Origin of the sequence: Limnohabitans sp. JirII-31 (assembly GCF_002778315.1) — a bacterium.
Lineage (GTDB): Bacteria > Pseudomonadota > Gammaproteobacteria > Burkholderiales > Burkholderiaceae_C > Limnohabitans.
Genome location: NZ_NESA01000016.1, coordinates 1 through 53,620 on the forward strand (window position 1 = coordinate 1; position 53,620 = coordinate 53,620).

60 protein-coding genes and 1 pseudogene (1 of these 61 cut by a window edge) are annotated in these 53,620 nt (G+C 59.9%); 20 read left to right on the plus strand and 41 right to left on the minus strand.

Annotation, left to right across the window (positions count from 1 at the left end; translation table 11 throughout):
- From B9Z41_RS15400 to badH, 7 genes and pseudogenes are all read right to left on the minus strand, one after another.
- A pseudogene (locus tag B9Z41_RS15400) lies at nt 1–122 on the minus strand (electron transfer flavoprotein subunit beta/FixA family protein); the annotation flags it as partial.
- A 15-nt stretch (nt 123–137) separates the two neighbouring features.
- Nucleotides 138–1,295, minus strand: a complete 1,158-nt coding sequence (locus B9Z41_RS15405; RefSeq protein WP_100147971.1) for an acyl-CoA dehydrogenase family protein — start codon at nt 1,293–1,295, stop codon at nt 138–140.
- 24 nt (nt 1,296–1,319) lie between these two features.
- On the minus strand, nt 1,320–2,306 hold the full coding sequence (locus tag B9Z41_RS15410) for a tripartite tricarboxylate transporter substrate binding protein (RefSeq protein WP_100148034.1): 987 nt from the start codon (nt 2,304–2,306) through the stop codon (nt 1,320–1,322).
- 76 nt (nt 2,307–2,382) lie between these two features.
- On the minus strand, nt 2,383–4,026 hold the full coding sequence (gene aliA, locus B9Z41_RS15415; protein ID WP_100147972.1) for a cyclohexanecarboxylate-CoA ligase: 1,644 nt from the start codon (nt 4,024–4,026) through the stop codon (nt 2,383–2,385).
- A 39-nt stretch (nt 4,027–4,065) separates the two neighbouring features.
- Nucleotides 4,066–5,223, minus strand: a complete 1,158-nt coding sequence (gene aliB, locus B9Z41_RS15420; protein WP_100147973.1) for a cyclohexanecarboxyl-CoA dehydrogenase — start codon at nt 5,221–5,223, stop codon at nt 4,066–4,068.
- Between the two features lie 26 nt (nt 5,224–5,249).
- On the minus strand, nt 5,250–6,032 hold the full coding sequence (gene badI, locus B9Z41_RS15425) for a 2-ketocyclohexanecarboxyl-CoA hydrolase (RefSeq protein WP_100147974.1): 783 nt from the start codon (nt 6,030–6,032) through the stop codon (nt 5,250–5,252).
- A 59-nt stretch (nt 6,033–6,091) separates the two neighbouring features.
- Nucleotides 6,092–6,859 (minus strand): 2-hydroxycyclohexanecarboxyl-CoA dehydrogenase, encoded by a 768-nt coding sequence (gene badH, locus B9Z41_RS15430; RefSeq protein ID WP_100147975.1) that lies wholly within the window; start codon nt 6,857–6,859, stop codon nt 6,092–6,094.
- A 136-nt stretch (nt 6,860–6,995) separates the two neighbouring features.
- Between badH and B9Z41_RS15435 the strand changes: the two genes are divergently transcribed.
- The 6 genes from B9Z41_RS15435 to B9Z41_RS15460 all read left to right on the plus strand — a co-directional run bounded on the left by B9Z41_RS15435 (nt 6,996) and on the right by B9Z41_RS15460 (nt 11,933).
- Complete coding sequence (locus B9Z41_RS15435; protein ID WP_100147976.1) at nt 6,996–7,502, plus strand: MarR family winged helix-turn-helix transcriptional regulator; 507 nt, start codon at nt 6,996–6,998, stop codon at nt 7,500–7,502.
- The gene (locus B9Z41_RS15440) at nt 7,499–8,545 is read left to right on the plus strand and encodes a zinc-binding dehydrogenase (RefSeq protein WP_100147977.1); all 1,047 of its coding nucleotides are present in this window, start codon (nt 7,499–7,501) and stop codon (nt 8,543–8,545) included. The genes B9Z41_RS15435 and B9Z41_RS15440 overlap by 4 nt, the downstream gene beginning before the upstream one ends.
- 119 nt (nt 8,546–8,664) lie before the next feature.
- A complete protein-coding gene (locus tag B9Z41_RS15445; RefSeq protein ID WP_100147978.1) occupies nt 8,665–9,627 on the plus strand; it encodes a VOC family protein in 963 nt (320 codons plus the stop codon).
- A 37-nt stretch (nt 9,628–9,664) separates the two neighbouring features.
- Nucleotides 9,665–9,892 carry a recombinase-like helix-turn-helix domain-containing protein gene (locus B9Z41_RS15450; RefSeq protein WP_100147979.1) on the plus strand — a complete coding sequence of 76 codons (228 nt, stop codon included), beginning with the start codon at nt 9,665–9,667 and terminating at the stop codon, nt 9,890–9,892.
- A gap of 14 nt (nt 9,893–9,906) precedes the next feature.
- Nucleotides 9,907–10,947: an aromatic ring-hydroxylating dioxygenase subunit alpha gene (locus tag B9Z41_RS15455; protein WP_100147980.1), complete on the plus strand. Its 1,041-nt coding sequence runs from the start codon at nt 9,907–9,909 to the stop codon at nt 10,945–10,947.
- A 20-nt stretch (nt 10,948–10,967) separates the two neighbouring features.
- On the plus strand, nt 10,968–11,933 hold the full coding sequence (locus B9Z41_RS15460) for a PDR/VanB family oxidoreductase (protein WP_100147981.1): 966 nt from the start codon (nt 10,968–10,970) through the stop codon (nt 11,931–11,933).
- A gap of 19 nt (nt 11,934–11,952) precedes the next feature.
- Here the strand turns inward: B9Z41_RS15460 and B9Z41_RS15465 are convergent, their stop codons facing one another.
- From B9Z41_RS15465 to glmS, 20 genes are all read right to left on the minus strand, one after another.
- Complete coding sequence (locus B9Z41_RS15465) at nt 11,953–12,294, minus strand: helix-turn-helix transcriptional regulator (protein ID WP_100147982.1); 342 nt, start codon at nt 12,292–12,294, stop codon at nt 11,953–11,955.
- Complete coding sequence (locus B9Z41_RS15470) at nt 12,281–12,613, minus strand: type II toxin-antitoxin system RelE/ParE family toxin (RefSeq protein ID WP_100147983.1); 333 nt, start codon at nt 12,611–12,613, stop codon at nt 12,281–12,283. The genes B9Z41_RS15465 and B9Z41_RS15470 overlap by 14 nt, the downstream gene beginning before the upstream one ends.
- Before the next feature lie 130 nt (nt 12,614–12,743).
- The gene (locus B9Z41_RS15475) at nt 12,744–13,520 is read right to left on the minus strand and encodes an SDR family oxidoreductase (RefSeq protein WP_100147984.1); all 777 of its coding nucleotides are present in this window, start codon (nt 13,518–13,520) and stop codon (nt 12,744–12,746) included.
- A gap of 21 nt (nt 13,521–13,541) precedes the next feature.
- The gene (locus B9Z41_RS15480; RefSeq protein WP_369823353.1) at nt 13,542–14,579 is read right to left on the minus strand and encodes a Bug family tripartite tricarboxylate transporter substrate binding protein; all 1,038 of its coding nucleotides are present in this window, start codon (nt 14,577–14,579) and stop codon (nt 13,542–13,544) included.
- Between the two features lie 11 nt (nt 14,580–14,590).
- The gene (locus B9Z41_RS15485) at nt 14,591–15,565 is read right to left on the minus strand and encodes an MBL fold metallo-hydrolase (protein WP_100147985.1); all 975 of its coding nucleotides are present in this window, start codon (nt 15,563–15,565) and stop codon (nt 14,591–14,593) included.
- A 1-nt stretch (nt 15,566) separates the two neighbouring features.
- Entirely contained in the window at nt 15,567–17,039 is a 1,473-nt protein-coding gene (locus tag B9Z41_RS15490) for an aldehyde dehydrogenase (RefSeq protein ID WP_100147986.1), read from the minus strand.
- 7 nt (nt 17,040–17,046) lie between these two features.
- Nucleotides 17,047–17,847 (minus strand): aspartate dehydrogenase, encoded by an 801-nt coding sequence (locus tag B9Z41_RS15495; RefSeq protein ID WP_100147987.1) that lies wholly within the window; start codon nt 17,845–17,847, stop codon nt 17,047–17,049.
- A gap of 3 nt (nt 17,848–17,850) precedes the next feature.
- Nucleotides 17,851–19,521: a thiamine pyrophosphate-binding protein gene (locus B9Z41_RS15500; protein WP_100147988.1), complete on the minus strand. Its 1,671-nt coding sequence runs from the start codon at nt 19,519–19,521 to the stop codon at nt 17,851–17,853.
- On the minus strand, nt 19,518–20,312 hold the full coding sequence (locus B9Z41_RS15505) for an IclR family transcriptional regulator (protein WP_100147989.1): 795 nt from the start codon (nt 20,310–20,312) through the stop codon (nt 19,518–19,520). The genes B9Z41_RS15500 and B9Z41_RS15505 overlap by 4 nt, the downstream gene beginning before the upstream one ends.
- Nucleotides 20,309–21,196, minus strand: coding sequence for an alpha/beta fold hydrolase (locus B9Z41_RS15510; RefSeq protein ID WP_100147990.1), 888 nt, complete (start codon nt 21,194–21,196; stop codon nt 20,309–20,311). Before B9Z41_RS15510 ends, B9Z41_RS15505 begins: the two co-directional genes overlap by 4 nt.
- Nucleotides 21,197–21,207: 11 nt before the next feature.
- Nucleotides 21,208–21,705 carry a cupin domain-containing protein gene (locus tag B9Z41_RS15515; protein ID WP_233202738.1) on the minus strand — a complete coding sequence of 166 codons (498 nt, stop codon included), beginning with the start codon at nt 21,703–21,705 and terminating at the stop codon, nt 21,208–21,210.
- A gap of 118 nt (nt 21,706–21,823) precedes the next feature.
- Entirely contained in the window at nt 21,824–22,585 is a 762-nt protein-coding gene (locus B9Z41_RS15520) for an SDR family oxidoreductase (protein ID WP_100147992.1), read from the minus strand.
- On the minus strand, nt 22,582–23,367 hold the full coding sequence (locus tag B9Z41_RS15525) for an ABC transporter permease (RefSeq protein ID WP_100147993.1): 786 nt from the start codon (nt 23,365–23,367) through the stop codon (nt 22,582–22,584). Before B9Z41_RS15525 ends, B9Z41_RS15520 begins: the two co-directional genes overlap by 4 nt.
- 6 nt (nt 23,368–23,373) lie before the next feature.
- Complete coding sequence (locus B9Z41_RS15530; protein WP_100147994.1) at nt 23,374–24,378, minus strand: ABC transporter substrate-binding protein; 1,005 nt, start codon at nt 24,376–24,378, stop codon at nt 23,374–23,376.
- Nucleotides 24,379–24,424: 46 nt separating this feature from the next.
- The gene (locus B9Z41_RS15535; RefSeq protein ID WP_100147995.1) at nt 24,425–25,228 is read right to left on the minus strand and encodes an ABC transporter ATP-binding protein; all 804 of its coding nucleotides are present in this window, start codon (nt 25,226–25,228) and stop codon (nt 24,425–24,427) included.
- A 113-nt stretch (nt 25,229–25,341) separates the two neighbouring features.
- Nucleotides 25,342–26,103: an alpha/beta fold hydrolase gene (locus tag B9Z41_RS15540; protein WP_100147996.1), complete on the minus strand. Its 762-nt coding sequence runs from the start codon at nt 26,101–26,103 to the stop codon at nt 25,342–25,344.
- Nucleotides 26,100–26,408 (minus strand): ATPase with chaperone activity, encoded by a 309-nt coding sequence (locus tag B9Z41_RS15545; RefSeq protein ID WP_100147997.1) that lies wholly within the window; start codon nt 26,406–26,408, stop codon nt 26,100–26,102. The genes B9Z41_RS15540 and B9Z41_RS15545 overlap by 4 nt, the downstream gene beginning before the upstream one ends.
- The gene (locus B9Z41_RS15550) at nt 26,409–26,753 is read right to left on the minus strand and encodes a hypothetical protein (protein WP_100147998.1); all 345 of its coding nucleotides are present in this window, start codon (nt 26,751–26,753) and stop codon (nt 26,409–26,411) included.
- A gap of 5 nt (nt 26,754–26,758) precedes the next feature.
- Nucleotides 26,759–27,274, minus strand: a complete 516-nt coding sequence (locus B9Z41_RS15555; protein WP_143474217.1) for a hypothetical protein — start codon at nt 27,272–27,274, stop codon at nt 26,759–26,761.
- A 193-nt stretch (nt 27,275–27,467) separates the two neighbouring features.
- Nucleotides 27,468–29,339: a glutamine--fructose-6-phosphate transaminase (isomerizing) gene (gene glmS, locus B9Z41_RS15560; protein WP_100148000.1), complete on the minus strand. Its 1,872-nt coding sequence runs from the start codon at nt 29,337–29,339 to the stop codon at nt 27,468–27,470.
- A gap of 136 nt (nt 29,340–29,475) precedes the next feature.
- Between glmS and B9Z41_RS15565 the strand changes: the two genes are divergently transcribed.
- Entirely contained in the window at nt 29,476–29,964 is a 489-nt protein-coding gene (locus B9Z41_RS15565; protein ID WP_100148001.1) for an Lrp/AsnC family transcriptional regulator, read from the plus strand.
- Here the strand turns inward: B9Z41_RS15565 and B9Z41_RS15570 are convergent.
- Genes B9Z41_RS15570 through glmU form a run of 3 tightly spaced genes read right to left on the minus strand, consistent with a single transcriptional unit; the run spans nt 29,961 to nt 32,055 of the window.
- Nucleotides 29,961–30,377: a putative toxin-antitoxin system toxin component, PIN family gene (locus B9Z41_RS15570; protein WP_100148002.1), complete on the minus strand. Its 417-nt coding sequence runs from the start codon at nt 30,375–30,377 to the stop codon at nt 29,961–29,963. The two genes, B9Z41_RS15565 and B9Z41_RS15570, sit on opposite strands and share 4 nt — an antisense overlap.
- Nucleotides 30,364–30,615, minus strand: a complete 252-nt coding sequence (locus B9Z41_RS15575; protein WP_100148003.1) for a type II toxin-antitoxin system Phd/YefM family antitoxin — start codon at nt 30,613–30,615, stop codon at nt 30,364–30,366. The genes B9Z41_RS15570 and B9Z41_RS15575 overlap by 14 nt, the downstream gene beginning before the upstream one ends.
- Before the next feature lie 45 nt (nt 30,616–30,660).
- A complete protein-coding gene (gene glmU, locus B9Z41_RS15580) occupies nt 30,661–32,055 on the minus strand; it encodes a bifunctional UDP-N-acetylglucosamine diphosphorylase/glucosamine-1-phosphate N-acetyltransferase GlmU (RefSeq protein ID WP_100148036.1) in 1,395 nt (464 codons plus the stop codon).
- Between glmU and B9Z41_RS15585 the strand changes: the two genes are divergently transcribed.
- Nucleotides 32,054–32,935, plus strand: coding sequence for a DUF6279 family lipoprotein (locus B9Z41_RS15585; RefSeq protein WP_143474218.1), 882 nt, complete (start codon nt 32,054–32,056; stop codon nt 32,933–32,935). The two genes, glmU and B9Z41_RS15585, sit on opposite strands and share 2 nt — an antisense overlap.
- Before the next feature lies 1 nt (nt 32,936).
- Here B9Z41_RS15585 and B9Z41_RS15590 read toward each other — a convergent pair whose 3' ends face one another.
- The 3 genes from B9Z41_RS15590 to B9Z41_RS15600 form a co-directional block, all read right to left on the minus strand.
- A complete protein-coding gene (locus B9Z41_RS15590; RefSeq protein WP_100148005.1) occupies nt 32,937–33,929 on the minus strand; it encodes an MBL fold metallo-hydrolase in 993 nt (330 codons plus the stop codon).
- 78 nt (nt 33,930–34,007) lie between these two features.
- Entirely contained in the window at nt 34,008–34,604 is a 597-nt protein-coding gene (locus B9Z41_RS15595; RefSeq protein WP_100148006.1) for a TetR/AcrR family transcriptional regulator, read from the minus strand.
- Nucleotides 34,605–34,626: 22 nt separating this feature from the next.
- Nucleotides 34,627–34,923, minus strand: coding sequence for a DUF2917 domain-containing protein (locus B9Z41_RS15600; protein ID WP_158236203.1), 297 nt, complete (start codon nt 34,921–34,923; stop codon nt 34,627–34,629).
- Between the two features lie 159 nt (nt 34,924–35,082).
- Between B9Z41_RS15600 and B9Z41_RS15605 the strand changes: the two genes are divergently transcribed.
- A complete protein-coding gene (locus tag B9Z41_RS15605) occupies nt 35,083–36,051 on the plus strand; it encodes a LysR substrate-binding domain-containing protein (RefSeq protein ID WP_100148008.1) in 969 nt (322 codons plus the stop codon).
- Nucleotides 36,052–36,058: 7 nt separating this feature from the next.
- On the opposite strand, the gene B9Z41_RS15610 is transcribed toward B9Z41_RS15605, so the two are convergent.
- Complete coding sequence (locus tag B9Z41_RS15610) at nt 36,059–36,634, minus strand: 5-formyltetrahydrofolate cyclo-ligase (RefSeq protein WP_100148009.1); 576 nt, start codon at nt 36,632–36,634, stop codon at nt 36,059–36,061.
- A 13-nt stretch (nt 36,635–36,647) separates the two neighbouring features.
- On the opposite strand from B9Z41_RS15610, the gene B9Z41_RS15615 reads away from it, so the two are divergent.
- The 3 genes from B9Z41_RS15615 to groL all read left to right on the plus strand — a co-directional run bounded on the left by B9Z41_RS15615 (nt 36,648) and on the right by groL (nt 40,811).
- Entirely contained in the window at nt 36,648–38,693 is a 2,046-nt protein-coding gene (locus tag B9Z41_RS15615; RefSeq protein WP_100148010.1) for a lytic transglycosylase domain-containing protein, read from the plus strand.
- A gap of 161 nt (nt 38,694–38,854) precedes the next feature.
- A complete protein-coding gene (gene groES, locus B9Z41_RS15620; RefSeq protein WP_100148011.1) occupies nt 38,855–39,142 on the plus strand; it encodes a co-chaperone GroES in 288 nt (95 codons plus the stop codon).
- Between the two features lie 22 nt (nt 39,143–39,164).
- Nucleotides 39,165–40,811: a chaperonin GroEL gene (gene groL, locus B9Z41_RS15625; RefSeq protein WP_100148012.1), complete on the plus strand. Its 1,647-nt coding sequence runs from the start codon at nt 39,165–39,167 to the stop codon at nt 40,809–40,811.
- A 192-nt stretch (nt 40,812–41,003) separates the two neighbouring features.
- Here the strand turns inward: groL and tal are convergent, their stop codons facing one another.
- Nucleotides 41,004–41,951: a transaldolase gene (gene tal, locus B9Z41_RS15630; RefSeq protein ID WP_100148013.1), complete on the minus strand. Its 948-nt coding sequence runs from the start codon at nt 41,949–41,951 to the stop codon at nt 41,004–41,006.
- A 73-nt stretch (nt 41,952–42,024) separates the two neighbouring features.
- Between tal and B9Z41_RS15635 the strand changes: the two genes are divergently transcribed.
- The 3 genes from B9Z41_RS15635 to B9Z41_RS15645 are packed head-to-tail and all read left to right on the plus strand — an operon-like array spanning nt 42,025 to nt 44,897.
- Nucleotides 42,025–42,927: a complex I NDUFA9 subunit family protein gene (locus tag B9Z41_RS15635; protein WP_100148037.1), complete on the plus strand. Its 903-nt coding sequence runs from the start codon at nt 42,025–42,027 to the stop codon at nt 42,925–42,927.
- A gap of 13 nt (nt 42,928–42,940) precedes the next feature.
- A complete protein-coding gene (locus B9Z41_RS15640; RefSeq protein ID WP_100148014.1) occupies nt 42,941–43,636 on the plus strand; it encodes a glutathione S-transferase family protein in 696 nt (231 codons plus the stop codon).
- Nucleotides 43,637–43,673: 37 nt separating this feature from the next.
- Nucleotides 43,674–44,897, plus strand: a complete 1,224-nt coding sequence (locus B9Z41_RS15645) for a multifunctional CCA addition/repair protein (protein WP_100148015.1) — start codon at nt 43,674–43,676, stop codon at nt 44,895–44,897.
- Nucleotides 44,898–45,341: 444 nt separating this feature from the next.
- On the opposite strand, the gene B9Z41_RS15650 is transcribed toward B9Z41_RS15645, so the two are convergent.
- Both B9Z41_RS15650 and B9Z41_RS15655 read right to left on the minus strand, forming a co-directional pair.
- Nucleotides 45,342–45,536: a DUF2905 domain-containing protein gene (locus B9Z41_RS15650; protein WP_100148016.1), complete on the minus strand. Its 195-nt coding sequence runs from the start codon at nt 45,534–45,536 to the stop codon at nt 45,342–45,344.
- A 9-nt stretch (nt 45,537–45,545) separates the two neighbouring features.
- Nucleotides 45,546–46,682 (minus strand): class I SAM-dependent methyltransferase, encoded by a 1,137-nt coding sequence (locus B9Z41_RS15655; RefSeq protein WP_100148017.1) that lies wholly within the window; start codon nt 46,680–46,682, stop codon nt 45,546–45,548.
- 45 nt (nt 46,683–46,727) lie between these two features.
- On the opposite strand from B9Z41_RS15655, the gene B9Z41_RS15660 reads away from it, so the two are divergent.
- Genes B9Z41_RS15660 through ttcA form a run of 4 tightly spaced genes read left to right on the plus strand, consistent with a single transcriptional unit; the run spans nt 46,728 to nt 49,312 of the window.
- Nucleotides 46,728–47,600 (plus strand): SDR family oxidoreductase, encoded by an 873-nt coding sequence (locus B9Z41_RS15660; protein WP_100148018.1) that lies wholly within the window; start codon nt 46,728–46,730, stop codon nt 47,598–47,600.
- Nucleotides 47,597–47,986, plus strand: a complete 390-nt coding sequence (locus B9Z41_RS15665) for a dihydroneopterin aldolase (RefSeq protein WP_100148019.1) — start codon at nt 47,597–47,599, stop codon at nt 47,984–47,986. Before B9Z41_RS15660 ends, B9Z41_RS15665 begins: the two co-directional genes overlap by 4 nt.
- A gap of 2 nt (nt 47,987–47,988) precedes the next feature.
- A complete protein-coding gene (locus tag B9Z41_RS15670) occupies nt 47,989–48,363 on the plus strand; it encodes a dihydroneopterin aldolase (RefSeq protein WP_100148020.1) in 375 nt (124 codons plus the stop codon).
- Between the two features lie 43 nt (nt 48,364–48,406).
- On the plus strand, nt 48,407–49,312 hold the full coding sequence (ttcA, locus tag B9Z41_RS15675; protein ID WP_100148021.1) for a tRNA 2-thiocytidine(32) synthetase TtcA: 906 nt from the start codon (nt 48,407–48,409) through the stop codon (nt 49,310–49,312).
- A 62-nt stretch (nt 49,313–49,374) separates the two neighbouring features.
- Here the strand turns inward: ttcA and B9Z41_RS15680 are convergent, their stop codons facing one another.
- The 4 genes from B9Z41_RS15680 to B9Z41_RS15695 form a co-directional block, all read right to left on the minus strand.
- Nucleotides 49,375–50,238, minus strand: a complete 864-nt coding sequence (locus B9Z41_RS15680; RefSeq protein ID WP_100148022.1) for a fumarylacetoacetate hydrolase family protein — start codon at nt 50,236–50,238, stop codon at nt 49,375–49,377.
- Between the two features lie 123 nt (nt 50,239–50,361).
- Complete coding sequence (gene slmA, locus B9Z41_RS15685; RefSeq protein ID WP_100148023.1) at nt 50,362–51,003, minus strand: nucleoid occlusion factor SlmA; 642 nt, start codon at nt 51,001–51,003, stop codon at nt 50,362–50,364.
- Between the two features lie 15 nt (nt 51,004–51,018).
- Entirely contained in the window at nt 51,019–51,891 is an 873-nt protein-coding gene (gene argB / locus B9Z41_RS15690) for an acetylglutamate kinase (RefSeq protein WP_100148024.1), read from the minus strand.
- 17 nt (nt 51,892–51,908) lie between these two features.
- Nucleotides 51,909–52,778 carry a hypothetical protein gene (locus B9Z41_RS15695; protein ID WP_100148025.1) on the minus strand — a complete coding sequence of 290 codons (870 nt, stop codon included), beginning with the start codon at nt 52,776–52,778 and terminating at the stop codon, nt 51,909–51,911.
- Nucleotides 52,779–52,903: 125 nt separating this feature from the next.
- On the opposite strand from B9Z41_RS15695, the gene galE reads away from it, so the two are divergent.
- On the plus strand, nt 52,904–53,620 hold the 5' portion of the coding sequence (galE, locus tag B9Z41_RS15700) for a UDP-glucose 4-epimerase GalE (RefSeq protein WP_100148026.1). It continues 306 nt past the right edge of the window; the window shows 717 of its 1,023 coding nt (coding positions 1–717); it begins with the start codon at nt 52,904–52,906; the stop codon falls past the right edge of the window.

Genomic DNA, 53,620 nt, shown 5'->3' on the forward strand with positions numbered 1-53,620 from the left:
ATCTCGTCAAACGGGTTCATGCTCATCTTCACGTTCGCAATGTCCACGCCCGAGTTGTCCGACTTGACCCGGACTTTGACGTTGTAGTCCACCACGCGTTTGACAGCGACCAATGCTTTCATGGGAATTCCTTGTGATCAGGCGCGCAAGAGTTCGCGCCCAATGATGAGTTGCTGAATTTGGGTGGTGCCTTCGTACAGGCGTAGCAAGCGCACATCGCGGTAGAAGCGCTCCACCGGGTATTCGTTGATGTAGCCCGCGCCACCGTGCACTTGCACGCCCCGGTCGGCCACGCGACCCACCATCTCGGTACAAAACAATTTGGCGCACGACACGTGCATGGACACCTCGGGGTCAGACACCTGCGCGGGCTTGGCGTCAAAGCGCCGCGCCACGTCTTGCACCAAGGCCCAGCCCGCCAGCAACTCGGCTTGGCTATCGGCCAGCATGGCTTGGATGAGCTGAAACTCGCCAATGGCTTTGCCAAACTGCTTGCGGTCACGCGCATAGGCGGTGGCTTCTTCGAGAATGCGCTGCGCCATGCCACACGACACCGCCGAGATGTGCAAGCGCCCCCGATCGAGCACCTTCATGGCGGTTTTGAAGCCCTGGCCTGGCACACCCCCAATGATGTTGGCCGCTGGCACGCGCACGTTGTCCAAAATCACGTCGCAGGTTTTGGTGCCGCGTTGGCCCATTTTTTTGTCGGTCTTGCCCAGCGTGATGCCCGGCAAATCGGCCGGCACGATGAAGGACGACACCCCACCTGCGCCCGGCCCACCCGTGCGTGCCATCAGCGTGAAAGCGCCTGCGCGTGGCGCGTTGGTGATGTAGCGCTTGGTGCCATTGAGCACGTAGTGGTCGCCGTCCAAATCGGCGCGGGTTTTGAGCGAGGCCGCGTCCGAGCCCGCATCGGGCTCGGTGAGTGCAAACGACATGATGAGCTCGCCACTGGCCACGCGCGGCAAGATGTCGCGCTTTTGTTCAGGCGTGCCGTCCATCAAGATGCCTTGCGAACCAATGCCCACGTTGGTGCCAAACACCGAGCGAAAGGCCAAGGCGGTGCGCCCGATCTCGTAGGCCACTTGCACCTCTTGGCTCATGGACAAGCCAATGCCGCCAAACTCTTCCGGGATGGACAGGCCAAACAGGCCCATGGCTTTCATGTCTTCCACGATGTCGGCAGGCACCTCGTCGTGTTCTTCGAGGTGGTTTTCTGCCGGGATCAAACGCTCACGGATGAAGCGCTGCAAGGTGGGCAACAACAGGTCGAACGATTCGGTGTCGAGGGCCATGGGGTGGTGTCCTGAAAGTGAGCGTCAGTCGACGGTGATTTTTTGTTCGCGAATCAAGGTGGAGAGCACCTTGCCTTCATTGGCCAGCAAGGCTTTGAAGTCGGCGGTGTCCACCGCGGTGGCTTCGGCACCCAAGTCGCCGTAGCGCGACTTGACGGCAGGTAACGCCAAGGCCTTGGTCAACTCGCGGGTGACGCGGGCAATCACCTCGGGTGGTGTGCCATTGGGTGACCACATGCCAAACCAAATATCGAGGTTGGCGCCTTTGAAGCCTTGCTCGCCCACCGTGGGCACGTCGGGGAAGAACGGCGAGCGCTTCTCGCTCACCACACCTAAGAGCTTGACCTTGCCGGTGCGGATGTGTGGGAAGGCAATGCCGGGGTCGCACACAAAGTCGGCTTGGCCCGACAACACGTCTTGCAAAGCGGGGGCCGCGCCACGGTAAGGAATGTGCACGATGTCGGTGCCGGTAGCTTGCTTGAACAGCTCACACGCCAGGTGCGGGGGTGTGCCCGCGCCCGATGAGGCATACGACATCTTGCCCGGCTGCGCCTTGGCCATGGCCACCAATTCGTGTACGTCTTTGGCGGCGAGTTGTGGCTTGGTGACCAGGTACATCTGGGTTTTGCCAATGCCGGCCACGGGCGTCAGGTCACGCGAGGGCAGCAAGGTGGATTTGAACAACGAGGGGTTGGCCGTTTCCACCGAGGTGGGGGCAATCAAAAACGTGTAGCCATCGGGTGCGGCGCGTGCCACTTCAGCGGCAGCGATGTTGCCGCTGGCACCAGGCTTGTTGTCGATGACCACGGTTTGACCCAAGGTGTCGGTGAGGTTTTGCGCCATCAAACGCGCCAGCACATCGGTGGTGCCGCCAGGGGCAAAGCCCACCACGATGCGGATGGGTTTGGTCGGCCAGGCTTGGGCGTGGCTGGCCAGGGTGGTGCCCAGGCCTAGCACGGCCACAGCGGCCACGGTGAGCGCACGGCGCAGGGTGTTGGGGGTGTTTGTCATGGGTTTGTCTCCGTTGTAAAAATAAAAAGTCATTGGCAAGCGGTGTGCGCGCTGGGGGGTGTTGGGCTTGGCTGGCTCAGGCCAGCGAGGCACGCAAGTCCTCGCGCAGCTTGAATTTCTGAATCTTTCCCGAGGGCGTGGACGGCATACTCTCGCGCACCTCCAGGCGTTCGGGGATGTACTGCACGGCGATTTTTTGTTCTTTGAGGTAGGCCACGAGTTGCGGCAGATCAATGCTCTGGCCAGGCTTGGGCACCACCACCGCGCAGGCGCGTTCGCCCAAGCGTTCATCAGGGTAGGCCACGATGGCGGCCATGGCAATGGCGGGGTGGCGATAGAGCAGCGCTTCGATTTCGACCACCGGAATGTTCTCGCCGCCGCGAATGATCACGTCTTTGCTGCGCCCAGTGATGCGCACATAGCCTTGGGCGTCCAAGCGGGCCAGGTCGCCGGTGTCAAACCAGCCCTCGGCGTCGGTGCCGTTCCATTGCGGCCGCTTCAAGTAACCGCCAAAGTTGGAGCAGGCACGCACCAGCAATTTGCCGGGCTGACCTGGGGGCAAGGCGTGGCCATCGTCGTCCACCACTTTGAGTTCCACGCCGGGCAAAGGTGAGCCGTCGGTGGTGAAGGCGCGCTCGTCGGGGTCGTCGAGTTCGATCAAGGTCACAGCGCCGTTTTCGGTCATGCCCCAGGCCGAGACAATCTTGGTGCCCAGCACCGCCCGCGCTTGCTCCACCAGCGGGCCAGGGATGGGCGCACCCGCGCACAAGAAGGTGCGCAAGGTGGGCACGGCTTGGCCCGACTCGGCCACGTTTTTGGCGAGATCAGTGAGGAAAGGCGTCGAGGCCATGGTGAAGGTGCAGCCCTCCGCACGAATGAGGTCAATCGCCTTGAGCGGCTCCCACATGTCGAGCAAGACCGCCGACTCTTGCAACATGATGGGCATCATCAAGCCGTACATGAAGCCGGTTTGGTGTGCCATGGGCGAAGCCATGAGCACGATGTCATCGGCGCTCAGCTTCAAGCGCTGGGCATAGGGAATGATGTTGGCCATCACCGTGTTGGCCGTGTGCATGACGCCCTTGGGTTCACCCGTGGTGCCCGAGGTGTAGATGAGTTGGGTCACGTCATCTGGCGCGGGGCGGTGCTGGGTGAGGATGGCGTGGGCCTGCGGGTCTTGTTCCCACGCGGGGCCGCTGAGCAAGGCCTCGAAGCTGTTGGCGCCAGTGCCATTGACCACCACCACATGCTGCAAGTCGGGCAAGCTGGGTTGGAGGCCTTCGACCATCTGCTCGTAGTCAAAGCCACGGAACACCTTGGGCACGATGACCACTTTGGCTTCGCCGTGCTTGAGCATGAACGACAACTCACGCTCGCGAAAGATGTGCATCAGCGGATTGATCACCGCACCAATGCGCGAACACGCCAAGTAGGTGACGGTGAACTGCCACCAGTTGGGCAACTGGCAAGCCACGATGTCGTGGTGGCCCACACCCAACTTGCTCAAACCCACGGCCACGCGGTCGGCCATGGCGGCGAGTTCGCGGTAGGTAAAGCGCGTGACCACCCCACTCTCGGCTTGCACAGCGGTGACCGCCACTTTGTCGGGGCACTGGGCCAGACAGCGCTCCAAATCGTCGTTGATGGTGCGGTCGTGCCAAAAACCTTGGGCCACGCTGTGGGCGCGGCGGGGTGGGATGAGTACGGCGTCAAATTGCATGCTTGTCTCCTCGTGGGGTGGATGTTTTGTTGTCGATGCTCAGGCGGGCACGAATTGGCGGCCTGCCCGGGTGCGCGCAATGATGGTCTTCATGATCTGGGCGGTGCCGTCACCAATTTGGAAACCCAACACATCGCGCAAGCGTTGCTCCATCAGGCCACGGTCGTAGCCCCCATGGCCGTAGCACAGCAGGCATTGGTGAATCACGTCGTAGGCCAGCTTGGGGCCCCACCACTTGGCCATGCCAGCTTCGGCGGTGTGAGGCAGACCTTTGTCTTTGAGCCACAGGCCTTGCAGGCACAGCAGGCGTGCACCTTCCACCTCGGTGTCGAACTGCGCCAGCGGATGGGTGACGCCCTGAAAGGCCGACAAGGGTTGGCCAAAGGCTTGACGCTGGGTGATGTATTCCCAGGTTTCTTCTAAGGCCACACGGGCCACGGCCAGGCACTGCAAGCCGATGAGCGAACGCGAAAAATCAAACCCGTGCATGACTTGCACAAAGCCTTTGTTCTCGTCACCCAAGCGGTGGCTTACGGGCACGCGCACGTTTTCAAAAAAGATCGAGCCACGGCCAATGGCGCGTTGGCCATGGCAGTCGAAGCGGTTGGTGGTCAAGCCCGGGGTGTCCATGGGCACCAACAAAGCGGTCACGCCATGCGCACCGTCTTCGGCGCTGCCGGTGCGACCAAACACCACGGTGATGTCGGCTTGGTCAGCCGCCGAGATGGAGGTTTTTTCGCCGTTGATGACGTAGCAGTCGCCGTCGCGCTCGATCTTCAAACGCAGGTTGGCAGCATCCGAGCCACCGCGTGGTTCGGTCAGGGCGATGGCGCAAATGGCCTCGCCTTGGGTGAGTTTTTTCAGCCACGGGCCCACCACCTCGGGTTGGCCGTACTTCGACAAAATTTGGCCGTTCAGCGAGGCCAACAGGTTGAGGTACGAAAAGCTCAGGTCGGCGCGGGCAATTTCTTCGTGAATCACGCCGGCGGCCAAGCAGCCCATCCCCAAACCGCCAAAGGCTTCGGGCAGTTCGGGGCAGATGAAACCCAACTCGCCCATTTCACGCAGCAAAGCGCGGTCGAGCACGCGGGTTTGGTCGCGCTCTTGAAAGCCCGGCTTGACGCGCTCGTCGGCAAAGCGACGCGCGGTGTCGGCCAGGGCTTGCAGGTCGTCGTCGATGTAGGGATTGGGGTTCATCAGGTGTCTCCGACCAGTGGCTTGGCTTATTTGGCGTATTTGCGGAAATCAGGCTTGCGCTTTTCACTCAAGGCCTTCACGCCTTCGCGCGATTCTTCGGTGTCGTAGTACAGCTTGAGCGCGTACATGCCCATGCCGGCAATGCCGGCTTGATGCGCGGTGTCCATGTTGAAACTGCGCTTGGCAATGGCAATGGCGGTGGGGCTGCGTTCGCAAATCGTCTCGCCCCACTCTTGCACCGTGGCGTCAAGTTGGTCGTGGGGCACGCAGATGTTGGCCAGACCCATGGCCACCGCTTCTTGGCCGGAGTAGCGCTTGTTGAGGTACCAAATTTCGCGGGCTTTTTTCTCGCCCACCACGCGGGCCAAAAAGGCGGTGCCGTAGCCGGGGTCGACCGAGCCCATCTTGGGCCCGACTTGGCCAAAGATGGCTTTGTCCGAACAGATGGTCAGGTCGCAAATCGTGCACAGCACGTTGCCGCCGCCAATGGCGTAGCCCTGCACACGCGCGATCACGGGCTTGGGCACGTTGCGGATGGCGTCGTGCAGCTCTTCCATCGGCAGGCCAATGGTGCCGCGCCCGTCGTAGTTGCCGTCGTGGGCGCTTTGGTCGCCGCCGGTGCAAAAGGCGCGATCGCCCGCACCCGCCAGCACGATCGCGCCGATGTCGCGGTCGTAGCCTGCCTTGTTCAAGGCCTTGATGAGTTCGTCGCAGGTGGTGCCGCGAAAGGCGTTCATCTTGTCGGGGCGGTTGATGGTGATCCAGGCCACGCCGTTGCGGTTCTCGTACAGGATGTCTTCAAAGTTCATGAGGGTCTTTCTGAATGGGGGGTCTAGGTGTTGAGTGCCAAGGTGTGGACGGGGTGGGCTCAGCCATTCATGGTCAAGCCACCCGAGACGCTGAGCACTTGGCCGGTGATGAAGGCCGCGTCGTCGCTGGCAAAAAATGCAATCGCGCCGGGTAGGTCTTGCGGCTGGCCGATGCGGCCCAGAGGGATGGCGCGGGTGAAAGCCTCCATCAACTTCTCGGGGTTACCTGCGCCCTCTTTGTAGTCGGCAAACAAAGCGGTGTCGGTGGGGCCGGGACACACCACGTTGACGGTGATGCCGTGGCGTGCATGCTCACGCGCAATGGTTTTAGAGAACGCCACCAAACCGCCTTTGCAAGCGGCGTAGACGGCCTCGCCCGATGAGCCCACGCGTGCCGCGTCGGACGAGATGTTGACAATGCGCCCACTCTTGCGCGCCGCCATGCCGGGCAACACCGCGTGATGCATGTGCAGGGCACCTGTGAGGTTGATGGCGATCAAACGCTCCCACTGATCGGGTGTGGTTTTGGTGAAGGGCTTGAACACGTCCCAACCGGCGTTGTTAACCAACACGTCGATGGGGCCCAGTTGCGCCTCGGTGGCCGCCACCGCTGCGTCTACGGCGGCACGGTCGGTGATGTCGCACTTGAAGGCCACCGCGTGGCCGCCTGCGGCGGTGATGGCGTCGGCTACTTTTTGGGCGGCTTCTAAGTTCATGTCAAACACTGCCACCTTGGCGCCCTCTTGGGCCATGCGCTGGCAAGTGGCGCCGCCAATGCCACCACCGCCTCCGGTGACGACGACGGTTTTGTTTTTCATTCTTTGCATGGGTCTCTCCAGTTGAACAAGGTTGGTATGCTTGACTGACATTGCGCAAAGGTCTTTCGCGATATATGTCAATGTATTGACGTATATTACGCTTGCAGCATTTGACGCCGCAAGTCCTTTTACCGGTGAAAATACTATGGTTTACCCTGAAAAAAATGCCTCGACACGCATGGAATTGGCGAATCGCTTGTTTTTCAAGCTCTATCAATGTACCAATATGTTGCACAAAACAGGTACACGTGCTGTTGAAAATGAAGGGCTCACCACGCAGCAATGGGCGGTATTGGGTGCGCTGTCACGCCCCGAAGCACAAGGCGGGATGAGCGTGGGCGATTTGGCGCGTTACCTGATGGTGAGTCGGCAAAACCTGTCGGGCTTGCTCAGCCGCATGGAGCGCGATGGCCACCTCACGTTGGTGGCCGATGCACGTGATCGACGCGCCAAGCTGGTGACCATGAGCACACACGGTCGCAAGGTATGGCAACAAGACGCACAACCCAAGATTCGTGCGTATTACGACGCTGCGCTGACCGACTTTTCCACGGGCGACTTGACCCACACCTTGCACTACCTCCTCAAACTGCTGGGCAATATGGAGAAGATTGACGCGGGCACACCAGACGAGACGGGAGACAAACCATGAAAGCAGTGGTCATCACCGGACACGGTGGCAATGAGGTGGTGGAGGTTCGCACCTGCGAGCGGCCTGTTCGACAACCGGGCGAGGTGCTGGTGCGCATGGCCGCAGCCACCTTGAACCAGGTGGACTTGTACATGCGCAACAGCGGCGCGGGCATCACCCACCCACTGCCGCAGATCATGGGCTTGGATGGCGCAGGCACGGTGGAAGAAGTGGACGCCGATGAGCGCGTGCTCACCGTGGGTCAGAAGGTGCTGATTCACCCGTCCGTGACCTGTGGCCGCTGCGAGTTTTGCCAACGTGGTGACAACGTGTTGTGCACCCAAATTCAGCTGCTGGGTGAACACCGCCACGGCACCTTTGCCGAGTGGGTCAGCGTGCCCGCACGCAATGTGTTTGCCATGCCAACGGGCTTGAGCTTTGTGCAAGCTGCCGCGCTCGGCGTGAACCACATCACCGCCTGGCGCATGCTGGTGACCAAAGCACAGATCAAACCCTGGGAGACCGTGCTGATTTTTGGCATCGGTGGGGGCGTGTCGCTGGCGGCCATGCAGCTGGCCAAAGCCATGGGCGTGCGCGTGATCGTCACCTCTCGTGACGACAGCAAACTGGAGCGCGCCTTGGCACTGGGTGCGGACCACACGATCAACAGCCAAACGCAAGATGTGGCGAAAGCCGTGATGGCCCTCACCGATGGGCGCGGTGTGGACGTGGTGATTGAGAACGTGGGGCAAGCTGTGTGGTCAGCAGCCATGAAGTCGCTGGTGCGCGGAGGCCGCTTGGTGACTTGCGGTGCCACCAGCGGCGACCAGCCGCCTGCCGACCTGCGGCGCATCTTCATTCGGCAACTGCAAATTTTGGGCTCGACCCACGGCAACTTTGCCGAGTTCCACGACATGCTGGCGTTTGTGTCGCAACACGGCATTGAACCCGTGATCGACCACGAATACCCCATGGACCAAGTGCATGCAGCGCTGGACCGACTGGCGTCGCAACAGCAGTTTGGCAAAGTGGGGCTGGACTTACAGCGCATGGCTGAGCGGTAAGACAACCGGCGCCCACAACCACCAAAGCTTGACAAGCGAAAACAGCGTGGCAATAATCCAATCCGATTCAAACCAGAAACATTGTTTTACTAAAGAAACACGAAACGGACTGGACAGGTATGCAACTACTCGGCATTGATGAAGTCACTTTTGGCGCCAAAGACCTGGAGAAATGCCGCCAGTTCTTTCTCGACTGGGGCTTGTCGTTGCACACCGAATCGGCACAAGAGCTGGTGTTCACCTCGCTCAACGGTTGCCGTGTGGTGGTGGCCCACTCAGACAAACCAGGTTTGCCTGCTGGCGTAGAGCCTGACCCCACTTTGCGTGAAGTGGTCTGGGGGGTGGCTAACACCGTAGACCTGGAGAGCGTGCGTCAACGCCTTCACCAACAACCAGGCTATGTGGACCAAAACGGCCGCGTCGGCTGCACCGACCCCAATGGCTTGGCCGTGCGCGTACAAGTGACGCAAAAGCACGCCATCACCGTGGACTGTGCGCAGACCAACACGTGGAACGAACGCACGCGTATCAACCAAGCCAGCCCAGCGTATGACCGTGCCACACCGATTGAGGTGGGTCACGTGGTGTTTTTTGTCACCGATCTGGCAGCCACCTCGGCCTTCTACGAAACGCTGTTGGGCTTTGTGGTGTCTGACCGCTACCCCGGTCGCGGCCACTTTTTACGTTGCGCGCCCGAAGGCGGGCACCACAATTTGTTTTTGCTGCAATTGCCACAACCCCGCGCAGGCCTGAACCATGTGGCCTTCACCGTGCGCGATGTGCACGAGGTGTTTGGGGGCGGACTGCACATGTCACGTTGCGGCTGGGACACCGAACTGGGCCCCGGACGCCACCCCATTTCGTCGGCCATCTTCTGGTACTTCGTCAGCCCAGCCGGTGCGCTGGTGGAGTACTACACCGACGAAGACGAGTTGACAGATGCTTGGCAGCCACGCGAGTTCACGCCCGGCCCGACCGTGTTTGCCGAATGGGCCATAAAGGGCGGCATTGACGGCCACACACGACGCCAAAAAGATGCCGAAGCGCCCAGCGGACGCTTCATGACCGACAAACCTCGCTGACCTTATTTCAAATTCCTTTTTCCTTTGGAGAGATGTGATGCGCGCACTACCCCCCTTGTCCAACGAGACTCACCAACACCGATCAGGCCCACCCACAGCCTATGAAAATTTGCTGGGTGATTCACTGGAACGTGCCTTTGCCCAAGGCATTCACGAGCTCGACGCCTTGGTGGCGTATCTGAACACTGCGGGTCCCTCGGGTCCCGATGGGCAGCCGTGGACGAGCGCATCGTTCGAACAAGAAATGGCCCGCTTGGGCGCTTAAATCAGGAGCACTCCATGAACACCTCTGTCATGCATTTCCAAGCCGACCCTACCGAAGCCGTGTTGGCCGAAGGTCTGAAAGACCTGTGGTACCCCGTGTGCCCCAGCACTTTTGTGAAAGAAAGCCCCGTGTCGCTGCGTCGCTTGGGCTACAAGATCGTGCTGTGGCGCGACCAAGCTGGCAAGGTGCACGCACTGGAAGACCACTGCCCGCACCGTGGCGCACCGCTGTCGCTCGGCGTGATCTTGGGTGACCGCATCGCCTGCCCTTACCACGGCGTGGAAGTGCGCTGCGACGGCACGGTGACCCGTGTGCCCGGCAGCCCCGGCTGCAAGCTCGAAGGTTCACGCCAAACGCGCACCTTCCACACGGCTGAATCCAACGGCGCCATCTTTTTGTTCAATGCACTCGACCCCCAACTCGAAACGCCCCCACCCTTGCGCTTGCCCGAGCAACTGAGCTCGCCCGAGTGGTCCACCTTCATTTGCTACACCGAGTGGGGTTGCGACTACCGCTACGTGATGGAAAACGTGATCGACCCGATGCACGGTGCCTACTTGCACAAGCAATCGCACACCATGGCCGATGGCGAGTTGACCGCTGATTTTCAAATTCGACCCACCGACGAAGGCTTCTTCTTCGAGAAAAAAGGTCAACGCAATGTGAACTTCGACTGGACCGAGTGGATGGCCAACGACGCGCACTGGATGCGTCTGGAAATTCCTTATCCAAAGACCGGTGGCCCTGGCGGCAGCTTCACCATCATTGGCAGCTATGTGCCCATCACACGCGACGCCGCAGGCATCTTCTTCTGGCGTTGCCGCAAGGTCTCGGGCTGGCAGCGCAATGCATGGCGCTTCTTGTACAAAAACCGTCTGGAGGCACGCCACTGGCAAGTGCTGGAACAAGACCGCGTGGCCATGGAGCACATGGAGCCCGACGCCAACCAGCGCGAGCACCTGTACCAACACGACATGGGCATCGTGCGTCTGCGTCGTACCCTGAAAACGTTGGCCCAGCAACAACTGGACAAAGCCGCCGCTCAAAAAGCCTAATCAGGAACAGGAAACGCTGCATGGCCCAGACGCTGAACGCCTTTGTCCACACGCTGAAGTTCGAGGCCGAAGGCATCCTCAGCATTGATCTGCGGCCTGTGGCAGGCGGCGAGTTCCCGCCCTTTCCAGCAGGCTCACACATCGACCTGCACTTGCCTGGCGGCTTGGTGCGCAGCTACTCGCTGCTCAACGACTGTCGCGAACGCCACCGCTATGTGGTGGCGGTGCTCAAAGACAAAGCCAGCCGAGGCGGCTCACGCGCCGTGCATGAGCAACTGCGCATTGCCATGCCGCTGACCATTTCGGAGCCACGCAACAACTTTGCGCTGGTGGAAGACGCCGCTCACACGGTGCTGGTGGCTGGTGGCATTGGCGTGACGCCCATCTTGAGCATGGCGCAACGCCTGCACCAGCTGGGCTGCCCGTTTGACGTGGTGTACTGCGCGCGCACCCGTCGCAGCGCCGCCTTTGTGGCAGAAATTCAAGCCCTGGCGCCACAGGTGCATTGGCACTTTGACGACGAACAAGGCGGCCCACCCGATTTGCAAGCCCTGCTGGCGGCACGCCCTGGTGCAGGTGCCGCCCACACGCATTACTACGCCTGCGGCCCTGCCGTGATGCTGGATGCGTTTGAGCGCAGCTGCGCGGCCCTGGGCTACCCCCATGCCCACATCGAACGCTTCAGCGCCGTCGAGGTGGCCCCCGCCAGCGATGCACAACACACCTACACGGTGGAGCTCAAACGCTCAGGCCAAGTGCTGACCGTGCTGCCCGGTCAATCGCTGCTGGCCACACTGCAAGCCGCGTATGTGGACTGCAGCACCAGCTGCGAAGAAGGCATTTGCGGGGCCTGTGAAACGCGTGTGCTGGAAGGCACGCCCGACCACCGCGACTCGGTGCTCAGCCCTGCCGAGCAAGCCAGCAACACCGTGATGATGGTGTGCGTGTCAGGCTGCAAGAGCGCGCACTTGGTGTTGGATCTTTAAAAAAGTTAGACCCAAGGTGCTATGACACAACGCGGCGTGTCACGGCTTGGTCAGCGCGGTTTGCAGTGCGTGGGGTTGTCTTGCTGACCAATTTGACTTCCAACTTGCACCCCAAAGCTTCAGCGTACCTTGAGAGCGTGGCCAACGAGGGCGAATGTTTGCCGCGGCCAGACTCCATGCGCGCCACCGCTGACTGTGTCGTTCCAATTTTTTGAGCCACTTGCGCTTGTGTCAGTCCTTGTGCGGCTCGCGCCTTTAAAAACTCATCCAAGAGAGCGTATTGGTCCTGAAGTTTGTCAAATTCGGCCTTGACCTCGGCGTTGCTCAGCGCTTTGGCACGTAATTCTTTATGTGACTGCATCTCGCCATTCCTTCATCCGTTGACGTGCAATGAGCAACTCTTTGAGCGGGGTCTTGTCGGTCTTTTTGACGAATTGATGGAGCATGACAATCTTGCGTCCCACCAATATGCAATAAAAAACGCGCCCTAGACCTTCGCGTGATTTCAAACGCAACTCAAACAAACCCCCACCCATTGCACGCGTGTGAGGCATTCCCAAATCAGGCCCAAACACCAACATGCGATCTGTGCAATGGAAGTATCTGGCCAAAATACCTGCAGGCAATCCAAGCACTTCAGCTTGTAGTTTTTCGCTGTGGTATTTGATTTCCCAACCCATGCCTAATATAGCGTATTTGAGATTATTAGACTTACGGATATTTGAATGATTGAAGTTCAACGCCAAACTTTAGTCATTTCAAAACTCTCTCACGTAAGCCGTAACTAAGCAATCTACGTGAGCGCTGCCTTCAAACCCCAGCGAACGACCCGCCGTCGAGCAACACGTTCTGGCCGTTGATGTAGCCCGCGTGCACGCTGCACAAAAAAGCGCAGGTGGCGCCCAACTCGCTGGGTTGGCCCAAGCGATGCGCGGGGTGCTTGGCCAGGCGAGTGCTGCGCACTTCCTCCACCGTGCGGCCTTCGCGTTGCGCTTGGGCTGCAAAGTTGCCCGCCAGCCGTGCCGTGTCGAACGTACCCGGCAACAGGTTGTTGATGGTGACACCACGCGCCACGGTGGAACGTGCCAAGCCGGACACAAACCCCGTCAACCCACTGCGTGCGCCATTGGACAAACCCAAGCCATCGACCGGCGCTTTGACCGCACTGGAGGTGATGTTGAGGATGCGGCCAAAGCCACGCGCCATCATGCCGTCCACGGTGGCTTTGATGAGTTCAATTGGCGCCAGCATGTTGGCGTCCAGGGCTTTGAGCCAGATGTCGCGGTCCCACTGGCGAAAGTCACCAGGCGGTGGACCGCCCGCGTTGGTCACCAAGATGTCGAACGCGGGATGCGCCGCCAAAATACGTGCCCGTCCTTCGGCGGTGGTCACATCAGCGGCCACCCAATGCACAGCACCCGCGCCCAAGGCACGCAAGCCCTCTGCGGCTTCGCGCAACGGCGCTTCGGTGCGGGCCACGATGACCACCTCCACCCCTTCACGCACCAGTGCTTGCGCACACGCGAACCCCAGGCCCGCACTGGCGCCGCACACCAAGGCTTTTTTTCCGGCAATTCCTAAATCCATGGGGGGCTTTCTTGCTTTGTGTCAGTCGGCTTCGATGTGGCGGCTTTGAATGACGCGCCGCCAGGTGAGCGTTTCCTGACGAATGTGCGCTGCAAATTCGTCAGGGGTTTGGGTGGCCTGGGTCAGCCCTTGGGCATGCAGCTGCTCACGCACCGCAGGGCGACTCAAAATGTCAGCCGCGTCTTTGGCGAGTTGCGCCAACAGCTCGGAAGGCGTGCCACTCGGCGCCAGCAAGCCGTACCACGAGGTGACCACCACGCCCGAGACGCCTTGCTCCGCCAAAGTCGCAATGTCGGCCGCCACCGGGGTGCGCACGACGTCGGTCACACCCAAAGCCACCAGCTTGCCGCTGCGGATGTAGGGCAAGGTGGCGGGCAAGTTGCTGAACATCAAGGGCACGCTGCCACCCAGCACGTCGTTGAGGGCCGGGCCGGTGCCCTTGTAGGGCACATGCAACCAGTCGGCCCCGGTTTGTTGTTTGAACAACTCACCTGCCAAATGCAAGCCACTGCCTACGCCCGGCGAGGCATACGACAAGCTGTTGGGTTTGGCGTGTGTGAGGGTCATCACCTCTTTGAGATTTTTCGCTCCCAGGCCAGGGCCTGCCACCAGCACATTGGGCGCTTTGGCCAGCATGGTGATGGGGGCGAAATCCTTCTCGATCTGGAACGGAAAGTTGCGCATCAACGTGGGGTTGATGGTGAGGTTGCCCGCTGGCACCACCAACAAGGTGTGGCCATCGGGCTTGGCGCGCTTGACTTTGTCGATGCCTAAATTGCCTGCGGCACCGGCCAGGTTTTCCACCACCGCCGATTGGTTGTAGCGCTTTTGCAAGCCATCGGCCAGCAAGCGGGCCAAGGTGTCCACCGGCCCGCCGGGCGGGAACGGCGCCACCACCGTGAAGCGTTCTTGCGCCAACAATTTTTCTGCGCCAGACGTAGGTTGCGCGTGGGCAGACACGCCGAGCGTCAGCGCTGCCAGAGCGAAGGCACCTGCCATGACGTGTCGGCGCTTGCGCGCGTGCTGTGAGGCAAAGCGTGGGGTGAGGTAGAGGGTCATGCCGAGCAGTCTCATAAAACCAACTTGTCGTGGCCCACCACGATCTCGCCTTTGAAATGCTTGGCCGCCAGTTCTTGCCACACGGCATCGGGCACAGGCTCGTCGCCCGGCAACAGATGGGTCAACACCAAACGACGCACACCGGCTTGCGCGGCAATGCGGCCCACGTCTTCGACCGAGGTATGTCCGGCACGCAAAAACTGCGACAGCTTGGGTGGCACATAAGGGCGCTTGGCCAGCATGGCGTCTATGCCCGGTTCGTACATGGCTTCGTGTACCAAGGTGTCAGCACCACGTGACAACTGCACCGTGGCCGAGACGGGCGAGGTGTCGCCCGAGAACACCACGCTGGAGTCGGCTGTGTCAAAGCGGTAGGCCAGTGCCACCTCAAACGGCTCGTGGTCCACACGCGCTGCGGTGACTTTGACGCGCTCGTCTTGAAACACCACACCAGATTCTTTGATTTCGGAGACCGCAAAGCTGGCTTCAATGGGTTGACGTCCGGTGGCCTTGATACGGATGTCGATGTCTTCGCGCTGTAGCGCAATAGCCGCGTCGTGGATGCGCCGCATGGGCGGCGGGCCCAGCACTTTCATTTGACCCCGGATGCCCAAAATCCACGACAGGTTGACCAGACTCGGGTAGTCGGCGTTGTGGTCGGAGTGGTGGTGCGTGATGAACACCGCCGACAGATCGGGCAAGCGAATGCCCAGCTCGGTCATGCGTGCAATGGCACCGTAGCCACAGTCGACCAAGTAGACACGACCGTTCACACACAAGGCCTGGCTGCTCATCATGCGCGAGGGGTGCAACACGGGCCCAGCCATGGTGCCCAACAACACGATGCGCGTGCCTTGACGCCAATCTGGCGCAGCTGGCGTGGTGGGTGGAAGGGCTTGAGCTTTCGTTGTCAAAGGCCACAGACCAGTGCTGCCCAGGGCCGCAGCCCCGACACCAGCCATCCACTGCCGGCGCTGCATGCTCATCTCACACCCCAGCCCAAGGCAAGGGGTTCTCGTTGAGACCCCAGTAAAAACTTTTCTGGCTGGTGTATTCCAAAATCCCCAAGCGGCCTTTCTCGCGGCCTGTACCACTGAGCTTGACGCCGCCAAACGGTGTGCTGACGGAGAACAGCTTGTAGGTGTTGATCCACACCGTGCCAGTTTTCAAGGCGCTGCCAATGCGCCAAGCGGCTTTGTAGTCACGCGTCCAAATGCCCGAAGCCAGGCCGTAAACGTTGTCGTTGCACTGGGCCAGCAAGTCGGCCTCGTCGTGCCACGGCAGCAAGGCCAGCACGGGACCAAAAATTTCTTCTTGGCACATCTGTGCGGTGTTGGGCAGCCCTTCAATCACGGTGGGCAGGTAATAACTGCCGCGGTCAAACAAGCCACCTTCAGGCCGCTTGCCGCCAAACAACACGCGCCCGCCCTCTTGCACACCCAGCGCCACATAGCGCTCGACCGATGCGCGGTGCCCCAGGTTGACCAAGGGGCCCATTTGGGTGCGCTCATCGGCCGGGTCGCCCACGCGCAAGGCTTGCACGCCCGCGAGCAAACGGCGTTTGAATTCGTCGTACACGCTGGCATGCACAAAGGCCCGCGAGCCCGCAATGCACGACTCGCCTGAAGAACTGAAGATGCCAAACAGCACCCCAGCCACCGCATGGTCAAGGTCGGCATCGGCGCACACAATGGTGGGCGACTTACCGCCCAACTCCAATGAGGTGGGCATGAGCTTTTCAGCCGCCAAGCGTTGAATGCCTAAGCCCACGCTGGTGCCACCGGTGAACGCGATGCGTTGAATGAGGGGGTGTTTGACCAATGCGTCCCCGACCACCGAACCTTTGCCTGGCAAGACGCTGATGATGCCGTCGGGCACCCCGGCTTGCTGCGCGATCTTGGCCAACTCGATGGCCATGCGTGGTGTGATTTCGGCAGGCTTGAACACCATGGCGCAACCCGCCGCCAATGCAGGTGCCATTTTTTGGGCTTCGCTGGCGATGGGCGAGTTCCAGGGTGTGATGGCACCCACCACACCCAGAGGTTCGTGCACGCTCATGGTCAGGTAGTCGCCACGTGCGGGGGTGAGGGTGTCTTCCCAGGTTTCGCAAGCCGCGGCAAAGAACTGGAAGGTGCCTGCGGCGCTGGCCACCAAGGCACGGGTTTCGCTGATGGGCTTGCCGTTATCGAGGCGTTGCAGTTGTGCCAGCTCTTCGCCACGGGCACGAATGCCAGCGGCAATGCGGTGCAAGATGCCCGCACGTTCATGGCGTTTCAGGTTGGCCCATGACGGTTGCAAACGTGCGTGCTCGGCGGCTTGCACGGCCTCGTCCACATCGGCCACAGTGGCGGCATGCAAGCTTGCCACGGTGCTGCCATCTGCGGGGTATTCGGTGGAATATTGGGGACCTGAGGCATCGCGCCAGCGGCCCGCAATGAAGGTTTGAAGGTGCTGTGTCATGACGGGCTCACAAAGTGACCGCAGCGCTGCGGTTGTGCAAAAAGCGCAGTGCCGACAACACGGTGAGCGCCGAGGTTTTGGGGTTGTCCGCCAAGGGCTTGCCGCGCAGGGTGAGATGCATTTCGCCAAAGGCGCCACGGGCCACAATTTCGTGGATGTTCTCGCTCACGCCAGGGTCGGCAATCAAGCACACTTGGGTCGCGTCCAGCCCCAAGCCCGCCAAGGACACGGTGGCCGCCACGTTGGCGTTTTTGGGGTACAGGCGTGCGGCTTCGCGCGCACTGGCTTGCAAGATGACAGCGGGTTCCGTCAAGGTGTCGAGGTTGACCACTTGCTCAGCGGGCGTTCCACGCCAACCGCTGGGCGGTTTGCGCCCGGTGTAGGTGACATCACTCAAGCCGCCCAGGCGAGCCGCCGCAATGGCGTCGATGCCGCCAATGGCACCCGACAGCAAATGCACCTGGGTTTGGCCTTGCTCGGCCGCTTGGGCCAGTTGCTCAGGCAAGCCCGCATCCGACAAAGCGCCCACCGACAGCACCGCGCATTCAATGCCGCGCGCCAGGGCGGGCACCACGTGCTGGGTCAGGGCCGAGTGCCCAGCGCACTCCAGCACCAAGCGGCTGCTGGCGGGCACCTGGTCACTGACCTGCACCGCGCTCCCCAACTCGGCTTGCAGCGCGGCCACACGCGCCGTCGACACCACGATGTGTGCGATGCGGGTGTGGGCCGAGCCACGCATGCGTTGAAAGATCGAACGACCAATGGCACCAAAGCCAACCAGGGTCACTTCAAGCACCGCACGTGACATGGCTCAGTCCTTTTTCAAAATAGGGCCCGCGAACTTGACCGCAAAAGCGCCCCAGCGGTTCATGTCGACTTCGACCACCACCGTGCCTGGCGTGGCGAACGCTTGTTGCAGCACGGCTTGGGTTTGCGCAGGCTCCGACAAGGCCAGGTGCGTGACCTTCAGGCTGGCACAGAACTGGGCAAAGTCGGGCGTGTGCAAGTCGACATAGCAATGGCGGCTGCCATAGATGTCGTCTTGGATGTTTCGGATCACCCCGTAGCGGCTGTCGTTCATGAGCAGCACCACCAGGTTGGCTTTTTCTTGCACCGCACACGCCAACTCACCCACGTTGAGCATGAAGCCACCGTCACCCACCAAGGCCACGGTTTTGCGGCCCAGCTGGTGTTCGGTATCGGCAATGGCCGTGCCAATGGCCATGGCCAGGCCTTGACCAATGCCCCCGCCCAGCGCGTGCACACCGGCACGGGGGTGGTCGAGCACCGGCGCACGGTTGCCCCACATGGTGTTGGACAAGGTGATGTCACGCACCCACCACAGGGCTTTGCCAGCGTGGGTGGCGACGGCGTTTTTCAAGGTGACGTAAGCGCCCAAGGTGGCGTCCACCAACCCGGCTGCTTCTTGGCGCGCTTGCTGCACGTCTTTGCGCAAGGCGGGGTCGACCTGCATGTGACCTTCGAGCAGATCGGCCAAGGCATGCAAGGTGTGCGATGCATCACCTTGCACAAAGTAGTCGCTGGTGTAGCCACGGTTATGGGCCAAGGCGTTGGCGTCAATGCGGTAGAGCTTGGCTGGCAGCTTGAGCTTGTAGCGCAGGGTTTCGTTGCTGCGCAAACGCGAGCCCACCACCAACATGGCGTCACAGCTTTGGTAGAGCGTCTCTGCCGGTTTTTGCAGGTTGTACGACCCCAAAGAGGCCGGGTGGTCTTCGGCCAAGATGCCGCGCCCTTGCACCGAGGTGACCACACCCCACCCCATCTTCACAAAGCGCTCCACCGCCGGGCCCGCGGCACGGGCACCGCCGCCCAGCCACAGCAGAGGACGCTTGGCCGAGCGCAAGCGGTCCGCCAAAGCCTGCACCTCAGACGCGGGGGGCACCACAGGGGGTACGGGCAAAGGCGTGACTTCAGACGGCAGGTCCATCAACAGGCCTTGCACGTCGATGGGGATTTCAATGCTGACGGGTCCACACGGAGGGGTGAACGCGAGGCGCACGGCCTCACGCAGCGTGGCCAAAGCGGTTTCGGGGTTGCGAATGCGAAACGCCGCTTTGCCCACGGCTTGCAGCATGGCCACTTGAGCCGGCGCTTCGTGGATGTAGCCCAGGTCACGGTCCAAGTAAGGCGACTCGATTTGACCGGTCAGATGCAACAGCGGCGTGCCTGCGGTGAGCGCTTCAATCATGGCGCCTGCCGCATTGCCCGCACCCGTGCCGGTGCTGGTGACGCACACCCCCAAGGTGCCGGTGACACGGGCATAGGCGTCAGCCATGTTGCAGGCACCCGCTTCGCCGCGCGCCGACACAAAGCGAATTTTTTGCCGACGGTGCAAGGCATCCAAGATCGGCATGTTGTGAATCGAGATCACACCAAAGGCGGCCTTGACGCCGCACTGCTCTAAAAATCGGGTGGCCAGTTCGCCAACGGTGATCTGTGGTGTCGGAGTGGGTGTGGTCATGTCGAACTTGGTTTTTGAAAGTGGCTGATGCGCTCGGTCAATTGAGCTGCGGCAGATTGAACGTGGGACAGCAAGACCTTGGCAAGCTCCGGGTCCACCTGTTGGGCCGGCACGGTGATGCTGATGGCGGCCACCACGTGGTGCTGGTCGTTGAACACCGGCGCCGCGATGGTGGAGATGCCGGTCTCGAACCCGCCCTGGCTCAAGCCATAGCCATTGGCGCGGTCTTTGTCGATCAAGGTTTTGAGCTGCGCCAAAGTGGTGGGCGTTTTGTCGGTGTACTTGGGAAGCGGTGTTTCGGGATAGAGTTTTTTCAGGGCGGCCATGTCGAGGTCCGACAACAGCAAACGCCCGAGCACCGTGGCGTGAGCGGGCAAACGCGCACCCACTTGGATGGAGTGGAACAAGGCACTGCGCCCTGCCGCCTTCACCACAAACACCACATCGCGGCTATCGCGCACCACCAAGTGCGCCGAATAACCCGAGGTATCACGCAGTTGTTCGATGACAGGACGACCGTATTCAGTGAGCTCCATCGAGGCCAAAAACTCAAAGCCCAGGCGCAACACACCGATGCTGAGTTTGTAGCTGGTGGAGTCGCCCACACGCTCGACAAAACCCGAACGTTCCAGGGTGTGCAAGATGCGAAACACCGACGCACGGGGCAGGCCCATGCTGCGGGCCAAATCGGCCCCCGTCAGGGTTGGCGTGGTGCGGTTGAACTGCCCCAGCAGTTCCAAACCACGTTGCAGCGCAGGCACCAAATATTTGTCGTCAGAGGTGGCGGTCATGAGGTCTGCTTTGCGGTGAGGCCGAGCAAGGCGTTGACAACATCGGCGCCTTCGAGCGCACAGGCGTGCCCCACATCGCCCAAGTCGTGCCAGGGTAGCCCTAAGCGCGCAGCCAAGGCTTGGCAGCCGGCCATGGGCGTGATGCCATCGGCACGACCGCTGGCGATGGTCAAAGGGGCGGTGCCATGCTGCAAATCGGTGGCGACATCGCCCTGCGACAGCATGTGGGTGGCCTGGGTGTACCCGGCGGGATGCACCTGGGCCATGATGTGTTGCACAAAGGACAATTGTTCAGGGCTGGCTTGGGGCGACAACATGGCCACTGCACGTTTGCTGGCCATGCCTTGGGGCCCCAAGGTATGCAGGGCGCGCAAGCGGTCATCGCGTTTTTGTGCGCGCAATGCAGCATCGGCCAAACCATAGCCTTGTGCGGGCGCCAACAACACCAAGCGCGACACGCGCGCGGGCTGCGCGGCGGTTGCGCTGGCCGCCATCAAAGCGCCCAAAGAGTGGCCCACCAAGGTGATGGGATGGGTGACACCCAAAGCGTCCAACCAGGCCCAGACGCGCGCCGCGTAGTCGCTCGGCAAAGGCTCTGTGGGGCCGACAGGTGTGGAGGCGCCGTAACCAGGGGCTTCCCAGGCCAACACACCAACGGGTGGGTTCGCAGACTGGGCAGCCGAGTCATGAGGCAACGACTTCGTCGCTGCGTCGAGCTGCATCAACCAACTGCCAGAGCCCGAGCCAATGCCGTGTAGAAACACGTGCGTGGTCTGAGGCAATGGCACACCGGCGTGGCGGTATTGCACCGTGCCCAAGGCGGTGTCGACCTGTTGCAAGGCATGGGCTTGCAAACGATGCTGGAGATCGGTGGCGGCAGTCATAGGTCCGCGTTTCAGCGCTTGACTTTGGACAGCGGGTGCTCGGGCGGGTAGGTGGGCGTGATGGGCTTGGGGGTGCCCAACATCACGCACATGAGTGCGTCTTCGTCGGTGATGTTGACTTCTTCGCGGTACACACCAGGTGGCACAGAAATCAAGTCACGCTCGTGCAGGATGGATTCCCAGCGCTGGCCGTCTTTTTCGCACACGATCTTCATCTTGCCGCGCAGCACAAAGAACACCTCTTCCACGTCGTAGTGGATGTGTGAAGGGCCAATGCCACCGGCGGGGATGACCATGGTGGAGAAGGTGAAGTGGGCCGAGGGCACGGTGTTGTTGTCGCTGGCCACGCCGGTGGCGCCGGTGCCCATGTAGCGCATTTGCGCACGGCGGTAACGGGGGTCGACTTTGGCCTGGAATGCCAAAGCGTCCCAGTCATAGCGGCGGGTGGCAAAGCGCGCCACACGCGACTCCAGCCAAGCACCCAAGTCTTGGCCGCTGGCTTGCATCATGCTGTGTTGGATGTCGGCTTCAGGTGGAATATTGGCATCCATCAAACCGCGTTCGTTGAACACGGGTTGGTTGGCAGCTGCTTGGGTGGTGGTCATGGGGATCTCCTTGAGGACAGGTTTAATTCATCACAAAGCCGCCATTGACGGGTAAGACTTGGCCCGTCACATAGCCGCTGCTGCGGGATAACAAAAACAACACGGTGGCGGTCACGTCGTCGGGCACTTGGGCGCGTTCAATGGCGCGGCCTTGGGCGTAGTACTGGTGGCGGGCTTCGGGCACGTACTCGGTGGCTTCCACCAAGGTCAAACCGGGCGCCACCGCGTTGACGGTGATGCCTTGGGGACCCAGCTCGCGCGCCATGGAGCGCGTCATGGCCATCACCGCACCTTTGCTCGACACATAGGCCATCAGGCGCGGGGCACCCCACAAGGCGGTGTCGGACGCGAGGTTGACCACACGGCCCGTGCCGCTGGCGGCCAGATGCGGCGTGGCCGCCACGGTGGCCAACCAGGGTCCGCGCACATTGACAGCCATCACCTGGTCCCAGGTGTCGACGCTCAACTCGTCCATGTTTTTGCCACCCGAGTTGGTGATGGCGGCGTTGTTGACCAAGCCGTCCAAGCCCCCCCAATGGGCAGCGGCGGCGTTGACACCCGCCTTCACGGCAGCGGGGTCGGACATGTCCATGGGCAGGTAGTGGGTGACGTCGCCCAGCTCGGCGGCCAGGGCGCGGCCGCGCTCGTGCAGCACATCGCTGATGACCACACGGGCACCGGCAAGTACCAAGGCGCGCACAAAGGCCTCGCCCAAACCACGGGCACCGCCCGTGACCAACACGCGACGGCCCGTGAGCGAAATTTCTGAAGCTTGGGTGCTCATGCGGTGCGTCTTTCTGCGCTGGGCAAGTAGTGCAACACGCGCCGCTCGGTCAACACCACGGCGTAGTACGCCACGATGCCAATGACGGTGAGCGCACCAATGATGACGAACACACCGGCGGTGTTGCCCTGGCCTTCAAAGAAGACCAACAAGTAACCCAATCCCATGTTGCCGCCCACCAGTTCACCCACGACCACACCAATGACGGCCAAGGTGCTGGCAATGCGCAAGCCTGAGAACAACGCGGGCATGGTGGTGGGGTACTCGACCATGCGAAACACCTGCAAGCGGGTGGCGGAGAAGGAACGTGCCAGGTTGATCATGTCGTAGTCCATGGTGCGCATGGCCGACAAGACGTTGATGAGCACGGGGAAAAACACAATCAACACCGCCACCAAAATTTTGGGGTACATGGTGTAGCCCAGCCACATCACAAACAAGGGCGCAAAGGCCACCTTGGGTGCAATTTGCAAGGCCAGCAGATACGGTGACAACACGGCCTCCACACGCGGCGACAGGCCCAAGGCATAGCCAATCAAAGCCCCCATGAGCGAGCCCAACACAAAGCCAATCACCACTTCTGCGGCCGTGATGCCGGTATGCCACAGCAACTCTTCCGCCCCCCAAATGCGCACGGCCTCGGTACACACGGCGCTGAAACGAGGCAGCACAAATTCAGGAACGCCCAACCAACCAGGCCCCCACTCCCAGGCTGCAAGGAATAAGACCAACACAGCCAGGCTCAGGCTGGTGGTGACAAGACGGTCGCGTTGGGCGCTCATGAAGGTTTACTTTCCAGAAACGAACTGGTTGGTGTAGAGGTCTTTCAACGGTGCGGCTTTGGTGACCACGCCGTTGTCGACATAAAACTTTTGCAACTCACCCAAACGTGTTTCGTCCATTTGGCCAGGGACTTTTTGTTTGGCGTACACGTATTGGTTGTACATCTCGAAGGCTTTCAGGATGGAAGCCTCTTTGCCTTTGTGCGCAGGCACGTGAGCCACGTAGACCGCCGTGGCGGCCTTGGGATCGGCCATGATGTCTTTCATGCCCTTGATCGTGGCGCGTACCAATTTTTGAATCAGCTGCGGGTTCTTTTGAATCGTCTCGTCAGACGCCAAGATGGCTTGCGCCATGCTCTTGAAATACACATCGGCGGGCAAGATGTCGACTTGGGCACCGGCCTCCATGGCGCTCACGGTCCAGTCCGGCACACCGGCCATGCCGACCGCTTTTTTGGCTGCGAACTGTTGCCACACACCGGCAGGGCCAGCGGCCTGGATGTTCACATCGTTCTTGGTCAACCCCACTTTGCTGAGCATGCCCAGCAGCGCGTAGTAGGTGGTGTCGGTATAGGCCAGCACGGTGACGGTTTTGCCTTTGAGCTCACGTGGGCTTTCAATTTTTTCGTCTTTGTGCGTGACCAGCTGCGTGAGTGAGCCCGCGCCCAACACGGCCACGGCTTTGACCGGAATGCCTTGTGCACGCGCAATGATGGGGGTGTCGCCGATGGCACCACCAATCACGGCGTTGCCAGCACCGACTTGCTTGGCCACGTCCACACCACCCCGGCCCGTGACGAATTTCACATCCAGGCCCTCAGCAGCGTAATAGCCCTTGGCTTGCGCAATCATCCAGGGACCAAAGGCAGGCAAGGTGCTGGGGGCTGGCAAGAGGTAGGTGATTTCTTGCATGGCTTGGGCTTTGGCCAGCATGGGCAAAGCCAAGGCAGCCGAGGCCGCCAGCGCCAAGGCAAGGCGACGACTCTTCAAAGTGGTGACAGTACGGCTCATGCAAGAACTCCTAAAGGTTGGGTGAAGAAGCGTTTAAAAAAATGACTCAATGAACTTCGGTGTTGGCATCAAGTTTGAGCAAGTCCATGAGCATGGCCACGTAATGCCCCACACGGTCGTCTTTGCGACGCTGCATGGGGTTGTCACGCCCTGGAATGTCTACCTTGATTTGCTCGACGATGGTGCCGGGGCGCTCGCTCATGACCAAGATACGGTCAGACAAAGCCACCGCTTCGGCCAAGTCATGGGTGATGAACAACACTGTTTTGCCTTGCTGCGACACGGTGCGCGCCAAGTCTTGTTGCAAGATCATTTTGGTTTGCGCGTCGAGTGCCGAAAACGGCTCGTCCATCAACAGCACCAGTGGGTCTACCGCCAAAGTGCGGGCCATGGCCGCGCGTTGACGCATGCCCCCCGACAGCTGATGCGGGTAGTGACCGCCAAACCCTGTGAGGTGGCACTGCGCCAGCAACTGGGCCGACACCTCATGGCGCTGCGCCGCATCCACGCCTCGTAGCTCCAAACCAAATTCAATGTTTTGCGCAATCGTGCGCCAAGGCATGAGCAAGTCTTTTTGGAGCATGAAAGCGACATGCTTGTTGGGACCATTGACCACTTCGCCAGCCACTTTGACAATGCCCGCACTGGGTTTGGCCAGGCCTGAGCCCATGTTGAGCAAGGTGCTCTTGCCGCAGCCCGAAGGACCGATGATGGAGACCACTTCGCCGGGTGCGACGGCAAACGTCACATCGCGTGCGGCCAAGACCTCGGAAGGCGTGCCAGGCACGCCAAAGCGCTTGTCCACACCGATGAATTCAATGGCCGATGTAAGGGCCTGTGCATCGCGCATACGGATCTCCTGTATTCGCTGAATTTGTTTCTTCAATGAAACACTGATTCATTAAAGAAATATTATTGACCCCACACTGAGTAGCGTCAAGAATGGCCCGCAGTTTTTGAAGGTTATTGGGTGCTGGCTGGGGTTGAGGCTTGGCTCAACCAATCGATCAGCAGTTGCGACGAAGCAGCGGGCCGCTCCATGGTGGCCATGTGGCCCGCATCCAAGATGGTGTGCACGCGTGGGTGCGCAGGGATATACGAAGCAATTTCTTCGTGCTGTGACGGTGGTGACCAGCTGTCTTGTTGACCACAAGCCACCAAGGTGGGAATACGCAAGGCCGCCAGCACATCCATGGTGTCAGGGCGGTTGAGCAGCGCCTGAATTTGGTTAGCAAACACATCCGCTGATTTGCGCGCCAACATGGCGACGATGGCTTCGATCAAATCGGTATCGGACAAACGCTCAGGGGCCACCATACCCTGCACCCACACTTGCGCCATGGCACGCACACCTTGCGTACGCGCAATATCGAGCAAGGCGTAGCGTTTGCGCGCCTCCTCCTCACCCACGGCCCCAGCGGCCTTGGCTTTGTAGCCGGTGTCGAGCAAGGCCAGGCGTGTCACACGCTCGGGCGCACGGCGCATCACCTCCAGCGCCACGCGGCCGCCCATGGAGTGGCCAGCCATTGCAAACATAGGTGGAGCGGTGGCCAGCAGTTGGTCGGCCATCGTGCCCAAACTGTCCGCCATGCCGTGGTCCACGATGTGGCAATCGGCATACGCTGCTAATGAGGGCAACAAAGGGTTCCAAACAGCGGCATCACACATGAGGCCAGGAACCAGCAACAGGGCTTGGGGTGAAGTAGCGCAGGAAGTAGGTGTCATGATGGGGCGTGAGTATCCCAGTTCAAAAGCTCTGCCAAACGGCGAATCACCCACTCAGCCTCCATGGCTGACACGGCAGAGACATCGGCCAGCAGGCCTTGGTAGCAGCGCGCTAACACCTCTTGGGTATCCAGCCCCTGGCTGAATTGCACGGTTTGTGCGTGTTCAGTCAGCAAGTTGGCCATGTCTTCACAGATTTCGTAGCGCTGCGCCACCTCTTGGTGGCTGGCACTGGGCTTGGTTTGCCCGGGGCGGACAAACAGGGCGATGAATGACGAGGGAATGTCGATTTGTGAGTCGGACATTCAGTTGGTGGTCACCGCTTTAGCCATCGCCTCGCCCACACGGTCGAAATACTTTTCAGCCGCCTGTGTAGGAACCAAGTACTTTTTGCGACGGTTGGTGCCCCGATGCTCCATGTCAATCAGGCCTACTTGTGCAAGCTGCGTCAGTTTGCGATGGATGGTGGCAGGAGACGCAATGTCGTCCAGTCGCATGGCATCCATCACCTTCAAAGGGTCACCTTCGCTGTGCTTGACGGCAATGATTTCGAGCAGCTTTTTAGCTTCCAGATCGATGGAAGATAACGCGCCCGTTTCGCCTTGGAGCGCCTCAACAAGCGCCAGAAAACTGAGGTATATATTTTTCATGGAGATTAATCCTTATGAAGTCGCACTAGCACGAACTTTAACAAGAAACTAGTCAGAGCGAGCACCAAGACGGTGCCAAACCACTTCCCCACCGCCATTACCGCGACAGCCAAGACAAAATTCTCGGTTCTGCCATTCCAAAAAAACCACAGTTGAATGAGGGTTGAACTCAACAAAGAGAACAGTATGGTCATTTTGAAAATAATTTTTGGCGTCAAGCCAGCCAAATTGACGTCCAGCTTGAACCACTCCACGGCCAGGTAGCGGGCCAACAACGGCGTGCCTGCGGACAGCAAGCACGTGACCACCGTGAACACGTAGTCACCATTGAAAAAGTAGACGTAATTGATGGCCAACGAACCCAAGAAAATGCCGACCGCCCCAACCTCAAAAAACACCAACACCAGCAACAAACGCAAACCACTGGGCAAGTAAATCCAATGCACGCGGTGGGTGAACAGCAGGTCCGAAAACAAAATACCGTTGAGTTCAAACGACGCAAAGTAGGCAGCAGCAGACATCAACACAATCATCAACTTTTGTGTGATGGATAAATTTCGTAAAAGGCCCTGTTGCATCGCAGCAAACTCCAACTTTTTTTGTTTATGAAGACATGACGGTTATCTTGAAAGATAACACTCGGCAAAGGGGGAGGACAAGATGCTCACCACACCTACTGGGATACCACCAAGCCTGGGAAATGCACAACCTGCATCACTCCACTGTGACCGACTTCGCCAAGTTACGCGGCTTGTCCACATCGGTGCCCCGCGCACACGCCGTGTGGTACGCCAACAGTTGCAGCGGCACCACGTGCAAGATGGGCGAGAGCACGCCGTAGTGCTCAGGCATGCGGATGACGTGCACGCCTTCGCTGCTTTGAATTTTGGTGTCGCCGTCGGCCAGCACATACAACACGCCGCCGCGCGCGCGCACCTCTTGCATATTGCTTTTGAGCTTTTCCAGCAAGGCGTCGTTCGGGGCTACGGTGACCACCGGCATGGCACTGGTCACCAAGGCCAAGGGGCCGTGTTTGAGTTCACCCGCGGCATAGGCCTCGGCATGGATGTAGGTGATTTCTTTGAGCTTGAGCGCGCCTTCCAGGGCGATGGGGTAATGCGTGCCACGGCCCAAGAACAAAGCATTTTCTTTGGACGCAAAGTCTTGTGCCCACGCGATGAGCTGCGGTTCTAGGTTCAGCACGGCTTGCAAGGCGGCAGGCAAGTGGCGCATGGCCTTGAGGTGTTCGACTTCTTGCGCGTCGGTCAAATGGCCCTTGGTTTGCGCCAAGGCTAAGGTGAGCAAGAACAAGCCAGCCAGTTGGGTGGTGAAAGCCTTGGTGGAGGCCACACCAATCTCGGCCCCCGCGCGCGTGACGTAGGCCAACTGGCACTCGCGCACCATGGCCGAAGTGGCCACATTGCAAATGGTGAGGGTGTGTGTGAGCCCCAGGCTTTGCGCATGGCGCAGCGCGGCCAATGTGTCCGCCGTTTCGCCCGACTGGCTGATGGTGACGACCAAGGTCTTGGGGTTGGGCACCGATTCGCGGTAACGGTACTCGCTGGCAATCTCCACCTGACAGGGCACTTTGGCAATGGCCTCGATCCAGTACTTGGCCACGCAGCCGCTGTAATAGCTGGTGCCACAGGCCAAGATCAGCACGTTGTCGATGGCTTTGAACACTGAATAGGCGCCGTCGCCAAACAACTCGGGCACGATGCCCTCGACCCCTTCCAGGGTGTCGGCAATGGCGCGGGGTTGTTCAAAAATTTCTTTTTGCATGTAGTGGCGGTAAGGCCCCAACTCGGCGGCCCCGCTGTGGGCGTGCACGGTTTTAACGACACGGGTCACCGGCTGACGCGCCTTGTCAAACACCCAGTACTTGCCCAGTTGCAGGTCGACCAAGTCGCCCTCTTCGAGGTAGACAATTTGGTCGGTCACGCCGGCCAAGGCCATGGCGTCGCTGGCCAAAAAGGTTTCAGCACCGTCTTGACCAACGCCCAAGATCAAAGGCGAACCGGCACGCGCCCCAATGACGCGGTGTGGCTCGTCTTTGTGGAACACGGCAATCGCATAAGCCCCCGTCAAATGCGCCAAAGCGGCTTTGACGGCTTCAAAAATGTCGCCGTTGTAGAGGCTGTCGACCAAGTGGGCAATGACCTCGGTGTCGGTCTGGCTATAAAACACATAGCCCTTGGCTTGCAGCTCAGCACGCAATTCGTCGTGGTTTTCAATGATGCCGTTGTGCACCAAGGCCACACGGCCCGGGCGTTGGTCAGCGTCAGCACCAGGCCCGTGGCTGAAGTGGGGGTGGGCGTTGTGCACCGCTGGCACACCGTGGGTGGCCCAGCGGGTGTGGGCAATGCCGGTGCCGCCTTCGATGTGGTCATCGGCCACTTGGGTCATGAGCTCAGACACGCGGGCGGTGCTGCGCGCACGCTGCAAGCCGCCTTGCTTAGCGCCCAAGCTGGCGGCATGCACGGCCACGCCACACGAGTCGTACCCCCGGTACTCCAGGCGCTGCAAGCCTTGAACAAGGATGGGGACGATGTTGCGCGATGAAACTGCTCCGACGATGCCGCACATGTTTTGCACTCCTGAATAACGTTGCTGCGGATCGTAGGCTGCGCAGAAAGAAATTTCTCTACTATTTTTTGATTTATATGGATTTAAATTTCATGAATCATTGATATTGAAATTAAATTTCTTTATCATCTAATTTATGGAAGAAATAGATGCCATTGATTTGCAGATTTTGGACTTGCTCCAACACGACGCCAGCCTGAGCAATGTAGCTTTGGCCGAGCGCGTGAAGGTGTCGCCACCCACGTGCTTGCGCCGCGTCAAGCGTTTGCAGCAAGAGGGCTGGATAGAGCGCCAAGTGGCCGTGCTCAACGCCGACCGCTTGAGCGCCGCACAAGGACCCGCCTTGAGTGCGCTGGTGGAAGTGACGCTGGACCGGCAGGGGAGCGAACACATGGATGCGTTCGAACAACGCGCAGTGGCCGAAGACGCGGTGCAACAGTGTTGGCGTGTGTCACCGGGGCCCGACTTCATGTTGGTACTGCAAACCGCCGACATGCCGAGCTACCTGGCGCTGACGCAGCGCCTCTTTACGCAAGACGCCAATGTGCGCAACGTGAAAGCGTTTTTCAGCGTGAAGCGGGCCAAGTTCAGCAGCACGTGGCCGCTGCGAATTCAAAGAACTTAAGCGCCTAAAAATACCAAGGCTTGCTGAGGCGAGAGAACTTGCAAGCCAGGAATCGCCACCATGTCCAGCAAGTCTTTGTCACCACTGATCAAGGCAGCGGCGCTGGCCTGGAGGGCGGTCTCAACCATTTTGTCGTCATCACGGTCGCGGCAATACAAGCCCGGTACACCGATCTCGACCCAGTGCGCACAAGCATTGAAGTCATGGAGCAAGCGCTCACGCGACTCCAAGGAAATGAAGCGGTCGAACTTGGGGCGGTAAAGACGTGTCCGCAGCTCATCGAACGTGGCTTGCGAAAAAACCAAACGGTGCTTCGCCAAAGCCAATTGGACCAGCTTGGCAGGTGCGCCTTGTGTGGACAAGGCCGCACTGATCAACACATTGGTGTCGATGACCAGCTTAAGACTCGTCACGCAGCAAATCTTCGAGCAGCTCGGGGGTCATGCCCGCTTTTTCGGCTTGCATGGCGGTGTCTTGCAGGGTGTGCTGCAAGCGATTGGCGTAAAACTCGCGCATCGCTTCGTAGTCTTGGGCCGAGACCATCACCCCGACCACCCGATCACGGCGCATGACACGCACGGGCTCGCGCTGGGCCAAGTCAATGAATTGACCGAATTGGGTTTTTGCTTCGTTGGCGGAAAAAGTTTGCATACGCCAAATTTAGCACGAATCGAACGATTCGTTCAAGCCATGAGGCTACTTTGGGGTTTTAACAGGCCGCTTGTAATTGGCCATGCTCACCTGCTTGCCCCGCGCCACGCTCAAAGCACCGGGCTCGGTGCTCTTGGTGATGGTGGAGCCAGCGCCCACCGTGCCGCCCGCGCCAATGGTGACGGGCGCGACCAACACGCAGTTGCTGCCCACATGCACATCGGCTTCGATGACGGTGCGGTGTTTGTTGGCACCGTCGTAGTTGGCGGTGATGCTGCCCGCGCCAAAGTTGACGCGCTCGCCCACCGTGGCGTCGCCCAAATAGGCCAAGTGGTTGGCCTTGGCGCCACGGGCCAGGGTGGAGTTTTTGACCTCCACAAAGTTGCCAATGTGCACCTCTGCGGCCAGTTGTGCACCGGGGCGCAAGCGGGCAAAGGGGCCAATCAGGGCGCCCTCCCCCACGGCCACGCCGAGTTGTTCGCCATCAATATGGGTGAAGGGGTGAATCACCGCACCCGCTTCGATGACGCAGTTGGCGATGACGCAGTTCGCACCGATCTTCACGCCTTGGCCCAAAAACACTTGACCTTGAAAGATGCAGTTCACATCAATCTCCACATCTTGCGCGCAATGCAAGCTGCCGCGCACATCAAAGCGTGCGGGGTCGATGATGCGCACACCCTCGGCCATCAAGGCCTGGGCTTGGCGCAGCTGAAACGCACGTTCCAACTCGGCCAGTTGCGTGGGGCTGTTGACACCGGCCACTTGGGCCGGGTCGGCAATTTGGTGACCCACCACCGACACACCATCGGCCACGGCAAACTTGACCACATCGGTCAGGTAGTACTCCTGTTGCGCGTTGTGGTTGTCCAAGCGCGCCAGCCAGGGTTTGAGCAACTTGGCGGGCACCGCCATGATGCCGCTGTAGACCTCGCGAATGGCGCGTTGTGCGTCGCTGGCGTCTTTGTGCTCCACGATGGCTTGCACTTGGCCGTCGGCATTGCGCACGATGCGACCGTAGCCCGTGGGGTCGTCAAACGCGATGGTCAACAAGGCCAAGTGTTGGCCTGCGCAGGCGTCGATCAAGGCTTGCAAGGTGTCGGCCTGGGTCAAGGGCACATCGCCCGAGAGCACCACCACCACCGCGTCGTCACCCAACAAAGGCACGGTTTGTTGCACCGCATGGCCCGTGCCGAGCTGGGGCATTTGGCGGGCGAACTGCAAGCCGTCTCCTGGATTGGCCTGCTGCAACGCGGCCTCTACCTGTTCTGCACCATGCCCCGTGATGACGATGGTGTGGCGTGCCTGCAAGCTGCGTGCGGTGTCGATCACATGTTGCACCAAAGCCTTGCCGGCCAAGCGGTGCAAAACCTTAGGCATACTGCTCTTCATGCGTGTGCCTTTGCCGGCCGCCATGATCACCACATCCAACACTGTCATGTCATTCATCCTTTTATTGCGAAGAATTATCCGCCAAGCCTTTCTTTGGCTAGGGGTGTTGGCATTCGCATGTCTGAGCGGGTGCAGCACGATCAAACTGGTCTATAACCAGAGCGATGACTTGCTTTACTGGTGGGTGGACGCCTATGTCGACTTGGAGGCCGAGCAAAAAGCCAGCACCCGAGAAGCGCTCAGCGAGCTACAGCGTTGGCACCGTCAACAGCAGCTGCCCGAGTACGTGGCGCTGCTGCAAAAAGCACGCAGCATGGCGCTGCAAGACGTCACGGCGGCCCAAGTGTGCGCAACGACCGAAGACATGAAGACCAGCTTCCTGACGCTGCTGCGCCACATCGAACCCGCTGCTGCACGACTTGGCACGCAACTCAACGCCCAGCAGCTCCAACACATGCGCAAGCGCTATGACAAGACCAACAAAGAGTGGCGCTCCGATTGGCTCGAAGGCAGCGCAGAGAAACGCTTGCGTTACCGCACCAAGCAGGCCTTGAACAGGTTGGAAGACTTTTATGGCCGACTCGATGACCCGCAACGCGAAGTGTTGAACCACTGGCTGAACGAATCCATCTTTGATGCAACCACCCAATATGCCGAACGCGAACGCCGCCAGGCCGACAGCTTGCAAACTTTGCAGCGCATGGCCGCAGCGCCAAGCACAGCACAAACACTGCTGCGCACCTGGATCGACAGGGCTTTCAATTCACCCAACGAGCAATACCGCAGCTACAGCCAAGCCTTATGGCAAGAAAACTGCACGGGCTTTGCCAAACTGCACAACAGCACCACCCAAGCGCAACGCCAACGCTTGGTCGAGACCTTGCGCGGCTACGAAACCGATTTGAAAACGCTGATCAGTCAAAAATAAATCAGGCCTGCAGCGCGGCCCACATGTCTTTATCGCGCTCAGCCGTCCAGATGCGTGGGTTCTTGATGCCTTGGGCTTCGTCGTAGGCACGGCTCACATCAAACGGCAAGCAGTGTTCGTAAATGAACACATGGCCAAAAATCGGATCCATACTTTGGCGCGTCAACGCCATGGAGGCTTTGAGATCCAAGCCCTGCTTGGCAGCTTCCTTGCCACAGCCAAACAAGGTTTCCACCCAGCGCTTGGTGTAGTCCAAGGCCTTGTTGACATTGGCGTGGCCAATCATGGCTTCACCGCGCCCAGGCACGATGGCCTCGGCATTCAACGCGCGCAAGGCTTCGAGCGTGGCAGGCCATTCTTCGAGTTGGGCGTCACCGGTGTAAACACCGGCTTCGTACTCCACCAAGTCGCCACTGAACAGCACCTTCTCAGCCTCGACCCAGGCAATGGTGTCGCCACGCGTGTGGCCTGCACCGGGGTGCCAGATGTCCACTTTCACGCCCCCTAAGTCGATGCACAAAGAGCCTTGGCGACCCGGCTGCCCATCGCCCACCACCATCGTGGGCCAGGTCAAACCGGGAATGCCTTCGACACCACGGAACAAACGTGGGAAGCGCTCGATCTCGCTTTGCATGTCTTGGGCGCCACGCTCGACGATGAGCTCATACGTGCCACGGCTGGCAATGATTTCGGTCGCACCTTCGGCTGCGTAGGCGCTGGCCCCCAGCACACGCACCGCGTGGTAGTGGGTCAACAACACGTACTTGATGGGCTTGTCACTGACGGTGCGGATTTTGGCAATCAGGTCGCGCGCCATGGCGGGCGTGGCGGTGGCGTCACTCACCAAGATGTATTTGTCGCCAATGATCACGCCCGAATTGGGGTCGCCTTCAGCGGTGTAGGCCCAGCAATGCGCACTGAGTTGCTGGAAGGTGATTTTTTTCTCATCCAGGTCAGCTTGACTGGCAAAGGCTTTGGTGGGAGCGGTGGACATAGAACTTGTCTCCTGGTTGTATTGGCATCGATTTTACCTAATCGAAATGCGTTACGAATTGGTAAACCCCTCAAGTCATCAAGAAAGTCCGCGCTCCAACATCGCAATCACCTCATCGGCAAACGCCGCATAGCTGATCGGCCCACCCGGGCGCAACCAGGTGAAGGTCCAATTGATCATGCCAAACAGCATCATGGTGACGGCGGTTTGGTTGACCGGATTCAAACGCTCGGGGTAAGCCCGTTTCAAAAAGCGCGTGAAGGCGGCCACCACGTCGCGCTGGCGTGCCACGATCAACGCACGTTGCTCTTCACCCAAGAATTTGGTGTCAGCCAACAAGGCCACATGACGGGTGGCTGAGTTTTCGTACTCCTGCAAAAAGCGACGCACCAATTCGTGCAAGGCCGCCCTGTCATCCAAGTTGCGGCGCTGGGCCACCGCTTCAGACTCACCAATCAATGCCAACAAGCGTTGGGTGTAGCGGTCGAGCAAGTCAAACAGAATCGCTTCTTTGCTCTCGTAATAGTGGTAAAGCCGCGCTTTGGACGTACCCCCCGCAGCGGCGATGGTGCTCATGCTGGTGGCGGGGTAGCTGCCGTCGGCAAAGCATTGCGCGGCAATGTCTAAGATTTCGTCGCGTTTGAGATCATGAGAGGCAGATTTAGGGCGGGCCATGCCCAATATTCTGCCAGCCACCTCAAGCCTGTTGGCTTGGGGCTTGCCAGCACAACCAGGCCTCATCGCCTGCAAAACGTGCCCATGCCTCCACCACCAAACGCTGCAAAGGGTGGACGACGACGCATTGGCCTGGCAACAAAATCCAATCGGCCTCTTTTGCACAAGCATGTGGGCCATCAAAGGTGCCCCAAACACGCCCACGCACGACCTGCAAACGTGCCACCTGCGTGGCATACACACTCAAGGCCTGACCACGCGGCACAGTCCAAGAGGCAGCGGCATCCAACAGCAAAGGCGAAGCATCTGAGAAACACATGGCAATCACTCCAGCGCCACAAGCGTGACAAAGCATGTGATGGTGTGTGGTTTGGTGTGCATCGTCCAATGAAAAAGTACGTCCCGTTTGATACCCACAACGCATCAATCGACGCCTTGTTTCCCGTTACGCTTGGGAGCCCACTGCAACAGGACCCCTATGTCGCCGCCTGCTCGCCCCTTGTTACGCACACGTCCATTGACGGTTGGCAACTTGCGCGCCTTTGAGACGGTGGCACGTCACCGCAACTACCGACTGGCCGCCCATGAATTGGCGCTCACGCAATCAGCGGTGAGTCGACAAATTCAAGCTTTTGAACAAGAGTTGGGCGTGCGACTGTTTGCCCGCCACACGCGCGCGGTTGAACTCACGGCCGATGGCGTGGAGTTGCTCGCCTCGGTGGGCAGCTTGTTAGAGCGGCTAGATTTGACGGTGCGCCAAATTCGGCACAAGGCGAGCCGACAAACCGTGTCGATCACCACCTTTGCGTCTTTCTCATCGATGTGGTTGATTCCTCGGCTGGAAATGTTCCAACGTGCGCACCCAGAAATCGACATCCGCGTCGAAGCGTCAGACCACGCCGTCGACCTTGAGGCCTCAGGCATCGACATCGCTTTGCGCTATGGGCCAGCATCACGCATGCCCGCACATGCGCAGCGCCTCTTTGGCGAACAACTCACGCCCATGGCCAGTGCTTGGTTGTTGAAAAACTCGCAGCCTGTGCGCACCGCCCAAGACCTGCAAGGCTTCAGCTTGATTGAGTCGATAGACGCCAACCACAGCCACCTCGACTGGTTGACTTGGCAGCGCTGGTTTGAAACCCATCAACTGGGCCACTTGCAACCCAAGCGGTGGTTGCATTTCAACTACTCCTACCAAATGGTTCAGGCCGCCATGAGCGGTCAAGGCGTGGTGCTGGCACGGCTGCCTTTGGTGGCAGAAAGTTTGGCCAATGGCGATTTGGTAGAAGTTTTACCGCAAGACCGCACAGAGTCTCCGATGGCCTATTGGCTGATCGTCAATCCGCGCAGCTTGAATCGGCCTGAAACCCAAAACTTCAGCCAATGGCTGACCGAGCAGGCACTTGCCACGCGTCGCACCATAGGTGAGAAAGACGCCATGGCGTGATGGCCACTCAGCCCATGGGCCAAACCACGCCGTTGTCGTTCAACAAAGCATCCAGCGGCATGTCGTGGGCTTCGGGCATCAAGTCAGGAATGAAGCCGTGGGTAAAACCCAAACCCGCAGTGAAAGGCTTGGGCTGCAAAGTGGCCAAGGTGCGGTCGTAAAAGCCACCGCCGTACCCTAAGCGAAAACCACCCGGCCCATAGCCCACGCAGGGCACAAACAACAAGGTGGGCACGATCACTTCGGTGTCTTTGGGCTTGGGAATACCGTGGGCATCTTCTTCCATCGGGCAACCGGGATACCAAGCGTGGAAGGTCAAGGTCTTGTGGGCTTTGTCGACCACGGGCAAGCCGATGCGGCGGCGTTGCGGTTGGTCGAGCAACTCGCCGTCTTCTTTCCAGCGGTGCAAGGCAGGCAGTGGATCGAACTCGCCTTTGATGGGCCAGTAAGCGCCGATGACCGCATCGGGACGGTCAAACAACCAGATGCGCATCACGCGTTGCAACATGTCGGCCCGTTCCAGCCTGTCGGGCAAATTCAAACGCTCTTCAATGAGCTGCTGGCGCAAAGTTTTTTTGTCCACAGATAATCAGTGCATGAAGTTGTCTGTCATTGTGTCATTGTTTGCTGGGGTCACTCTTGCGCTCCAGCTGTTTAGCTCCTCTGCTCAAGCTGCCACGGTGATCACCGATCCGAAAGCGGACGCGGTCATCACCGACATGGCCCAAGCCTTCAAGCGTGGCGACCGCAAGCGTTTGAGTGCCTTGCTGCCGCAAGCCAAAGGCCATCCACTCGAAGCCTGGGCCGCGTACTGGGAACTCAAAGCCCGCCTAGACGAAGCCAGCACGCAAGAAGTGCGCAGCTACCTGAGCCGCTATGCCGGCACCTACCAAGAAGACCGCTTGCGCAACGACTGGCTGCTGCTGCTGGGCAGTCGACGTGACTGGACCACACTGAGCGACGAACACCCGCATTACCGCATGCGCGACGACCGTGAACTGCGTTGCTACATCTTGACCGTTGAGCTGATTGAAAAAGGGCCACGGGCAACACCCGATTTGGCAGACGAGGTAAGACGCAACTGGATGGGCATGCGCGAGGCCGATGACGGCTGCACGCTGGCCGCGGACCGCTTGTATTTCAACAAACAATTCACCGCCCTGGACATATGGCGCAAAGCGCGCCTGATGATGGAGCACAACCGCCCGCGCACCGCGCGTAACGCGGTGTTCATCGTGGCCCCCGATGCGGCCAACGCGGTGACCGACTTGAACAACAACGCCCTCAAGTTTTTGACAAAGAACATTGCGGCCCCACAAAAAGTACGTCAAGAGTTGGTGGTCATGGCTTTGGTCAAGGTGGCGGCCACCGACCCCGACGAAGCTGCCAAGTTGATGAAGAACAAATGGCAGCCCTACCTCACCACCGAAGAACGCCACTGGGTGTGGGGGGTGATTGGCCGTCAATCGGCCATGCGTCTGGACGAAGACACGCTGGACCACTTCGCCCGCGTGGCCCACGACAAAGACCTCAATGACGACATGTTGGCGTGGAAAGCCCGCGCAGCACTGCGCGCAGGAAACAGCCCGAAATGGGCAACGGTGGAGTCGGCCATTCAGGCCATGAGCCCCGACGCACGACGCGACCCCACCTGGATTTATTGGCACGCCCGCGCCTTGCTGGCACGCAAGCGCGTGACGCCCCAAGTGCAACAAGAAGCCACCGCCGCGCTAGAGAGCATTGCTGGCGTACGCGGCTTCTACGAGCAACTGGCCCTGGAAGAGTTGGGCCGCAAAGTGACCGCCCCCGCACGCCCTGCACCCCCCACGCCAGAAGAAATGGAAACCGCCCGCAGCAACCCCTCGCTGCAACGCGCGCTCTACGCCATCGCCATGGGCTTGCGTTCGGAAGGCGTGCGTGAATGGAACTACGCCACCAACCTGGTCAATGCCCAAGGTCAAAGCGGCTTGATGAGCGACCGCGAATTGCTCGCAGCCGCTCAGCTGGCCTGCGACCACCAGGTGTGGGACCGCTGCATCAACACCAGCGACAAGACGCGCCAGGTGATGGACTTTGAGCAGCGCTTTCCCATGCCCTTCAAAGACAGCGTCATTGCACGCGCACGCGACATCAACCTCGACCCAGCGTATGTATACGGCTTGATTCGCCAGGAAAGCCGCTTTGTGATGGACGCACGCTCTGGCGTTGGGGCCTCTGGCTTGATGCAAGTCATGCCCGCCACCGCCAAGTGGACCGCACGCAAGATCGGCATGAACGGTTTCACGCCCGACCAAATCACCGACCGCGACACCAACATAGCCATCGGCACGGGTTATCTGAAATTGGTGCTCGACAGCTTTGAAGGCTCGATGCCCTTGGCCGCTGCGGCCTACAACGCAGGCCCAAGCCGCTCACGCCGCTGGCGTGCGCCCAACGAGGGGGCAGGTCCGGTCTTGGAAGGTGCCATCTGGGCCGAGAACGTGCCATTCAACGAGACCCGCGACTATGTGAAAAAGGTGCTCTCCAACACCACCAACTACGCGGCGTTAATCACCGGACAACCTCAGTCACTCAAGGCCCGTTTGGGACAAGTGGGCCCACGCAACGCCACCGCACCGGCAGAAAACCTCGATCTGCCCTGACGCGCGCGGGTTCAGGCTGAACAAAACACCCCACTGATTTGGCCCCTGCCCTTGAAATGTCACAGACATGCCCTAAAATTAGCACTCAATGGCGTCGAGTGCTAACAACTCGCACCCGGCTCCAGGTAATTTCAATCCTTTAGTTCCAATTTGGAGATGCAATGAAACTTCGTCCTCTCGGCGATCGCGTGATCGTTAAACGTATCGAAAGCGAAACAAAAACCGCTTCTGGCATCGTGATCCCTGATTCCGCTGCTGAAAAGCCCGATCAAGGCGAAATCCTGGCCGTTGGCCCAGGTAAGAAAAATGACAAAGGCGAGTTGCTCGCCATGAACGTCAAAGTTGGCGAGCGCGTGTTGTTCGGCAAGTACAGCGGCCAAACCGTCAAAGTCGACGGTGAAGAACTGTTGGTCATGAAAGAAGAAGACCTCTTCGCCGTGGTCGCCTAATTAAATATCTGGAGAATTCAAAATGGCAGCAAAAGACGTAATTTTCGGCGGCGAAGCCCGCGCACGCATGGTTGAAGGCGTGAACATTTTGGCCAACGCGGTCAAAGTGACCCTGGGCCCCAAGGGTCGCAACGTGGTGCTTGAGCGCTCTTTCGGCGCTCCCACCGTGACCAAGGACGGTGTGTCCGTGGCCAAAGAAATCGAACTCAAAGACAAGTTGCAAAACATGGGCGCCCAGATGGTCAAGGAAGTCGCTTCCAAGACCTCTGACAACGCTGGCGACGGCACCACCACTGCCACCGTGTTGGCACAAGCCATCGTGCGCGAAGGCATGAAGTACGTGGCCGCAGGCATGAACCCCATGGACCTCAAGCGCGGCATCGACAAAGCAGTGACTGCTTTGATCGAAGAACTGAAGAAAGCCACCAAGGCCACCACCACCAGCAAAGAAATCGCCCAAGTCGGTTCGATCTCTGCCAACAGCGACCACAGCATTGGTGAAATCATCGCCAACGCCATGGAAAAAGTGGGCAAAGAAGGCGTGATCACTGTGGAAGACGGCAAGTCGTTGAACAACGAACTCGACGTGGTGGAAGGCATGCAATTTGACCGCGGCTACCTGTCGCCCTACTTCATCAACAACCCCGAGAAGCAAGCTGCTCTGTTGGACAACCCCTTCGTGTTGTTGTTCGACAAGAAGATCAGCAACATCCGTGACCTGTTGCCCACCCTGGAAGCCGTTGCCAAAGCAGGCCGTCCTTTGTTGATCATTGCTGAAGAAGTCGAAGGCGAAGCCTTGGCAACTTTGGTGGTCAACACCATCCGTGGCATCTTGAAAGTGGTCGCCGTGAAAGCCCCTGGCTTTGGTGACCGTCGCAAAGCCATGTTGGAAGACATCGCTATCTTGACCGGCGGCAAAGTGATCGCTGAAGAAGTGGGCCTGACCCTCGAAAAAGTGACTTTGGCTGACCTCGGCCAAGCCAAGCGCATCGAAGTGGGCAAAGAAAACACCATCATCATCGACGGCGCAGGTGCTGCTGCTGACATCGAAGCCCGCGTCAAACAAGTGCGCGTGCAAATCGAAGAAGCCACCTCTGACTACGACCGCGAAAAACTGCAAGAGCGCGTGGCCAAGTTGGCTGGCGGTGTTGCCGTGATCAAAGTGGGCGCTGCCACCGAAGTCGAAATGAAAGAGAAAAAAGCCCGCGTGGAAGACGCCCTGCACGCCACCCGCGCTGCTGTGGAAGAAGGCATCGTGGCTGGTGGTGGCGTGGCTCTGCTGCGTGCCCGTCAAGCTGCTGGCACCATCAAAGGTGACAACGCTGACCAAGACGCCGGCATCAAGCTGGTGTTGAAAGCCATCGAAGCGCCTCTGCGCGAGATCGTGTACAACGCCGGTGGCGAGCCATCGGTGGTGGTCAACGCGGTGTTGGCTGGCAAAGGCAACTACGGCTTCAACGCTGCCAACGACACCTATGGCGACATGATCGAAATGGGTATCTTGGACCCCACCAAAGTGACCCGCACCGCGCTGCAAAACGCAGCCTCTGTGGCCTCTTTGATGTTGACCACCGAGTGCATGGTGTCAGAAGCTCCGAAAGAAGAAGCTGCTGGCGGCGGTATGCCTGATATGGGTGGGATGGGCGGCATGGGCGGCATGGGCATGTAAGCTCTCCTGGCCTGAGGCGCCATACCGGCGTTGCAGGGGCTTGTCGTGGCGATGCCACTGCCTACGCCCCCGCGCCTTGGTCTGGCACCTCATGCTGCGTTGTAGTGACTTTGGTTGCTATGACTCAACTCAAAAAAAGCCTCGCAATCTTTGCGAGGCTTTTTTTCGTCTCGGGAAGAAGGTCTGCGTAGATCAGCCTTGATGCATCAAGGCTTCGAGCTTGACGGCGTCGACACAAAACGCGCGAATGCCCTCGGCCAATTTCTCGGTGGCCATGGCGTCTTCGTTCAAGGCAAAGCGGAAAGACGCTTCGCTGTGATGCACTTCAGGCAAATCCATCTGTTGGGCCGCGTGGGGCTCTAGCGCACGCACCAAAGGCTCGACAGAGGCGCTCAATTGCGCCAGCAACTCAGGTGCGATGGTGAGCAAGTCACACCCCGCCAAGGCGGTGATTTGGCCCACGTTGCGAAAGCTCGCACCCATCACTTCGGTGGCAATGCCGTGACGCTTGTAGTGGTTGTAAATTTGGCGCACCGACTTGACACCGGGGTCGTTGGCACCCGCCTGAACCGCCTCGTCCCACCCACCAGCAGCTGACTTTTTGTACCAGTCGTAAATGCGCCCCACAAAAGGCGAAATCAACTGCACCTTGGCGTCGCCACAGGCCACGGCTTGGGCAAACGAAAACAGCAAGGTCAAGTTGGTGCGAATGCCTTCGCGCTCCAACTCGGCGGCCGCTTGAATGCCTTCCCAGGTGGACGCGATCTTGATCAACACCCGTTCGCGCTGGATGCCTGCCGCTTCGTACAAAGCCATGATGCGGCGTGCGCGTGCGGTGGTGGCTGCGGTGTCAAAGCTCAAGCGGGCATCGACCTCGGTGGAGACCCGACCCGGAATGATGGCCAAAATTTCGCAGCCAAAACGCACCAGCAAGCGGTCAATCTGCACATCCATGGGCTCTTTGCCGTGCGTAGCCACAGTGTCTTTCAAGAGCGGCAGGTACTCGGGCTTTTGCACCGCTTTCAAAATCAGGGAGGGGTTGGTGGTGGCATCTTGCGGCTGAAAAGCGCTCAGTTGCTTGAAGTCGCCCGTGTCGGCCACCACGGTGGTGAATTGTTTGAGTGCGTCGAGTTGGTTCATGCCCGCAATTATCCGACCCATCGCCAGAAACCTTGTATGCACCAACACCCAATGCACGGGCTACAGTGACGGCATGAACACACACTCTTCTCAGCAACGCGTTTTGGTCTTGGGCGGCTCCGGTTTTGTGGGGCGTCATGTCTGCGAAGCTCTGTCGCGTCTGGGCTGGCAAATCACTGTGCCCACGCGCCGTCTGCCTGCGCGCAGCGTGCAAATGTTGCCGGGCGTGTCGGTGGTGCAGGCCAATATTCACGAGCCGCGTGAACTCAATGCGCTGGTACGTGGCCATGATGCGGTGGTCAATTTGGTGGCCATCTTGCATGGCAACGAAGCAGCGTTTGAACACGTGCATGTGACCCTGCCCGCGCTGATTGCCAAGGCCTGCCAGGCCGCCCATGTGAAACGCCTGGTGCACATCAGTGCCTTGGGCGCCGATGTGCAAGGCCCCTCGATGTACCAACGCAGCAAAGGTCAGGGGGAATTGGTCTTGATGGCAGCGGCTGACAAAACAGGCTTGGGCCTGACGGTGCTGCGCCCCAGCGTGATCTTTGGCGAAGATGACCAGTTCATCAACCTGTTTGCGCGCTTGCAAAAAGTCTTCCCCCTCATGCCATTGGCAGGCAGCCAGGCGCGCTTTCAACCCGTGTGGGTGCAAGACGTGGCCCGTGCCGTGGTGCATTGCCTGCAAGACGCACGCACCATCGGCCAAGGCTTTGAGGTCTGCGGCCCCGAAGTGTTCACGTTGGCCGAACTGGTGCAGTTTGCGGGCCGCTGGGTGGGCCATCCCCGCCCGGTGCTGCCCTTGCCCTATGCAGCAGGCTGGGCGCAGGCCTTGCTGATGGAGTTGGCCCCCGGCCCCACCCTGATGAGCCGCGACAACCTGGCCTCCATGCAAGTCGACAACGTGGCCAGCGGTCGCCTGGATGGTTTAGAAGCTTTGGGCATCACACCTCGCACCTTGGCTAGCGTGTTTTAAACAAGGAGGCGTCATGGCACTCACCTTGGTCGTTGGCAACAAAAACTACTCCTCGTGGTCGATGCGACCTTGGGTGTTGATGACGCAGGCAGGCATTGCCTTCACCGAACAGCGTGTGCGCTTTGACAGTTTTGAACCTGACTCTGCGTTCAAACACGCCCTACAACCCATCAGCCCCGTGGGCAAAGTGCCCGTGCTGGTAGACGACCAGCTCCAGCCAAGCCAAGCCATCTGGGACACGCTGGCCATCTGCGAATACCTGGCCGAGACTTATCCCCACCTACACCTGTGGCCCCAAGACCGAGCAGCACGCGCCCATGCGCGCAGCCTGTGTGCCGAGATGCACGCCGGCTTTGGCCACTTGCGTTCGCTGTGCCCCATGAACATTGAGGCCCATCTGCCCGAAGTCGGCGTACGGCTGCTGCGCGAGCACCCTGCGCTCAGCCAAGACCTGCAACGCATCACAGACATGTGGCAAGGCTTGCTGCAAAGCCATGGAGGCCCTCTGCTGTTTGGCACCTTCAGCATCGCCGACGCCTACTTTGCGCCGGTCTGCATGCGCATCCGTACCTACGCACTGCCTGTGCCTGCCGATGTGCAGGCCTACATCGCACGCGTGGTGGCATTGCCTGGTGTGGCAGCGTGGATGCAGCAAGCCCTGGCCGAGCACGACTTTCGGGCCTTTGAAGAGCCCTACCGGCACGCCTGAAGCGCAGCCCCGCCAGCGCGCGTTTTACACTCGCGCCATGAAAACTTACTTGGTTGGCGGTGCCGTGCGTGACGCTCTGATGGGGCACCCTGGGGCCGACCGCGACTGGGTGGTGGTGGGCGGCACACCCGAGGCCCTGGTGGCCCAAGGTTTCGAGCCTGTTGGGCGCGACTTTCCCGTCTTCTTGCACCCCACCACGCGCGAAGAACATGCCTTGGCTCGCACCGAACGCAAAACCGCACGCGGCTACCGTGGCTTTGCGGTGCATGCCGCACCCGAGGTGACGCTGCAAGAAGACCTGGCCCGACGCGACCTCACCATCAACGCCATCGCCCAAGACCCCGACACGAACGAACTGATCGACCCCTATGGCGGCCAACGCGATGTGCAAGCCAAGGTGCTGCGCCATGTGACCGATGCCTTTCGCGAAGACCCAGTGCGCATCTTGCGCGTGGCGCGCTTTGCCGCGCGTTTTCCCGACTTTGCGGTGGCCCCCGAAACCCTGCAACTCATGCGTGAGATGGTGGACGAGGGCGAGGTAGACGCCCTGGTGAGCGAGCGTGTGTGGCAAGAACTCGCCCGTGGCCTCATGTCTGCACGCCCCTCGCGCATGTTGCAAGTGCTGCGCCAGTGCGGGGCTTTGAAGCGCCTCTTGCCCGAGGTAGACCGTCTTTACGGCGTGCCCCAACGCGCCGAGCACCACCCCGAGGTCGACACCGGCATTCATCTGGAAATGGTGCTCGACCAAAGCGCCTTGGCCCAAGCGCCGCTTGAAGTGCGCTTTGCCTGCTTGTGCCACGACTTGGGCAAAGGCACCACGCCAGCGGACGTGTTGCCACGCCACATCGGCCACGAGCAACGCAGCGCCAAACTGCTGCTGGCCGTGTGCGAACGCTGGCGTGTTCCGGTGGAGTGCAAAGCCCTGGCCGATGTGGTGGCGCGTGAGCACGGCAACATCCACCAAAGCCAAAGTTTGGGTGCCCAAGCGGTGTTGCGTTTGCTGCTGCGCTGCGATGCAGTGCGCCGGCCCGAGCGGTTTGCGTTGGCCTTGCAAGCGTGTGAGTGCGATGCCCGTGGGCGCTTAGGGCGCGAGCAGGACGACTACCCGCAGCGTGCGCGTTTGACGCGCTTGCTGCAAGCGGCTTTGTCGGTGGACAGTGCATCGGTCAGTGCACGAGCTTTGCAAGAAGGTCTGACCGGGCCAGCAGTGGGTGCGCGTTTGGATACTGCGCGCTTGGCGGCTATTTCGTTGGCGCTTTAGTTCTTCTCGTTCTTGCTCTTGCTCTCTTGCGATTGAAGTGAGACGCAACGAAGCGGCAAGGGCGGCAACCGCTCTGCTCCTACGCCGCTACGCGGCTCGATGTCGCTGCCGCGGTCACCACCCTTGCCACTTCGTTGCCGGGTACGCCCGCCGTTTTCAACACACGACATCAAGCCTCGCGTCAAACGGTGAGGGCTGTGCCTGCGTCAGCGACATTGAGCCGCGCCAGCGGCGTAGGAGCAGAGCAGGTGCAGCCCTCGACGTTTGACACAACAGGGAAGTCCGAATCATCACAGGCCAGCAGCAATAACATACCGCGTCAAACGCCGAGGGTTGTGCCTGCGGCAGCGACATCGAGCCGCGCCAGCGGCGTAGGAGCAGAGCAGGTGCAGCCCTCGACGTTTGACACAACAGGGAAGCCCGCATCAAACGCCGAAGGGCAGTTCAAATGACCTTGGCAATCAACGCACAGACGATGCTGAGAATGATCGTCGACGTGAGCGGAATAAAAATCTCGCGCCCAAAGAGGCGAAAACGAATGTCCCCCGGCAAGCGTCCAAACCCGAGTTTTTGCAACCACGGCGTCACACTGTTGATCAACAACAGCGCCAAAAACACCACCAAGAGCCAGCGAAACATGGCGTGTCCTTAAAGCGTGTGACTGCGGTCGCCCTGGGCAAAACCCATAGGCTCCCAAGGCTCGCCGGTGCCAAAGGCGATCACCTTGAACAGCTCGCCCATCTCGTGCTCGGTGATCAGCTTTTGCGCCATCGCCTTCTCAGGCAGGGGCGCATCCACCAGCGGAGGCAACAAACCGCTGTTGATCAAAAAATGTGCTTGGCTGGTGTAACCCAGCACATTCAAGCCCGCGTCTTGGCCGGCCAAGGCCACACCGGTGAAGTTCACATGGGCGGTGATGTCTTTGGCCCCCACATCGTGCAGCGGGTCAGGGTCGGCCTTGTGCAGTTGGTGGCACATCAAGGTGCCCATGTGACGTTGGGGGTGAAAGTACTCGTGCTCGGGAAACCCGTAGTCGATCAAAAAGGCGGCGCCGCCTTTGCCGCCCGCTGCCACGCTGGCGTTCATGCGGTCGGCCAGGGTGCGCACAAAGGCTTCGGCTTGGGTGTGAATTTCAGTCAGGTAATCGTGCGCACCCTCCAACTCAACGGGTGGGCGCAGCTCGGTCACACGGTCTTGCCATTGCAGCGGCTGGGCCGCGTCGCCTGTCCACACCACGCCGCGCTCATGCCACACACCTTGCGTGCGCACCAACAGCTGCACCGGCATGGCGTCGAGCACCTCGTTGCCCACCACCACGCCGCTCAGTTGCTCAGGCAAGGCGTCCACCCACTGCACCTTGGCTGCATGCGCGTGCAGGCAGGCTTGCTGGCGTGCGCGCAGGCTGCCCGACAAATCCACGATGGTGTAGCGCTGAATGGTGTCGCCCAGGGTGTCGAGCAGTTGCAGTGCCAAGGCGCCGGAACCCGCACCAAACTCCCACACCTCGTCGGTACCTGTCACCGCCAGCGCCTCGCGCACCGAGTGGGCCAGGGTGCGACCAAACCAGGGGGACATTTCGGGGGCGGTCACAAAGTCGCTGCCGCTCTCAGGCGTGGTGCCGAACTTGCGCAAGTCGTTGGCGTAGTAGCCCAAGCCCGGCGCGTACAGCGCGAGCGCCATGAAACGGTCAAAGCCTAGCCAGCCACCGGCCTTGGCAATGGCACGCTGAATCAGGGCATAGAGGGCGCGTTGCGCGGGGTCTTGAGATAATTTGTGAGAATCCATGGTTCTACCGAATCTTGGCGCGCATCCTACCGCCTCACCACACACATGACTTCTTGGGCACTCATCACCGGCGGCAGCGTTCGCCTGGGCCGTGAAACCGGCTTGGCCTTCGCACGCGCGGGCTGGAACGTGGCGTGCCACTACAACCGCTCTGCCGACGCGGCGCAAGCCCTGTGTGTCGAGCTGCGCGCTTTGGGCGTGCAAGCCCTGGCCGTGGCTGGCGAGTTGGAAGACGAAGTCAGTTGCCAGCATATTTTTGACACCACGGTGGCCACCACCGGCACCCACCTGCGCTGCATCGTCAACAACGCCTCTTTGTTCGTGCCCGACGAGGGCAGCGACTTTGACGAGACCCAAGCCCTGGCGCAGCTCAAAGTCAATCTCATGGCGCCGATGCGTTTTGGCAAGTGGCTGGCCGCTTTGCATGGCCATGGCGCAGCGCCTCAGCCCCAGGTGTCAGCCAACACCATGGCGACCAACACCACCGAGTCCATGCCGGTCACTGCGCAGAGTGCGCACCTTGCCTCACGCTTGGCCGCTCCGAGCGTGGTGCACGTGCTCGACCAAAAGGTGTTCAACCTCAACCCCGATTATTTTTCGTACACCCTGTCCAAGCTCGCACTCGAACGCGCGGTCAGTTTGCAAGCGCAGTCGCTGGCACCCACCTTGCGCGTCAACGCGGTGGCACCTGGATTGATGTACTTGAGCGGCCCCCAATCGCAAGACAACTTTGACCGCGCAGCCAAAGCCAACCTGCTGCGCCAACCCATCGCCCCAGCCGACGTCGCCAACACGGTGGTGTTTCTGGCCAACAACCCCAGCATCACCGGCACCACCGTGCGGGTGGACAACGGCCAACACTTGGTGCCGCTCTCGCGCGACATCATGTTTGTGGTCGAGGAACTTTTCAAACCATGATCGATACCCTTTTGCTCCATTGCCGCCGCTTGTTTTTACGCGGCCTCACCGTACAAGCCCAGATTGGCGTGCACGACTTTGAACAGCATGCGCCGCAACGCATCGTGATCGACGTGGACTTGTACGTGTCTTTCGAAGGCACCAGCCCCAAGGACGACCGCATCGACGAAGTGGTGGACTACGACTTTGTGCGCGCCGTGGTGCATGGCCGCATTGCCAAAGGCCACATTGGTCTGCAAGAAACTTTGTGCGACAACATCTTGACCCACTTGCTCGAACACACGGGCGTGTTAGCTGCGCGCGTGTCCACCCGCAAACCCGATGTCTACCCCGATTGCGAAGCCGTCGGCGTGGAAGCCTTTCGTGCCAAACCCGGAGTGCTGTGACCATGGCACTGTCCAAAGGCACCCAAATTCTCACGCTCAATGGCTTGCGCTTTGATGCCAACCTAGGCATCTTGGAACACGAAAAAACCGATCCACAACCCATCCAGGTGGACGCCGAACTCAACTTAGGCACCCAACCCCTGCTACCGCATGACGACGACATTGGCCACGTGCTCGACTACCGCAAGGTGCGCCAGATCATCATCACCGAGTGCACCGCAGAGCACGTCAATTTGCTGGAGAGCTTGATTGGCAAACTGGCCCATCGCCTGATGCAACTGCCCGGCGTGCTGGGCGTTCGGGTGAAAATTGCCAAGCTGGAAATTTTTGACGACTGCGAAGTGGCGATTCGCATGGAAACAGGACAATGGAACTAAGGGCGCAACACGCTTGCCGCCCTGCACTCAACGCACGCACACCATGACCACCACCGCCAAAGACCCTCAGCAAATCAAAATCGAACACGAGACCCACAAGTTGGAAAAACGCCTGTGCCGTCAGGTGGGTCAAGCCATCGTCGACTACAACATGATCGAAGAGGGCGACAAGGTCATGGTCTGCATGTCGGGCGGCAAAGACAGCTACGGCATGCTCGACATCTTGCTCAAGATGCAAGCGCGCGCGCCCATCCGCTTTGAGTTGATCGCCGTCAACCTGGACCAAAAGCAACCCGGCTTCCCGGCCGACATCTTGCCCAAATACCTGACCGAAGTCGGCGTGCCGTTTCGCATTGAAACGCAAGACACCTACTCGATCGTGAAAGACAAAATTCCCGAAGGCAAGACCATGTGCAGCCTGTGCAGCCGTTTGCGCCGGGGCATTTTGTACCGCGTGGCAGGCGAGTTGGGCTGTAACAAAATTGCGCTGGGCCACCACCGCGACGACATTTTGCAAACCTTCTTTTTGAACATGTTCTTTGGCGGCAAGCTCAAAAGCATGCCCCCCAAACTGGTGAGCGACGGCGGCGACCACATGGTGATTCGCCCCATGGCCTATGTGAGCGAGAAAGACCTGGTGCGCTGGGCAGCACACCGCGAGTTCCCCATCATCCCGTGCACGCTGTGCGGCAGCCAAGACGGCTTGCAACGCCAAGTGGTGGGAGAGATGCTGCGCGAGTGGGAAAAGAAGTTTCCGGGTCGCATTGAAAACATGTTTGCCGCGCTACAAAACGTGGTGCCCTCGCACCTGCTGGACCACTCGAAGTTTGACTTCAAAAACCTGGTGACCACCGGCGTGGCGTCGGATGACGGCGACAAGGCCTTTGACCACGAAGAGTTTGCGGTGCCTAGCTTGCCGGGTTTGCAAGTGGTGCGCTTGAGCGACTGAGCAGAGCGCCAGCGCCCAAAGAAAAAGCCGCTCAATGAGCGGCTTTTTTGCGCAACAAAAAATTACAGCTTGAACGCCACCACTTTTTGCGTTTGCTCGCCCAGGCCTTCGATGCCTAAGGTCATCACGTCACCGCGCTTCAAGAAGATAGGTTGTGGCTTGCCATCTTTCTTCTTGCCCAGGCCCACGCCTGCGGGCGTACCGGTAGCAATCACGTCGCCGGGGTACAGGGTCATGAACTGGCTCACATAGCTCACCAGCTTGGCGGCACCGAAGACCATGGTCTTGGTGTTGCCCGACTGCATGCGCTCGCCGTTGAGGTCCAACCAAATGTCCAATTTCTGGGGATTGGGCACATCGTCGCGTGTGACCAACCAGGGGCCGATGGGGCCGAAGGTGTCGCAACACTTGCCCTTGTCCCAAGTGCCGCCGCGCTCGAGTTGGAACTCGCGCTCGCTGACGTCGTTGATCAAGGTGTAACCCGCCACGTGGTCGAGTGCGCTTTTTTGCGACACATAACGGGCCTTGGTGCCAATCACGATGCCGAGTTCCACTTCCCAGTCGGACTTGACCGAGCCCTTGGGCAACATCACATCGTCGTTGGGGCCTTGGATACAGCTGGTGGGTTTCATGAACACCACGGGTTCTTTGGGCAATGCCATGCCGGCTTCGGCGGCGTGGTCAGCGTAGTTCAAGCCAATGGCCACAAACTTGCCCACACCTGCGACGGGGCAACCCAGACGAGGCTTGCCTTTGACCAAAGGCAGCGACGCGGTTTTGAGGCGGCGCAGCTTGGCCAAGGTGGCGTCACCGAGGTATTGGGGCAGCAAGTCGGGGATGACAGCGCTCAGGTCACGCAGCTTGCCATCGGCGTCAATCAAACCGGGTTTTTCTTTGCCGGGGTTGCCATAACGAACCAATTTCATGGGTTGCCTTTCAGGTTAAACAGTCATTCGAAGCGCTCATGCGTTGCATGAGGTGCGGGCGGATTATGGCGCCTTGGGCGAGCGCCTCACTTCGCGTGGGCGACAAAGGCCGAGCACAGGCCGTCAAACCAACAGCGTGAGGGCAGCGTCCAAATGTTCCAGCGGTGAACGTTTGAAGCCCGAGCGCGCGAAGCGCTGCAAGTTGCCCAGGGCCAGCGCCACCAAGGCGGCGGCGCGCACTTGGGCGTCCACCGTGGGGGTGGGCGACTGACGCGCTTGGGCTGCAGCACGCAGCACTTGACGCAGGGCCGACTCAATGCGGTCAAACAACTGGTTCATACGCTGATGCAAGCGCTCATGTTCAAACACCAAAGCATCGCCCACCATGACGCGGGCCATACCCGGGTTCTTTTCGCCAAACTGCAACAACACGGTGACCATGCGTGCTGCCTTGTCGGCCCCGTCACCCTCGCGTTCTGCGATTTGGTTGATCAAGGTGAACAGGCTGCTTTCGATGAAATCAATCAGCCCTTCAAACATCTGCGCTTTGCTGGCAAAGTGGCGATACAGCGCCGCCTCGCTCACCTCTAATTTGGCCGCCAAAGAAGCGGTGGTGATGCGCTCGGCACCCGGCTGCTCCAGCATGCTCGCGAGGGTTTGCAAAATTTGCGCACGCCGCTCACCGGGCTTCATGCGCTTGCGGCTGACGCCCTCGGCAGAGGCATGGGTCGCATCAGAGTCGGGGACAGAAGCGGCGTCAGACATGGGCGGCCTTGATAGTTAGTGCGACCTAATCATGGTGCCGAAGGCCTGATCGGTCAAGATCTCCAGCAACATGGCGTGTGGCACTCGGCCATCGATGATGTGCACCGCGTTGACCCCGCTCTTGGCAGCATCCAGGGCGCCACTGATCTTGGGCAACATGCCGCCGCTGATGGTGCCGTCGGCACACAGCTCGTCAATGCGACGTGGTGTCAACTCGGGCAGCAACTGGCCTTGTTTGTCGAGCACGCCGGGAATGTTGGTGAGCATCAACAGCTTTTCAGCTTGCAGCACAGTGGCCAGCTTGGCGGCCACCACGTCGGCGTTGATGTTGTAGCTCTCGTTGCTTTCTCCAAAACCAATCGGACTGATCACGGGGATGAAAGCGTCGTCCTGCAAAGCTTTGACCACGCTGGGGTCGATGCTGACGATGTCGCCCACCTGGCCCACGTCGTAGGCTTTGCTGGGGTCTTGGCTGTCGTGCAGCACCAGTTTGCGGGCGCGAATCATGGCGCCGTCACGCCCGGTCAAGCCCACCGCCTTGCCGCCGGCTTGGTTGATCAGGCCCACGATGTCTTGCTGCACTTCGCCACCCAGCACCCACTCCACCACTTCCATGGTTTCAGCATCGGTCACGCGCATGCCCTGCACAAACTCGCCCTTTTTGCCCAAACGCTTGAGAGCCGTTTCAATTTGCGGCCCCCCGCCGTGTACCACCACGGGGTTCATGCCCACCAGCTTGAGCAACACCACGTCTTCGGCGAACGCCTGTTGCAGCAAGGGGTCGGTCATGGCGTTGCCGCCGTATTTGATGACCAAGGTCTTGCCGTGGAATTTGCGGATGTAGGGCAACGCCTGGGCCAGGATGTCGGCCGGGTTCAAAGTGCTCATGTCAAAAGCTCCGAAGGTCAGTCCATGTGATCGTCTTGGGGGGCAGCATTCGCGGCAGGCGTTTGTGGGCCCAACACCAAATCGCGCACCATTTCACGCAGCAGTTTTTTCTCTTGGAAACTCAGCGCACGTTCCAGCACGCGACGCACACCCAGCAACAGTTGACGGTCCACCTCTTGTGGAATGCCACGGGTGTTGTGCAGTTCTTCGCGCAGCTCTTCGCGCAGGTCTTCGGGCTCGTCGGCCCACCAGGCTTGAATGACGGTGTTGAGTTGCTCGCGCAGTTGCTCGGGGTCCATCGCCGGGGCAGCGTGCACCGCAGCGTTGCCGTGACGAGGCTGTGCGCCATCGCGCAGGTTTTGCGCACCCAAGACCACACGGTGGTCGGCTTGCGACAGCAAGCGTGCCCAACCCGGGTCATCACGCTGCAATTGGTTCATGTTGCGCGAGGCTTCATCGGCCAGCAAATGCACGGCCACGCCATGCAGCTGAGCTTCGTCGATCAAGCTGAGGAGGCGCTCGTCATCGCTGCCTACCAAAATGTGCTCGCAAGCTTGACGCTCAGCCAAGCGCTTGAGGTCAGCCCCCAACGCACGCAAGATGGACACACCACCGTCTTGGCTGTGCGGCAGCACAGCACGGCTGATTTGGGCGTCCACCACTTGGTCTTCAGCGCTGTCGCTGTACCAATAAATGCGGCGCAAGTTCAGGTCCAGGCCATTGTTCACCAACGCATGGCCCAACAAAGTGAGCAGGTGTTGACGGGTGTTGTCTTGAGCGGCTTCGGTTTGCCCCTGCAACCAGGCCAGAAAACGGGCGTCGATCAAGGCAATGCAAGATTCGGCGCTGTTGTGCGCGCCACCGTGGGAAGAGTGTTGACGTTTCATGAAATGACTAAAGGAAGAAAAAAGTAAAAAGGTAAAGCCAGCTTGTGGATGCACTAACTCTGCGCGTCTACAAGCTAGCCCTATTCTAGGACGCCCGACCAGGGACTGGCGACGATAATTGCGCCATGAATCATCCAATTTTGATCACTGGCGGCACCGGCTTCATTGGCTCGCACACTGCCGTCGTGTTGGCGCAAGCGGGTCAACCGGTGGTCATTTTGGACAACCTGTGCAACAGCAGCCCCAAAGTGCTGGACCGGTTGGCTCGTCTGGGCGTGCGCCCGCTAGAGTTTGTACAAGCCGACATCCGCGACGCACAAGCACTGGACGCTGTGTTTGCTCGTCACACCTTTACAGGGGTGGTGCACTTTGCCGGGCTCAAAGCCGTGGGGGAATCGGTGGCGCAACCCCTGCGCTACCTTGACAACAACGTCAGTGGCACCTTGAGCCTGCTGCAAGCCATGGACCGCGCCGACGTGCGCCGCATCGTGTTCAGCTCATCGGCCACGGTGTATGGCGACCCCGCCGTGGTGCCCATTCCCGAGACTGCCCCGCTCACTGCCACCAACCCTTATGGCCGCAGCAAGCTGATGTGCGAAGACGCCTTGCGTGAACTGCACGCTGCCGATCCACGTTGGCACATCGCCATCCTGCGCTATTTCAATCCCGTGGGTGCGCACGAAAGCGGCTTGCTGGGCGAAGCCCCCAACGGCATTCCCAACAACTTGATGCCCTACATCACCCAAGTCGCCCTGGGGCAACGGGACGCGCTGCAAATTTTCGGCAACGACTACCCCACGCCCGACGGCACCGGCGTGCGCGATTACCTGCATGTGATGGAC

What these genes read in the sequence shown, in the direction of transcription:
- B9Z41_RS15455 (WP_100147980.1), top strand. Translation starts at nt 9,907, where the DNA reads ATGAACACCTCTGTCATGCATTTCCAAGCCGACCCTACCGAAGCCGTG.
- B9Z41_RS15495 (WP_100147987.1), bottom strand. Translation starts at nt 17,847, where the DNA reads ATGTCACGTGCGGTGCTTGAAGTGACCCTGGTTGGCTTTGGTGCCATT.
- argB (WP_100148024.1), bottom strand. Translation starts at nt 51,891, where the DNA reads ATGAGCACTTTGAACCCGGCCGACATCCTGGCCCAGGCGTTGCCCTAC.
- B9Z41_RS15645 (WP_100148015.1), top strand. Translation starts at nt 43,674, where the DNA reads ATGAAAACTTACTTGGTTGGCGGTGCCGTGCGTGACGCTCTGATGGGG.
- B9Z41_RS15655 (WP_100148017.1), bottom strand. Translation starts at nt 46,682, where the DNA reads ATGGATTCTCACAAATTATCTCAAGACCCCGCGCAACGCGCCCTCTAT.
- B9Z41_RS15585 (WP_143474218.1), top strand. Translation starts at nt 32,054, where the DNA reads ATGTCATTCATCCTTTTATTGCGAAGAATTATCCGCCAAGCCTTTCTT.
- badH (WP_100147975.1), bottom strand. Translation starts at nt 6,859, where the DNA reads ATGCAAAGAATGAAAAACAAAACCGTCGTCGTCACCGGAGGCGGTGGT.
- B9Z41_RS15650 (WP_100148016.1), bottom strand. Translation starts at nt 45,536, where the DNA reads ATGTTTCGCTGGCTCTTGGTGGTGTTTTTGGCGCTGTTGTTGATCAAC.
- B9Z41_RS15505 (WP_100147989.1), bottom strand. Translation starts at nt 20,312, where the DNA reads ATGACCGCCACCTCTGACGACAAATATTTGGTGCCTGCGCTGCAACGT.
- B9Z41_RS15555 (WP_143474217.1), bottom strand. Translation starts at nt 27,274, where the DNA reads ATGTCTGCTGCTGCCTACTTTGCGTCGTTTGAACTCAACGGTATTTTG.
- groES (WP_100148011.1), top strand. Translation starts at nt 38,855, where the DNA reads ATGAAACTTCGTCCTCTCGGCGATCGCGTGATCGTTAAACGTATCGAA.
- glmS (WP_100148000.1), bottom strand. Translation starts at nt 29,339, where the DNA reads ATGTGCGGCATCGTCGGAGCAGTTTCATCGCGCAACATCGTCCCCATC.
- B9Z41_RS15545 (WP_100147997.1), bottom strand. Translation starts at nt 26,408, where the DNA reads ATGTCCGACTCACAAATCGACATTCCCTCGTCATTCATCGCCCTGTTT.
- B9Z41_RS15565 (WP_100148001.1), top strand. Translation starts at nt 29,476, where the DNA reads ATGGAAGAAATAGATGCCATTGATTTGCAGATTTTGGACTTGCTCCAA.
- B9Z41_RS15635 (WP_100148037.1), top strand. Translation starts at nt 42,025, where the DNA reads ATGAACACACACTCTTCTCAGCAACGCGTTTTGGTCTTGGGCGGCTCC.
- ttcA (WP_100148021.1), top strand. Translation starts at nt 48,407, where the DNA reads ATGACCACCACCGCCAAAGACCCTCAGCAAATCAAAATCGAACACGAG.
- B9Z41_RS15510 (WP_100147990.1), bottom strand. Translation starts at nt 21,196, where the DNA reads ATGACTGCCGCCACCGATCTCCAGCATCGTTTGCAAGCCCATGCCTTG.
- tal (WP_100148013.1), bottom strand. Translation starts at nt 41,951, where the DNA reads ATGAACCAACTCGACGCACTCAAACAATTCACCACCGTGGTGGCCGAC.
- B9Z41_RS15680 (WP_100148022.1), bottom strand. Translation starts at nt 50,238, where the DNA reads ATGAAATTGGTTCGTTATGGCAACCCCGGCAAAGAAAAACCCGGTTTG.
- glmU (WP_100148036.1), bottom strand. Translation starts at nt 32,055, where the DNA reads ATGACAGTGTTGGATGTGGTGATCATGGCGGCCGGCAAAGGCACACGC.
- groL (WP_100148012.1), top strand. Translation starts at nt 39,165, where the DNA reads ATGGCAGCAAAAGACGTAATTTTCGGCGGCGAAGCCCGCGCACGCATG.
- B9Z41_RS15490 (WP_100147986.1), bottom strand. Translation starts at nt 17,039, where the DNA reads ATGACACAGCACCTTCAAACCTTCATTGCGGGCCGCTGGCGCGATGCC.
- aliA (WP_100147972.1), bottom strand. Translation starts at nt 4,026, where the DNA reads ATGCAATTTGACGCCGTACTCATCCCACCCCGCCGCGCCCACAGCGTG.
- B9Z41_RS15525 (WP_100147993.1), bottom strand. Translation starts at nt 23,367, where the DNA reads ATGAGCGCCCAACGCGACCGTCTTGTCACCACCAGCCTGAGCCTGGCT.
- B9Z41_RS15470 (WP_100147983.1), bottom strand. Translation starts at nt 12,613, where the DNA reads ATGGGTTGGGAAATCAAATACCACAGCGAAAAACTACAAGCTGAAGTG.
- B9Z41_RS15410 (WP_100148034.1), bottom strand. Translation starts at nt 2,306, where the DNA reads ATGACAAACACCCCCAACACCCTGCGCCGTGCGCTCACCGTGGCCGCT.
- B9Z41_RS15500 (WP_100147988.1), bottom strand. Translation starts at nt 19,521, where the DNA reads ATGACCACACCCACTCCGACACCACAGATCACCGTTGGCGAACTGGCC.
- B9Z41_RS15530 (WP_100147994.1), bottom strand. Translation starts at nt 24,378, where the DNA reads ATGAGCCGTACTGTCACCACTTTGAAGAGTCGTCGCCTTGCCTTGGCG.
- B9Z41_RS15695 (WP_100148025.1), bottom strand. Translation starts at nt 52,778, where the DNA reads ATGAAACGTCAACACTCTTCCCACGGTGGCGCGCACAACAGCGCCGAA.
- B9Z41_RS15575 (WP_100148003.1), bottom strand. Translation starts at nt 30,615, where the DNA reads ATGCAAACTTTTTCCGCCAACGAAGCAAAAACCCAATTCGGTCAATTC.
- B9Z41_RS15590 (WP_100148005.1), bottom strand. Translation starts at nt 33,929, where the DNA reads ATGTCCACCGCTCCCACCAAAGCCTTTGCCAGTCAAGCTGACCTGGAT.
- B9Z41_RS15535 (WP_100147995.1), bottom strand. Translation starts at nt 25,228, where the DNA reads ATGCGCGATGCACAGGCCCTTACATCGGCCATTGAATTCATCGGTGTG.
- B9Z41_RS15435 (WP_100147976.1), top strand. Translation starts at nt 6,996, where the DNA reads ATGGTTTACCCTGAAAAAAATGCCTCGACACGCATGGAATTGGCGAAT.
- B9Z41_RS15460 (WP_100147981.1), top strand. Translation starts at nt 10,968, where the DNA reads ATGGCCCAGACGCTGAACGCCTTTGTCCACACGCTGAAGTTCGAGGCC.
- B9Z41_RS15615 (WP_100148010.1), top strand. Translation starts at nt 36,648, where the DNA reads ATGAAGTTGTCTGTCATTGTGTCATTGTTTGCTGGGGTCACTCTTGCG.
- B9Z41_RS15405 (WP_100147971.1), bottom strand. Translation starts at nt 1,295, where the DNA reads ATGGCCCTCGACACCGAATCGTTCGACCTGTTGTTGCCCACCTTGCAG.
- aliB (WP_100147973.1), bottom strand. Translation starts at nt 5,223, where the DNA reads ATGAACCCCAATCCCTACATCGACGACGACCTGCAAGCCCTGGCCGAC.
- B9Z41_RS15465 (WP_100147982.1), bottom strand. Translation starts at nt 12,294, where the DNA reads ATGCAGTCACATAAAGAATTACGTGCCAAAGCGCTGAGCAACGCCGAG.
- B9Z41_RS15670 (WP_100148020.1), top strand. Translation starts at nt 47,989, where the DNA reads ATGGCACTGTCCAAAGGCACCCAAATTCTCACGCTCAATGGCTTGCGC.
- B9Z41_RS15605 (WP_100148008.1), top strand. Translation starts at nt 35,083, where the DNA reads ATGTCGCCGCCTGCTCGCCCCTTGTTACGCACACGTCCATTGACGGTT.
- B9Z41_RS15600 (WP_158236203.1), bottom strand. Translation starts at nt 34,923, where the DNA reads ATGTGTTTCTCAGATGCTTCGCCTTTGCTGTTGGATGCCGCTGCCTCT.
- slmA (WP_100148023.1), bottom strand. Translation starts at nt 51,003, where the DNA reads ATGTCTGACGCCGCTTCTGTCCCCGACTCTGATGCGACCCATGCCTCT.
- B9Z41_RS15440 (WP_100147977.1), top strand. Translation starts at nt 7,499, where the DNA reads ATGAAAGCAGTGGTCATCACCGGACACGGTGGCAATGAGGTGGTGGAG.
- B9Z41_RS15480 (WP_369823353.1), bottom strand. Translation starts at nt 14,579, where the DNA reads ATGACCCTCTACCTCACCCCACGCTTTGCCTCACAGCACGCGCGCAAG.
- B9Z41_RS15450 (WP_100147979.1), top strand. Translation starts at nt 9,665, where the DNA reads ATGCGCGCACTACCCCCCTTGTCCAACGAGACTCACCAACACCGATCA.
- B9Z41_RS15540 (WP_100147996.1), bottom strand. Translation starts at nt 26,103, where the DNA reads ATGACACCTACTTCCTGCGCTACTTCACCCCAAGCCCTGTTGCTGGTT.
- B9Z41_RS15660 (WP_100148018.1), top strand. Translation starts at nt 46,728, where the DNA reads ATGACTTCTTGGGCACTCATCACCGGCGGCAGCGTTCGCCTGGGCCGT.
- B9Z41_RS15515 (WP_233202738.1), bottom strand. Translation starts at nt 21,705, where the DNA reads ATGATGCAAGCCAGCGGCCAAGACTTGGGTGCTTGGCTGGAGTCGCGT.
- B9Z41_RS15550 (WP_100147998.1), bottom strand. Translation starts at nt 26,753, where the DNA reads ATGAAAAATATATACCTCAGTTTTCTGGCGCTTGTTGAGGCGCTCCAA.
- B9Z41_RS15640 (WP_100148014.1), top strand. Translation starts at nt 42,941, where the DNA reads ATGGCACTCACCTTGGTCGTTGGCAACAAAAACTACTCCTCGTGGTCG.
- B9Z41_RS15445 (WP_100147978.1), top strand. Translation starts at nt 8,665, where the DNA reads ATGCAACTACTCGGCATTGATGAAGTCACTTTTGGCGCCAAAGACCTG.
- B9Z41_RS15595 (WP_100148006.1), bottom strand. Translation starts at nt 34,604, where the DNA reads ATGGCCCGCCCTAAATCTGCCTCTCATGATCTCAAACGCGACGAAATC.
- B9Z41_RS15485 (WP_100147985.1), bottom strand. Translation starts at nt 15,565, where the DNA reads ATGAGCATGCAGCGCCGGCAGTGGATGGCTGGTGTCGGGGCTGCGGCC.
- B9Z41_RS15475 (WP_100147984.1), bottom strand. Translation starts at nt 13,520, where the DNA reads ATGGATTTAGGAATTGCCGGAAAAAAAGCCTTGGTGTGCGGCGCCAGT.
- badI (WP_100147974.1), bottom strand. Translation starts at nt 6,032, where the DNA reads ATGAACTTTGAAGACATCCTGTACGAGAACCGCAACGGCGTGGCCTGG.
- B9Z41_RS15665 (WP_100148019.1), top strand. Translation starts at nt 47,597, where the DNA reads ATGATCGATACCCTTTTGCTCCATTGCCGCCGCTTGTTTTTACGCGGC.
- B9Z41_RS15520 (WP_100147992.1), bottom strand. Translation starts at nt 22,585, where the DNA reads ATGAGCACCCAAGCTTCAGAAATTTCGCTCACGGGCCGTCGCGTGTTG.